Genomic DNA, 57,671 nt, shown 5'->3' with positions numbered 1-57,671 from the left:
TCGTCGATCATGATGACGGGATCGCGCACTTCCACACGCCGGAGGGCCTGAATGAGCATGCCCGGCATGGCGCCCACGTACGTGCGGCGATGGCCGCGGATCTCGGCTTCGTCGCGCACGCCGCCCACGGAGATGCGGTAGAACGCCCGGTCGATGCTCTTGGCGATGGCTTCGCCCAGCGAGGTCTTGCCGGTGCCCGGCGGTCCCACGAAACAGAGAATGGGACCCGTCGGATCACCGCCTCGCAGTTTGCGCACCGCCAGGTATTCGATGATGCGTTCCTTCGCCTCGTCGAGCCCGTAGTGCCGTTCGTCGAGCGCGTCTTCGACCTTGCTGAGCGCGATCTCCTGATCGTTGGCGCTGCGGATGTGCCAGGGCAGGGCGAGCACCCAGTCGAGATACGTGCGCAACACCTGGTACTCGCTGGAGGCCGGCGAGAGCATGCGCAGGCGTTCGGTCTCACGACGGGCTTCGGCGGCCACCTTGTCGGGCAACTGCGCGTCCTCGATGCGGCGCAGCAGATCGATGGATTCCTTTTCGTTCGGATCGGCCTCGCCAAGCTCCGACTGGATGGCCCGCAGTTGCTGCCGCAGATAGAACTCGCGCTGATGCTGCTCGATCTTGATCTCGGTCTGCTTCTTGACGTCCTCCATCACACGCGCGCGCGCGACCTCGCGTTCGAGACGCGACAGGATGAACCGGATGCGCTGGCCGATGTCGAGACGCTGCAGCACCTCCTCCTTGTCGGCGATGCGCAGGTTCATGTTGGTGGCGGCGAGATCCGCAAAACGTCCCGGGTCGGAGACGTTCATCTTGAGGATCTGCGGCACTTCGTTGGGGATGCGGTCGACCAGTTCGGCGAGGGTTTCCGCGGCGGCGACCGTCCGTGCCACGAGTTCGTCCAGCTCCGCCGCCTCGGGCGGGGTTTCCCGGGCGCCCTGCACCCTGGCCACGGCAAATGGCGTGACCTGTTCGATGGCGTCGATGGTGATGCGACGGAGCCCCTGCAGCGTGATCTGCACCGTGTCACCGGGCAGATTGATCCGCTCATGGACCCGCGCCGCCACGCCCACCCGGCCCACGAACTTCGCGGGGTCGATGGCATCGTCGCTGTCTCCCGAGGCCACCATGAGCGCCACCACCAGACCGGACTCCTCGTGGGCTCTGAGGAGCGCGAGATTCTCGGGGGCTCCCATCTGCACGGCGATCGTTCCCAGTGGATAAACGATCGTGGAGCGCAGCGCCATCAGGGGCAGCGTCGGCGGCAGCTCGGCGCGAAGGATCTCTTCCTTCCGCTGGCCGCGGGGCATCTGAATGGAGGGGAAGCGCGATGGAGTTCGGGACACGGCAAGGTGACCGGAGGTGTGACGGCACGGAGTGACAGCACGAGCCGGAACGGGCCAATCTAGGCCGGCGGTGCGGGGCGGCAACGCGTGATTCCGACGCAAGATGCCGTCCTGGCGGCCCCTTTCGTCACCCCCATGGCACAGAAGGTGTGATCCCGGCGCCCTTGACTGTCTCGTGGCGGGAAGCCGGGCATGGCGCCGGAGCTGCCGGACCCGTGGTACAGCCTGCCGCATGGCCCGGAGTACAAGCGGGCCCGCTGGCATGGTAGTTTGCAGGGATGTTCGACGAGCTCACAGACAAACTCGGTAACGTTTTCGCGAAGCTGCGTGGTCGCGGCGTCCTGACCGAGTCCGATATCAAGGACGGGATGCGCGAGGTCCGCCGCGTCCTGCTCGAAGCCGATGTCAATTTTTCGCTGACCCGCGAATTCCTGGAACGGGTCGAGAAGAAGGCCGTGGGGGTGCTGCAGCTCAAGCAGGTGCAGCCGGCGCAGCAACTCGTCAAGATCGTGCACGACGAGCTCACCACCATGCTCGGCGAGCGGCGTGAAGGGCTCAAGATGAGTTCCGTGCCGCCCACCGTCGTCATGATGGTGGGGTTGCAGGGGTCGGGTAAGACCACCACCGCCGGCAAGCTCGCCCGCAGGCTCAAGCTCGAAAACAGGAGCACGCGACTCGTGGCGGCCGACGTGTACCGTCCCGCGGCCATCGATCAGCTCGAGACGCTCGGCAAGTCGCTCGATGTGCCCGTCTACGCCGACCGCACCACGCAGGATGTGGTGAAGATCGCGAAGGCCGGCATCGATCAGGGTGTGCGCAATCGCGACCGCGTGGTCATCGTCGACACGGCCGGTCGCCTGCAGATCGACGCCGACATGATGGACGAGCTCAAGCGGCTCAAGGCGGCCATCAAGCCCGATGAGATTCTCTTCGTGGCCGACGGCATGACCGGCCAGGAAGCCGTGAAGATCGCGCAGGGCTTCAACGAGGCGCTCGACGTCACCGGGGTGATTCTCACCAAGCTCGATGGTGACGCCCGCGGTGGTGCGGCGCTTTCCATCTACGGTGTGCTCAAGAAGCCGATCAAGTACATCGGCGTGGGTGAAAAGAGCGACGCGCTGGAGGAGTTCCATCCGGAACGCATGGCGGGACGCATCCTGCAGATGGGTGACGTCGTCTCGCTCGTGGAGAAGGCGCAGGAAGCGTTCGACGCCACCGAAGCGAAGAAGCTCGAGAAGAAGGTCCGCAAGGAAGGCATGGATCTCGAGGACTTCCTGTCGGCCATGCGGCAGATGCAGAAACTCGGTCCCTTCGAGAATCTCCTCAAGCTGCTGCCGGGTGTGAACCCGAAGATGCTGAAGGACGTGAAGATGGACCCCAAGCGCATGAAGCACATCGAAGCCATCGTGCTCTCCATGACGCCGCAGGAGCGCAAGAAGCCGGAACTCATCAACGGCTCACGGCGGGCGCGCATTGCCAAGGGCAGTGGCCGCACCGTGACCGAGGTGAACCGGCTGCTCGAGCAGTTCCGCGAAATGCAGAAGATGATGAAGAAGATGAGTGGTGGTGCGGGCGGAAAGGGTGGAATGCCGCGCATGCCGTTCGGCGGGGGAGGGATGTTCGGGCTCCGCTGATCCGGAGCCCGTCGTCATCTTCCGCCACGTGCCCGCTCACCGGCGGGCACGCGTGTTTTCAGCCGGCTGTCATTCAGGCTTCCGGCAGGCTTCCGTCATTCAGCCTTCGGCCGACACCACGGAGTCGAGTCCGGGCCAGGCCGGCAGATTGTACACGACCAGGGTGCGCAGGTAGTGCCGCCCCTCGTCGCCATGGGCCGCCAGTACCGCTTCGGCGCCCCGCACCACGGCGTCCCGTTCACCGTACGGCGGTTCGAGCTCGTCGGGAATGACCCCGTTCTCGTGTGTCACGCCGATGGTGTCGAGAAAGGTGATCTGATACTGCGGCTCGAGGTCCACATACAGCAGCTGCAGCAGCTCGAGTTCGTCCTGCGCCGTGAGTGCGCCCAGGCGCAGGGCTTCCTTGCCGATGCGATCGGCCGGCCAGGACAGCAGGGTGGCGACACGAAAGCCGCCGCCCTTGGCCGCAATGCGTTGCGCATAGAGCGCCTTGGCGCCCTTGTGTCTGACGAGCGCCTGCTGCACGAGCCACGACCGGCGATCGGCTGACAGCGATTTGAATGGAGAGGGGATCTTGGCCATGGCACAAAACTAACGGCCGGCTCCCCGGGGAGGGGAACCGGCCGTCGTGTGGTGCAGGGACGCCATCGGGAGCGACGCCCAGGACATGGTCAAGAAGATCGCCGATCGGCGATCAGCGCTTGCCTGTCCCGCTCACGCCGTTCGCGGCCAGACGCTCCGCGACGCGCTGCGCGATGGAATCGGCGAGTTCGTCGCCGGCGAGTATGGGCGAAGGACCACGGCCCGCCAGCGGCGGCGGACCGGCCGGTACCCCCGAGAGACGGCGGGCGGCCAGTTGATCGGCCCCTTCCTGCGAGTCGATGCCGGTGGCGATCTCCTTGAGAATGCCGGTATGGAGATCGTACACCAGACCGTGCAGCAGCGGACGACGTCCCTTGGCCCAGGCGTTCTGTATCACCGGAGTCTCGGAGAGGTGGTACAACTGTTCGAGCACGTTGAGCTCGACGACACGATCGAAGCGGGCCTTGTCGTCGATGATGGACTCGAGCTCCGGCTTGTTCCACCGCACCACGTTGCGGATGGGCTGCAGCCAGTGATCCACCAGGCCGTGCTGGTCGGTGGTCATCGCGGCTTTCACACCGCCGCAGCCATAGTGGCCCGTGACCACGACGTGTTTGACGTCGAGCACATCGACGGCGTACTGCAGCACGCTCATGGCGTTCAGGTCGCTGGGCACGACGAGGTTCGCGATGTTGCGATGCACGAACAGTTCGCCGGGTTCCGTGCCCGTGACGACGTTGGCGGGCACACGACTGTCGGCGCAGCCGATGTACAGGAACAGCGGCTCCTGCCGCTGCGCCCGTCGATTGAAATATTCGGGGTCGGCCGCCACCATGGCGGCGGCCCACTCGCGGTTGTGCTGGATGATCTTGCGGAAACTTTCCATGGGGCGGGAGTCGTGGAAGGTCAGTGAGCGGGTGTCAGACCGACTTCGGGAACGCCCACGAGCCGGTAGTCGATGTTGCGCGAACGCGCGGTTTCACGGAACTCCAGCAGCGCTTCGAGTGCGTCGTAGTCGTAGCGGGCCGTCTTGCGTCCGTCGATTTCCACGCGGCAACCATCGGGCAGGGATTCGAGTTCACGCGCGATGCTGGCCTTGCTGAGGAACGTCACCTGATCGGGGAGCACGTACCGCGTGAGAATCGCGTCCGGCGGACTCACCTTCGTGAGACCGGGACGACGCATGTGTTCCGCGATGATGAAGGCGATGCCCACCACCAGTCCCACCCCGATGCCCCGGAGCAGATCGGTGAAGAGAATGGCCACGATGGTGATGGCGAACGGAATGAAGTGCGACCAGCCCAGACGCCAGGCCGACTTCCACAACGCCGGCGTGGTGAGCTTGAAGCCCGTCACCAGCAGCACGGCCGCCAGGGCGGCCAGCGGAATGCGATTGAGGAGACTCGCCAGCAGCAGCACCGCGATGATCAGCAGAATGCCGTGCAGAATGGCCGAGAGCCGCGAACGCGCGCCGGCATCCACGTTGGCCGAAGAACGCACGATCACGCCGGTGACGGGCAGACCGCCCAGCAGACCGGAGAGCATGTTGCCCAGTCCCTGCGCGAAGAGCTCCTTGTTCGCGGGGGCATCCCGCTTTTCGGGATCGAGCTTGTTGGTGGCTTCGAGACTGAGCAGCGACTCGAGACTGGCCACGATACCGATCGTGAGGGCGAGCATCCACACCTGCTGATTGGCGAGCGCCGACCAGTCGGGGCGGGTCAACTGCCCCCACACCGCACTCGCGCCATCGGTGGGCAGGGTGACGAGATGCGTGTCGCGGATGGCGAACGCCGGCGCCATGACGAGCAGCAGCTCGTTGAGGCCGACACTCAGCACGACGGCGGCGAGCGGCGCCGGAAACAGCTTCACCTTGGCCAGCGGCGTGCGCGGCCAGATGACCATGAGCAACACGCCCAGCAGCGCCGCGGTGATCGCACCGGGCTGCACATGCTGCAGGGCGCTGCCGATGGCGCCGAAGGTGTTTTCCCCGCTCGATCCCACGAACGAAAAATCCCCCTCGGCGTCGGCGTCGTACCCGACTGCGTGGGGGATCTGTTTGAGGATGAGTGTGAGACCGATCGCCGCCAGCATCCCTTTGATGACTGACGACGGGAAGTAGTAGCCGATGACGCCGGCCCTCGCGGCACCGAGTCCGATCTGGAGGGCGCCCCCCAGAACGACCGCCGGGAGGAAGGCGGCAAACCCTCCCACCTGTGCGATACCGGTGATGACGATGGCGGTGAGGCCCGCGGCGGGGCCGCTGACCATGAGCTGCGAGCCGGAGACCGCTCCGACGACGATGCCGCCGACGACGCCGGCAACGACACCCGAGAGCAGGGGCGCACCCGACGCGAGAGCCACGCCGAGGCAGAGGGGAAGCGCAACGAGGAAGACCACGACCGAGGCGGGCACGTCATCACGCCACGTCGCAAACAGCCCGCCGGGAGCGGGGCCGTTGATCGACGCGTGCGAGGACGTCCCCAACGCTCTGATCGGACCTGTAGACGGTGCACCGAGAGGTGCAGGGGCGGGAGCCGTCATGCGGTGTCCTGACAGAAGTGGCGAACGACCATCCGGGGCGGGCTCAAATCCACCCCGGAGGTGAAAAACGAGAACCACGGGAGCCTAACGCTACGCCGCAGTGTGTGCCAAGTTCCCAATCCAAAGGACCTTTTTCCCTACCGATATCCCGCGATATCCATGGCATCCGCGGCCCGACGCATTTCCCCCTGGCTGGCCCTTCTGGCCACCCTTGCCTGTTCCGGTGAACCCGCCTATGACGTGGTCATCCGCGGCGGCACAGTCTACGATGGATCGGGAGGTCCCCCCGTCGTGGCCGATGTGGCCGTGTTGGGTGATTCCATCGTCCTCGTTGGAGACGTTCCGGAAAAGGGGCGAACGGAGGTGGACGCCACGGGAATGGCGGTGTCCCCCGGATTCATCAACATGCTGAGCTGGGCCACCGAGTCGCTCATCCAGGACGGCCGGAGCCAGAGCGACATCCGGCAGGGCGTGACACTGGAGGTGATGGGGGAAGGCGATTCGATGGGGCCATTGTCGGACACACTCCGCGCCTCGATGCTGGCCGAACAGGGGGACATCAAATATCCCATCACCTGGCGCACGCTGCGTGGTTATCAGGACTCGCTCGTGAAGAAGGGGATCAGCACCAACATCGCTTCGTTCATCGGGGCGACGACGGTGCGGATCAATCATGTCGGATGGGCCGACCGGGCACCCACGGCCACCGAACTCGGGATGATGCAGCAGGAGGTGCGCAAGGCGATGGAAGAGGGCGCCCTGGGGGTGGGGTCGTCTCTCATCTACGCCCCGGCGTTTTACGCGCGCACACCCGAACTCATCGCGCTGATGAAAGCCGCGGCCCCGTATGGCGGGATGTACATCTCGCACATGCGCAGCGAAGGCGTGAAGCTCGAGGAGGCCGTGAGTGAGCTGATCACGATCGCGAAGGAATCGGGCGCGCGTGCGGAGATCTATCATCTGAAGGCGGCGGGCGAGAGCAACTGGCCCAAGATGGATCGTGTGCTGGCGCGCATCGATTCGGCGCGTGCGGCGGGCCTCGAAATCACCGCCGATATCTATCCCTACACCGCCGGCGCAACGGGACTCGACGCGGCCATGCCGCCCTGGGTGCAGGAAGGCGGATATCCCGAATGGGCGCGTCGGTTGCAGGACCCGGCCATTCGCCGGAAGGTGGCCGAGGAAATGCGCACGCCCACCGACAAGTGGGAAAGCCTGCTGCTGGCCGCGGGCACACCCGATCACGTGTTGTTCTCCGGGTTCAAGGCCGACTCGCTCAAGCAGTACACGGGCAAGACGCTCGCCGAAGTGGCGAAGCTGCGGGGGACGGGCATCGAAGAGACGGCCATGGACCTGGTGGTGAAGGACGGATCGCGCGTGGGCACGATCTACTTCATCATCAACGAGGACAACATCGCGAAGCAGCTGCGGAAGCCGTGGGTGAGTGTGGGCTCCGACGCCGGATCGCTGGCCGCCGAGGGGGTGTTTCTCAAGAGCAATCCGCATCCGCGCGCCTACGGTTCGTTCGCCCGCATCCTGGGCAAGTACGTGCGCGAGGACTCCGTGCTCACACTCCAGGAGGCGGTACGCCGCATGACGTCGTTGCCGGCCACCAATCTGCGCATCAGGCGGCGAGGGGCACTCAAACCCGGATACTTCGCGGATATCGTGGTGTTCGATCCGAAGACCATTCGCGACAACGCCACCTTCGAACAACCGCATCAGTACGCCACCGGTGTGCGCGATGTGTTCGTGAATGGCACCGCGGTGTTGGCCAGGGGCGAGCACACCGGAGCCAAACCGGGACGCGTGGTGCTGGGCCCGGGCGCCCGGCAGTGAGGCAATGGTCATGAGCACACGACGGACGTTTCTGGCGCAGGGGGCGATGCTCGCCGCCGCGCCCGTGTTGGGAGGCGCTGCGCCGAAGGACGCACGACGGGAGGCAACACCCCGACGAGTGGCCGTCGATCTGATCATTCGCGGCGGCACCGTCTATGACGGCACAGGCAGCGAAGGACGGGTGGCCGATGTGGCCGTTCACGACGGGCGCGTGACGGAGATTGCCGCGCGCATCGCCGAACGGGGAACCGAGGAGATCGACGCCCACGGTCTGGCGGTGGCACCTGGCTTCATCGACATCCATTCGCATGGTGACAGTTCACTGCGTGAGGACCCGCGCGCCGAATCGGTGATCCGTCAGGGCGTGACGACCATCGTGGCGGGTGCCGACGGCAGCTCGCGGTTCAGCGGGGACGCGGGCGATTCGTTCGCCGAATGGGCGGCGCGCACGGCGGCGCTGAAACCGTCGGTCAACGTGGCGTCGATGATCGGCTTGGGCAGTGTGCGCGGCAAGGTGATCGGCGAGATCGATCGTCCGGCGACGGCCGCGGAACTCACGCGCATGGCCGCGATGGTGGCCCGTGCAGTGGGCGAAGGTGCGTGCGGGGCTTCCACCGGTCTCGAATACACCCCCGGCGCTTTTGCCTCACGCGAGGAACTGATCGCGCTGTGCCGGCCGCTCGCCGCGCTCCGGCTGCCCTATGCCACGCATATGCGCAACGAAGACGATCGGTTGCTGGAAGCCATCGACGAATCCATCGCCGTGGCCCGCGGGGCGGGATGTCCGCTGCAGATCTCCCATCTCAAGATGCAGGGCACGCGCAACTGGCCGAAAATCGATGCGTCGCTGGCGCGTCTCGAGGCGGCGCGTGCGGCCGGTGTGGATGCGTGGTTCGATGTGTATCCCTACGTGGCGTACGCCACGGGACTCACCAACCTTTTTCCCGTGTGGTCGCGTGATGGAGGCACCGCGGCCTTTCTCGCGCGTCTCGACGATGCTTCCGTGGCACCGCGCATCCGCACGGAGGCGCTGGCCAAGGTGGAACTCATCGGCGGCTGGGACAACGTGCAGATCTCCCGTGTGAGTGCCGCCGGTGATCGGGATGCGGAAGGCAAGCGTCTCGGGGCGTGGGCGAAGGCGCGTGGTGTGGATCCGTACGAGGGGGCCGTTGGGCTGCTCAAGCGCAACCGTGCCGACGTGGGAATGCTGGGGTTCGCGATGAGCGAGGACAATCTCGATCGGTTGCTGGCTCACGAGTACAGCATGGTGTGCTCCGACGGCAGTGCATTCGCCATCGACGGACCCACGCGCCGGGGCAGTCCGCATCCCCGGGGAGCCGGCACCTTTCCCCGGGTACTCGGCCGCTATGTCCGCGAGCGCAAGGCACTGAGTCTGACCGCCGCCATCAATCGCATGACCGCCAGGCCGGCGGCGCGTGTGCATCTGCGCGATCGTGGCGTGCTGGCGCCGCGCATGGCGGGTGATGTGGTGGTCTTCGATCCGGCCACTGTGGCCGACACGGCGACTTTCGCGAATCCCTTTCAGTATCCCGTGGGCATCCGCACGGTGATCGTGAATGGCCGGGTGACCATACGGGACGGTCAGCACCTCCCGGCCGCGGGGCAGGTGATACGCGCGAGCTGAGGGCGGGGACGCGGTCGTCTCCCGGCTTCCAATTGGCGGAACTCCCCTGGCGATGTATGGTACACACCGGGCGACGGCCAGAGGTCGTCGCCCGTATCCTTTCCCTCATTCGAGTCCCGCCATGAACGTTTCCCGTCTGCTGACGCGCGGTGCCAGTGTGCTGGCCGCGGCGTCGTTGTTCTCGGTTCCCGCAGCCGCCCAGAGTGGCATGAACCACGCGCCGCCGGCCGGTGCCGCGCAGGCCCCCGCATCGCCGCGTGATTCGCTCGCGGTGAACATCGGTGGCGCCGATATCAAGGTGAATTATGGCCGCCCGTCCAAGCGCGGCCGTGCGATCTTCAACGGTCTGCAGGACATGAAGTGGGGCATGGTGTGGCGCACGGGCGCGAACGAAGCGACGCACTTCACCACCAGCAAGACGCTGTCGTTCGGTGGCAAGGACGTGCCGGCCGGCACCTACACGCTGTTCACCCAGTTGCAGGAAAACCTCAAGTGGGAGCTCATCGTCAACAAGCAGACGAAGCAATGGGGCACGGACTACAACAAGGCACAGGATCTCGTCCGCATTCCCATGACGGTGACCAGCAACAATCCCGTCGTGGAGAAGATGGAGATTCAGGTGAAGCCCGCCGGCAAGGGTGGAGAGATCATCGTGCAGTGGGACACCTACAAGGCCGTGGCGCCGTTCACGGTGAAGTAAACATCCCGACGGCGCGAAGTATCCGTGACAAATGAAGGGGACGGGACCATGTGGTCCCGTCCCCTCGATCGTTCATGGGGGATCGCCCTGCGGCAATGCCCGGTGGTTCAGCGATCCGTGCCCGATGCGCCCGCGTCCCGGTCACGGGGATCGGGTGCGCCGAGTCGCTTGCCGGTCCTGGGATCGATGGCAATGGAGTGCGCCGTCCCCTGCTGTCCGCCGACACGCACCACATGGCCCTTGGCGCGGAGGGCGTCGAGTGTGGATTCGGGGAAGCCGACCCGCTCCACCGTCACGGTGTTCGGGAGCCACTGATGATGCAGGCGCGGCGCATTCACCGCGTCCTGCACGGGCATGTCGAAGGCGGTGAGATTGAGCACCACTTCGAGCACCGTGTTGATGATGGTGCGTCCACCCGGACTGCCCACCACGGCCACGAGTTTGCCATCGCGTGCGATGATGGTGGGTGTCATGCTCGAGAGCATGCGCTTGCCGGGCTGCGCGATGTTGGGCGCCGTGCCGATGAGTCCCGTCGAATCGGTGAGACCGGGCTTGCCGTTGAAATCGCCCATCTCGTTGTTGAGCAGGAACCCCGCGCCATCCACCACGGCGCCCAGGCCATAACCGGCTTCCAGCGTGTACGTCACCGAGACCGCCATGCCGTCCTTGTCGACCACGGAGTAGTGCGTGGTCTCGTCGCTCTCATACCCCTGCGCGACATCGGCCGGCGACGACGGTGACGCCTTGTTCGGGTCGATGGTGCGACGCAGCTCCTCGGCGTACGCCTTGCTCGTGAGCTTGTCGATGGGCGGCTTGGTGAAATCGGGATCGCCGAGGTACAGCGCGCGATCACGGAAGGCACGCCGCATGCTCTCCACCAATGAATGCACGTACTGCGGCGAGTTGTGTCCCATGGCCCGGAGGTCCATGCCTTCGAGAATGTTGAGCATCTCGATCATGGCCACGCCGCCCGAGCTGGGCGGCGGCATGGAGATCACCTCGTAGCCCTTGAAGCTGCCGCGCACCGGCGCCCGTTCGGCCGCCTGATAGGCCGCAAGGTCGGCTTCGGTGATGAGTCCACCGCCGCGTTTCATTTCGGCGGCAATGAGCTGCGCCGTGGTGCCCTTGTAGAAGCCATCGCGCCCCTGATCGCGGATGCGACCGAGGGTCTTGCCCAGATCACCCAGCGTGAGCCGCTCACCGGCGGCGTAGGGCTGGCCGGCCTTGTAGTAGGCGGCCAGCGATCCCGAATCGGTGGACAGCTTGTTGCGCGCGCCGGTGAGCGACGCGGCGAGTCCGGTGGGCACGAGGAAACCGGTGTCGGCGAGCTGCGCGGCGGGGCCGACGATCGTGTTCCAGCGGGCCTTGCCGTACTTCTGATGCGCCAGCGCAAAACCGGCCACGGTGCCCGGCACGCCCACGCTGCGATGCGAGTTGTGGTGAATGCGCGAGGAATAGGCGCCCGTGGAGTCGGTGAACATCGTGGGCGTGGCGGCCGCCGGTGCCTTCTCGCGGAAGTCGATGGTGGTGGCGCGTCCATCGGGGAAGCGGATCACCATGAAGCCACCGCCGCCGATGTTGCCGGCGGTGGGGTAGGTCACTGCGAGCGCGAAGCCGGTGGCGATGGCGGCGTCCACGGCGTTGCCGCCGGCCGCCAGCACATTGCGTCCCACCTCGCTGGCAATGGCGCTGGCCGAGACGACCATGCCGCCCGAGGACTCGACGGCGGGGCGTGGCGGAGTGGTTTGGGCGAATGGGACGGCCGGCACGGAGAGCACGGCCGCCATGGCGATCCCGGAGAGGGAATGCAGGCGCATGGGACGGAGGACGACGGAAGGGGCGAGGGGCTTACGGAAGGACTTACGGAGGGACGGCGGCGGGCAGAAAGCCGGGGCAGAACGCAGGGGAGCCTGCAGGCTCTGCAGGCAAAACGAGGGGAAACTGACGGGAAATTGACCGGAAATTGAAGACCGGACCGGTGGTTTGCCCCCCGTTGTTTCCCGGCTGCGGCTCACATAGCTTTCAAGGCTCCCCGATATCGGATCCGATACCGGGGGCCGGGTGCGGTCCGGAGATGCCGGTACCGCGATGAGCCCGGGTGTGGGCCGCGCGCCCACGCTGCAGTCCGCAGTATACCACCACCAGTCCCGAGACTCAGATGGCCGTCAAGATCCGTCTCCGCCGCGAAGGCCGGAAGAAGACCCCGATGTACCGTATCGTCGTTGCCGATTCGAAGAGCCCGCGTGATGGCCGCTTCATCGAGATTCTCGGGCAGTACCAGCCGCGTGGCGGCGAGAACGCGATCGCGCTCAAGGCCGACCGCGTGAATCACTGGCTGAACGTGGGCGCGCTGCCCACCGATACGGTCCGTTCGCTGCTCCGCCGCGCCGGCATCCTCAAGGCCCGTCACGAAGCCCGTCTCGCCGCGAAGCTGCAGGCCGCGGCGGTCGTGCTGCCCTCGTCCGAGGCCTGAGCTGGCCGAGTTCATCGTCGCCGGTCGGGTGCGCCGCGCACATGGCGTGCGTGGCGCCTGGGCCGTCGAATCGCTGACCGATGCGCCGGACGCACTCTTTGCGTCCGGCGCAGTGCTTTATGCCGGTGACCGGGAGGGCAATCTGCTGCCCGACCAGGCCGGTGTACCCATGGCCCTGCACGTGGAAGACGGCCGTCCCATGAACCGCGAATGGCTCGTACGGGTGCATGAAGTGGCCGACCGCGATCTCGCCGATACCTGGCGCGGACGATACCTCCTGGCCGATGCCGCCGGTCTTCCGGAAGCGGACGACGACGAGATCTACGTGGCCGATCTGATCGGCATGCGTGTGGAAGTGGACGGACGGGGACTCGTGGGGCATGTTCGCGATGTGTACGACGCGCCGCAGGGGTTCATCCTCGAAGTGGAGACCACGTCCGGACGTCCGCTCGTTCCGTGGCACGACGATCTCGTGCGCTCGGTCGACGAAGCCTCGCGCACGATCGTGCTGGCCCCGCTCGACGGTCTGCTCGACTGAACGATCCGTCCGCGGCCATGTTGCCCGGGTTGCCCATGCTGCGCATCAACATCGTCACCATCTTTCCCGGTTTCTTCACGGGACCGCTGTCGCTGAGCATTCCGGCCAAGGCCGCGATGGCCGGCAGTGTGCAGTATTCACTCGTCGATCTGCGCGACTTCACGCACGACCGGCATCGCACCGTGGACGACTATCCGTTCGGCGGTGGCCCCGGCATGGTGATGAAGCCCGGTCCGTTCTTCGAAGCGGTGGCCTCGGTCGGGGCCACGGCGCCCATCGTGCTGCTCTCCCCCCGTGGCCGGCGTTTCACGCACGCCGACGCCGTGCGATTCGCCGCGGGCAGTGAACTGACGCTGCTCTGCGGCCACTACAAGGACGTGGACGAGCGGGTGGCGCAGCATCTTGCCACCGAGGAGCTCTCACTTGGCGATTTCGTGCTGAGTGGCGGCGAACCTGCCGCGCTGGCCATCGTGGACGCCACGGTGCGTCTGTTGCCCGGCGCGATGAGCGATCTGGACAGCGCGCGCACCGATTCGTTCTTCGATCGGGGCATCAGCGCGCCGAGCTACACCCGGCCCGCCGAATACGAAGGGTTTGGTGTGCCCGAGGTGCTGGTGGGTGGCGACCATGCCCGGGTGGCGGCCTGGCGCGACGCGGAAAGTCTGCGGCGCACGCGCGAAGCCGAAGCCCGCGATCGTGAGGAGTGGGCGCGGCGCGAAGTGGAGATCGCCGCACGCGAATCGGTCATCGCCGAACAGGAACGCCGCGCGGCGGAGAAGGCGGCCAAGCGTGCCAGAGCAAAAGCCGCGAAAGCGCGGAAACACCGGGAGGAATCGCCGTGAGCATCCGCATCATCGTCACCGGTGGCACGTTCGACAAGGAATACGACGAACTCACCGGCTCACTGCGGTTTCGTGAGACACACCTGCCGGAAATGCTGCGTCGCGGGCGCAGCATGCTCGAGGTGCAGGTGGATGTGCTGATGATGATCGATTCCCTCGAGATGCTGCATCATCATCGGCAGCAGATCGTCGAGGCCTGTGTGCGGGTGCCGGAATCGCGCATCGTGATCACGCATGGCACCGATACGATGGCGGAAACCGCGCAGGTGCTTGCCGCGACGGTGCCGGGAAAGACCATCGTGCTCACCGGGGCGATGGTACCGTATGCGTTCGGCAGCTCCGATGGTCTGTTCAATCTCGGCAGCGCGCTCAGTTTCGCGCAGATATTGCCGGCCGGGGTGTACCTCGCGATGAACGGGCGGTATTTCGCCGCCGGTCATGTCATGAAGAATCGCGAGGTCGGCGTCTTCGAGGAGGCGACGCAGGGGGAGTAAAGGGTATTGGGGAGCCGGGTTTGGGGGTGAACTGCCGGGTCATGGGTAGAGTGTCCCGTGACGCGGGACCCGTCGCCCACCACCCGGTTGTTCACCCCCAAACCCGGCTCCTCACAACCCATTACTTCTTCGTTGTCCGCACGATCGGCAGCGTCACACTCGAAGGCGTCTTGCCGCCGTGGAAGACGATGTTGTGCGCCGTCACGCCGGTGGTTTCGCTGTAGTTGTCACCGCCGGTGTTGAGATTGCGATCGAAGCGCGGGAAGTTGGAGCTCGACACTTCGATGCGCACCCGATGCCCGGCCTTGAAGTAGTTGCTCGTGTTGAGCGGACCGAGCGTGGCCTTGTACACCTTGCCGGGCTCCATGCGTGTCTCGGGTTTGTCGTAGCCCGTGTGGTAACGCATGCGCTGGATGGTCTCGTCAAGATTCCAGGCGCGACCTTCGGTGTCCACGTCGATGAGCTTCACCGTGAAATCGGTGTCCTTCGCGTCACTGCCCACATAGAGCGTGACCGAAATGGGGCCGCTCACTTCGATGCCTTCCTTGAGCGGCTCCGACGTGTACACGAGAATGTCGGAACGCGTTTCGCGCACGCGCTGATCGAATGAACCGGCCTGAATGGCCGTGCCGGTGCAGCAGACGTTGCCGCCATAACTCGTCACCGGTTTCATGGGGTCGTAGCTGAACGTGTCGCGCTGTGCCCTGGCCGGAAGTTTTGGCACGAGTGCCCCGGTGCCGTTCATGGTGTTGGCCGAGCCGCTGCTGGTGAGATACCAGGTGGTGGGTGTGGTGCCCCGGGGCGGCCACACATCGCTCGACTTCCACTCGTTCGAGCCCATCGTGTAGTAGCGGATGCGTGGCAGCGTATCCAGCAGGCCGGTCTTCTCGCCCTTGAGGAAGGTGTCGAACCAGCCGTAGGTGAGCGCGTCGTAATCGAGACGCGCGTCGCCCACACTGCGATCGCCCACCACGGTGTTCTCGGTGGCGCGTGTGTACGAGCAGTGCGCCACGGGCGCGATCACGGCGTACTGCTGCTTCGCCACCTCCGGTGATGCGACCTTCATGGCGTGCTGCCACATCGCGATGTTGGGGCCGACCGAGACGTCGTACCACGACATGAACCACAGCGCCGGCGTGTCGAAGGGCATGCTGTCGTTGTAGAGACCGCCCTTGTACCACCGCGGATCGTTGGGCGTGCGCCGGATCATCTCACCGCCGGTGGCCACGGGCATCTTGTCGGCGTAGACGCCGCGTGGACCGTCCACGGCCTTCATGATGTCCTGCATGGGCAGATGCCACAGCGCTTCGGCCCAATCCACGCGGGGCGCGCCCCAGGCCAGATCGAACGCCTTGCGCAGGCGTGTGAGATCTTCCTGGCTGGTGGAGGCCGGGAACTGCGGACGTTGCGTGTTCTGCTCGCCATACAGCCAGGTGATGAAGAGCATCTGTACCGCGCCACCGCGATACCAGTTGCCCTGCTCGTACCAGCCTCCCACACGGCCCACGCCGGCGCCGAAACCCTGCGGGATCATGGCGGCAAGCCCCTTCGGTCTGGTGCCAGCCACGGCCATCTGGTATTCGGCCGTGCTGGAACAACCGATCAGGCCGACACGACCGTTGCTCCAGGCCTGTTTCGCGAACCACTCGATGGCATCCTGTCCATCGGTGACCGGCGGACCGAGGATGTCGTATTCGCCTTCGCTGAAGAAGTGGCCACGTTCGTTCTGCAACGCGTAGGCGTAGCCGCGTTTGATCGCGGTGAGCACGGCCGATACATCGCGTGGGGCACCGGTGCGCACGTCCCACCAGTTCATGTTGTACGGCGTCTTGCTCAGGATGAGCGGTACACCACCGGTGCGTCCCTTCGGGACATAGATGTCCGTCATCAGGCGTGTGCCATCGCGCATGGGCATCATCACCGAGCGGTGCACGTCGGCGATCTTCTGCAGCTCGGCTTCCTGCGCGTTGCGGGCCGTGATGAGTTCGGCGTTGGGAGCGGCGCCGGGTTGCGCGTGGAGTGCCGGGGAGCCCGCGGCAAGCGCCAGAATGCTTGCCAGGGCGATCGAAGCCACCGGGAGTCCGGACCGGCAGCTCCGGGGGCGACTGGGGAAGGAAGACATATCGCGTGCGGCGAGAGGAAACTGGGGCGGAGATGCGCGCACGGAGCACGCGCATCCTGCATGTCTGGTGCAACGCGCCACCCCACGCAATGGTCGAATCCCTGACAACAGGGCCAGCCGTACCGTGCCCGGGATCGACCGTGACACGGGGCGACTGCTGGACGGCTACTGGACCGCTACTGGATCATGGGCGCTTCCGGCCACATTTTGCGAAGCTGTGGCGCTGCCGCGGAGATTTCCCGGAGATCTCCGGAACGACACGTCGCAGCCGCCACCTCTTCTTCGTGACCGCCGATCGGGCGGTACACGGTCCCTCTTCAGCCCCACCCGGCATTCTGCGTATGGCGAAGATCAAGGTCGTGAATCCTGTCGTCGAGATGGACGGCGACGAGATGACCCGCATCATCTGGCAGTTCATCAAGGACAAGCTCATCCTGCCGTATCTCGACGTCGAGCTCGATTATTACGATCTCGGCATCGAACACCGGGATGCGACGGGCGATCAGGTCACGATCGATTCCGCCGAAGCCACGAAGAAGTACGGCGTGGCGGTGAAGTGTGCCACCATCACGCCCGACGAGGCGCGTGTGAAGGAGTTCGGACTCAAGAAGATGTGGAAGAGTCCCAACGGCACCATCCGCAACATCCTCGGCGGGGTGATCTTCCGCGAGCCGATCATCATCTCGAACATTCCGCGTCTCGTGCCGCACTGGACCAAGCCCATCGTGGTGGGTCGTCATGCGCACGGCGATCAATACAAGGCGACGGATTTCAAGGTGCCGGGCCCGGGCACGGTGACGATCACCTACACGCCGGCCGACGGCAGCGCGCCGATGCAGTTCGACGTGGCGAAGTTCGGCCAGGATGGTGGTGTCGCGATGGGCATGTACAACTTCAACGACTCCATCCGCGATTTTGCACGCGCCAGCTTCAGGTACGGCCTGCAGCGCAACTACCCGGTGTACCTCTCCACGAAGAACACCATCCTCAAGGCGTACGACGGGCAGTTCAAGGATCTCTTCGAGGAGGTGTTCAACGCCGAGTTCAAGGCGGACTTCGAGAAGGCCGGCATCACCTACGAGCATCGCCTCATCGACGACATGGTCGCCTCGGCGCTCAAGTGGGAAGGCGGCTACGTGTGGGCGTGCAAGAACTACGACGGCGACGTGCAGTCGGACATCGTGGCCCAGGGCTTCGGCTCACTCGGCCTCATGACGTCGGTGCTGCTCACACCCGATGGCAAGACCATGGAAGCGGAAGCGGCGCATGGCACGGTCACGCGTCACTACCGCGAACATCAGAAGGGCAACAAGACGTCCACCAATCCAATCGCGAGCATCTTCGCGTGGACGCGTGGTCTGATGCATCGTGGCAAACTCGATGGCACGCCCGAGGTGGTGCGCTTCGCCGAGACGCTGGAACAGGTGTGCATCGACGCGGTGGAAGCCGGTGAGATGACGAAGGACCTCGCGGTTCTGATCTCGAAGAACACGCCATTCCTGTACACCGAGGACTTCCTCGACGCGATCGATCGGCGGCTGCAGGCGAAGATGGCCTGAACGGCGGTTGCGGGTGGTGGGTTTCGGGTTTGGGGGTGAGCAGCCTGGTTTCTGGTAACGAGTCGCGCGTCGCGAGACCCGTCACCCACCACCCGGCAGTTCACCCCCAAACTCATTCCCCACAACTCACGACGCTTACCGCCACCGTGCGAACACCGTCCAGATGAGGATCAATCCACACTGCGGCGGTGGTCCGGACCAGTATTCCATGGGCACGGTGGCCGGACCAGCATGGAATTCGATGGCGATGACATCGTTGACCGCGAGCTGGTCGATGCGCGAAGTGTTCGAGGGCGGCGCCATGGTGATTTGCGGACCGTTCGATCCTCCGCCTTTCCCATCGCCTTGCGGTGGGGTAACGCTCTGGGTGGACGAGAACAGGGAGGCGTTTCCGTGGCTCGATATGGGCACACCGTCGATGATGATCGGAACTTCACCAGCACAGAATGGGCGGGTGCTGGTCACCTGGGTGGTGCCCATCTGCTGCGTCACCCGCAGTCCGGAAACGCGTTTCAGTGCCGACCCCACATCGAATCGTTTCAGGATTTCCTCACGTTCGACGACCTTGATGAAGCCCTGATTCTTGCGCCGCAGGAAGCCCGCCTGATCTGCACCCACGCTGGCTTCCCTCCGCACATTCATGGTGGCGAGCACGGTCGTCGTGGGCAGCACGAAGTCATGCGCTCCTTCTTCGCGGGCCGTGACATCGATGATGCGATACAGCGCTCCGCGTCCGAGTTGCCGGACGCTGAGCTCCTGGGTGCCCAAGGGGACATTCGCGAAATGGTATCGGCCGGCCGAGTCGGTATTGGTCGTGCGATCGATCGTGGTGAGCACGACGAGCGCGCCCACCAGTGCATTCCCCCGTTCATCGCGCACGGTGCCCCGGATTCGGCCCGTGCCCTGCACCGATGCGGCATTGCCTGAGGACACCGCAATATTGCCCAGTTCGCGGCTGAGATAAAAATCACGCCGCAATATCCGGCCAGGTCCCACGACCGTGCTGAATACGCCACTGGCAGCCGAGTCGTGAGAGGCGGATGTGCTCAGGGCGAGATCGGCGGGTACGCCGCAGATGCCATACACCCCGTCCGCACCGGTGCTCGCGGTGCGCTGTGGAGTTCTGAGCTGCAGTCCCCTGGTCTTTGCGTCCGTCTCGAACCAGCGCAACACGACCTGTGCTCCGTTGATCGGGGAACGGTCCGCGGCGTCGTAGACGGTGCCGAACACGATGGCACTGTCGGTGGGCGGACTGTCAGTGGCCGGGCAGAGGCGCGCATACACCGTGCGGAACGACGGCGTGGCCAGCACCACGCCCCGGGTATCGGTGCGGACCTCGATCGTGCGGGCAAATCCGTACAGCCCCAGCGAGTCGAGCGTTGTCGACGAGAACGTCAGCTGCTGGGCACCGACGGGCACGGAGTCCAGGGTGAAACGGCCCTGCGTATCGGTGTAGGTGAGGCGGGCGGTTTCCTGTACTTCGACGACAGCGTTCGCGAGCGGCCGGCGGGTGAGGCTGTCATAGACCGTGCCGCGCACCGTTCCCAATGCCTGCATGGGCTGAGCCGAGGCGAGCGCCGGCCAGAGGACCGCGGATCCGAGGAGAGTCCGCGTGAAAAGTGTCAGGGTTTTGCGCATAGATGTTTCCACGCCACGTCCGCCAATGAACCTTTGATGGCCGGTCCGAAGCCCGGCACTTTCACCGTGCGATGCATACCTTCCTTGCGACCGGCGTCGTCGGTGAAATACCAGCTCTCCCTGGTGGCGACGGTCTGTTTGACGCAGTCGTACATTCCGATGGTGCGTGAACTGCGGAGTTCCTGTGCGCCGTTCTTGATGGGCGGCACGAGCTTGACCCGTACGGTGGCCGTCACGATGTCGCCCGCTTTCGTGACCGACCGGGTTTCGAGGAACACCGGGGTCCCCACGGAGGTCTTGCCGATCTCCTGGAGTGCACCACCAGAGGGCTGCGCCTCCACCGACGTTGCCAGAAGCTGACCGGCCAGCACGAGGATCGTGCTGGCCGTCGAACGCATCACCTTCGCCACTCAGCGCCTCCGTCGGGCCGTGGAATCGGGAACGAAATGGAAAGGCAGCTGCATCACCTGCTGCACGATCTTCCCACCGCGAACGGCGGGAACGAATTCCTGCTGCTGGACGGCGCGGCGCACCGGTTCCACGAGCTGTCGATGGGATGTGGTCATGGCACTGAACGTCTCCATCACCGCACGTCCCTTGGTGTTCACCACGAACTCGGCCAGCACCGATCCCGCGGTCTGCGCTTCGAACAGCGAGTCGGGATAGATGGGTTTGATGAGCATGGACGAATCGGGATAGGCCGCCACGTCCACGTCGCTCACCACGAACGCCTCCCCTTTCTCGATGAGCTGCATGATCAGCGCCACGGGCGTCGGGTCGTCTTTCTTGCGTTTCTTGGGCCGCATCTCGCCGCGCTTGGACCACAAGACGATCGTGCCGCACGCGCTGCTCATGCGCTGGTTGCCCTGGAATTCGACCGGCACGCTGGCCGGACCACTGTAGACCTCGATGCCTTCGAACGTGTGCGGATCGAAGCTGTCGAGATCCACCTCTCCCGCGAACAGTGGTTGTCCATCCAGCCAGACCAGCGGCGCACAGCGGCTGTTGCGTATCCGCACGTGGTTCATGGGGCCGTTCGATTCGATGCGGATGCCCGGCACGGCACGAAACACATCGGTCATGTTCGACGGGTTTCGACGTTCGAGATCCTGCGCCGTGAAGAACCGGCCGCCTCCGTTGGCCTGCTGACGCCGGAAGAAGCCCCCCATGGGACCACCGATGTCGCGGCGTCCCAGCACACGGACCGCACTCAACTCCACGGCCACACGCGTGAGGCTCAGCGTGGCGAGCGGTGGTTCGTTGTTTGAGACCGTGACCGGAATGGAATCGGGACGGAAGCCGATGCGCCGGGCGTGCAGCCATCCCTTCCCAAGGGGGACCTTGGTGAAGACGACGTTGCCGTTGTCGTCCGATTCCGAGATGAAGTGATTGGCTGCCCGGTCGATCGCCAGGCGAACGGAGGCACCGCCGAGGGGAATCCCGTCGGCCGTGGTGATGGCTCCCCGGAAGGCTCCCGTACTGTCGGCGCCGATGGCCGCAGTGACCGTCGCACCCGTCTGCGCCAAAAGAGACCCGGGCGGGAACAGCAGGGCACCGCAGAACAACGCGGTGGGGAACGTCAGGGGCGGGCGGGAGTGGGCGCGCATTGGCGACGCGGGCTTGTGTGGTCGCTGCGACATACTACGATGTTTGAATCATGCCGGTGATTCCTGATTGGGGCAAGCTCATCGTCCGTATGTCGCTGGCGGGATCGGTATTGGCGGCGTCCGCCTGTATACAATCCCGTCCACCCACGGTGGTGCCGGAACCCGACGAACTGCCACGACGTGTGGTGCTGGCGCTCGATGGACTCGACTATCGGGACGTGCAGGCCGCCCGTACACTGGGACAGTTTGCTGCGTTTCGTCCCCCGGGACGTCTGATCTCCACCTTTCCGTCGATCAGCGACATCGCCTGGCACGCCATCTTCGGTGTACAGCCGCCCGCGGGATATCAACGCGTCTTCTACAGTACGCGTCACAATGCGGTCCTCGGGGATGCGTTCGACGCCATTCGTCCCATCGAGTACGAAGAGCGCATGGATCTCGCCTTCGACGCCAAGTTCCACCACCTCGGGGCGTATCTCATGTCGTGGTCGACGGCGCGGCGGGAGATCGATACCGACGTGGAGGCCGTGCTGCACACGCGCGGGCGCCCGACGGTGTACATCTACAACGTGGGCCCCGATGCCCTGCAGCATACGCGCGGTGACGTGGCGCAGTACCTGACCTATCTCGACCGGGCACTCGTCAGCTTGCAGGAGCGGTATCGGGAGCGCACGGGCCGCGCGCTGGAGATCGTGATGCTCTCCGATCACGGACACAACCGGGCTTCGCAGGCGTCCTTCCTGCCGGTGGCCGAATCCCTGCGGGACCATGGATTCCGCATCGCGCGCACGCTGGCCTCGCCCGCGGACGTGGCGTTCAGTGTGGATGGCGTGACCACGGGGTTCGGGGTGTTCTGTCATCCCGACGCCGAAGAGCGGGTGATGGCGGCGCTCGTCGCCACGACGGGCGTGGATATCGTCACACGACGTCTGCCGGAGAATCGATTCCTCGTGCAGTCGGGAGACGCGATCGCGGAGATCGAGTGGCGGGTGGAAGCGGGGCGGAATCTCTATCGATACGTGCCGCGCACCGGCGATCCGCTGCAACTCGATACCGTGATGCAACGCATGCACGATACCGGCATGATGCGGGCCGATCGATTTGCCGACGCCGCCGCATGGGTGCGAGCCACCGCCAGCACTGCCTATCCGGCCGCGGTCGTCCGCATCGTGCATGGACATCGGGAGGCCACGAAGAATCCCGCGCCCATCCTCGTATCACTGCGCGACGACTATCGTGTGGGGCTCGGCATGGTGTCGGTGGCCAATCGCATGCGGCCCCTCGGTGGTACGCATGGAGCGCTCAGTGCCAGCAACGCCGTGGGTGTGGTGATGTCCACGTTTCAGGAAACGCCCGACGATCTGGCGATGACCGTGCGCGCGCAATTCGGTGGCTTCGACGATCTGCGCGAGCCGGTCTTCCGCAAACCGGGTCTTTTCATCGGCACCTCCGCGGCGCTCCGGGCCGATCGTTTTGCACGATCCCGGTGGGATACCCGGGTGCTGACCATGGCCGACACGCTGCCCCTGGCGCTGCTCACCCTCACCGATCGTGAACGGCAGTGGGGCGACGATTCGACACATACGCGTGTGGCGATGCGGATGCAGGTGTGGCGGCGGCTGGGGGCAGGCCGGCGCGATCTGCTCGTGACGGAACAGAGTGTGCCGCTGGGGACGTGGTCCCGCTCGACGGATGGTCGCACCTACGCACTGCCGGCCGATTCACTGCGTCTCACGGGTCTCGAACCGGGGGCGCCGTACGTGTTCCGTCTGTGGATGGATCGATTCCGCGAACATCAGGGACAGTGGGAACTCGACGGCACGCGGGATCTGTTGTCTCTTTCTCTCCGGGCGGCGCGTGATGGCGTGCCGTGGCGGTACTGAGCGGCATCCGCTTCGGACTCGCTTCGGACTCGCTTCGCACCTGGTTCGCACCTGGTTCGTATGCATCGGTTGTCATCGTCTTCATCCGTGTGCCCCACGCTCTCCGCTTCCTTCAACTGACCGAGTCCCATGGCCCGACCTCCTTTCTCCGCTACCGGACGCTCCATGAGGGTATTGACCACATCATCGATTCCGCGGGCCGCAGCGACCATGTTGCTGGCCGTCCTGTCGGTGTCGCCATCGGCGATGCAGGCGCAATCGGGCACCCGCATGCTGCGCTCCCCCAGCGTGAGTGCACAGTCGATTGTGTTCGCATACGCCAACAACATCTGGGTGGTGGAGCGAACCGGTGGAGCAGCGCGTCGGCTCACCTCGTTCCAGGGCATCACACAGAATCCCAAGCTCTCTCCCGATGGGAAGCTGGTGGCCTTCAGTGCCGAGTACGCCGGCAACACCGATGTGTACGTGGTGCCGGTGGAAGGGGGACAGCCGAAACGTCTGACATGGCATCCGTCGGCGGACGTGGTGCAGGGGTGGACTCCCGACGGCAAGTCGGTGGTGTTCGCATCACCACGCGCCACCTGGGCTCCGAGCGGTGCGCCGCGATTCTGGAGTGTGCCGGTGGAGGGCGGCGTGGAAACCGCGATGCCGATGCCGCGCGCCTATCAGGGCAAGATCTCTTCCGATGCCAAGCGGGTGGCCTATCGCATGCCCTCCTCGTGGGACGAGGAACGCCGCAATTACCGCGGCGGTCAGAACAAGCCCATCTGGATTCTCGATCTGAACACCTTCGCTCTGGACACCACGCCCTTCACCGGCAGCAAGGAGATGGATCCGGTGTGGGTGGGGGATGCGGTGTATTTCCTCTCCGACCGTGACGGCGTGTCGAACGTCTGGGCATACGATACGAAGTCGCGTGCGCTCAAGCAGGTGACGACGTTCAGGGACTTCGACGTCAAGACGCTCGATGCCGCCGGCAATACCGTGGTGTTCGAGCAGGCGGGTTATGTGCACGAGCTCGACGCGAGGACGGGCGCGCATCACATCGTGAACATCACGGCCGCCGGTGACTTCCCGTGGATGATGCCGCAGTGGAAGGACGTGACGGCGCGTGCCACGGGGCTGGCGTTGTCGGCCACCGGCAAACGCGCCGCGGTCGAAGCCCGTGGGGAGATCTTCACGATCCCCGCCGAGAAGGGCGACGTGCGCAATCTGACCAACAGCAGCGCGTCGGCCGAGATCGCGCCGGTGTGGTCACCCGACGGCAAGTCGATCGCGTATTTCAGTGATCGGTCAGGCGAGTATCAGTTGGTGATCGCGCCGCAGGAGGGAGTGGGTGCGGTGCGGGAGATCGCCTTGCCCGAACCGAGCCGTCCGTATTCGCCGGCCTGGTCGCCTGATGGCAAGACCATCGCCTTCCAGGACACGCACTTCCGCATCTGGCTGGTGGACGTGGCGAGTGGCAAGGCGAAGGTGGCGGACACCGATCCGTACTTCATGATGGATCGCTCCATCGTGCCGGTGTGGAGCCCCGACTCGCGGTATGTGGCGTATCCCAAGCGTCTCAAGTCGCTGCTGCGGGCGATCTTCGTGTACGACGTGGAGAGTGGGACCGCGAAGCAACTCACCGACGGCATGGCCGATGCCACCAATCCGGTGTGGGATGCGAGCGGCAAGTATCTCTGGTTCCTGGCATCGACGAATTTTGCGCTCAACTCGTCGCTGCTCGACATGTCCAAGTACGATCGGCCGGAGACACGGGCCCTCTATCTGGCCGTGTTGAGCAAGACCGAACCCTCGCCGCTGCTTCCCGAGAGCGATGACGAAGCGGGTCGCGATGGTGGGCGCGACAGCGGGCGCGACAGCACGCGGGCTCCGGCGCGCACGGATTCCACGCGTGCTCCCGCCGCGCCGGTGCGTGCGGTACGCATCGACTACGACGGCATCGCGCAGCGGATTCTCGCGGTGCAGGGCATCACGGAGCGTGACTACGACGTGTTGCGGGCCGGACCAGCGGGCACCGTGTTCTTCCTCGAGCCCATGCCGACCACGGGCACGTCGGGTGATGGACAGGGCGCGGCCAACACGCTGCACCGCTACCAGCTGAACACGCGGCGTGCGGTTCCGTTCGCGCAGGGTGTGGCGCAGTACACCGTCAGCGGCGACGGTCGCAAGCTGCTTTATCGCACCGCGGGTGCCAATGGGGCGCTGTATCTCGTGGATGCCGATCGCGCCGTGCCGCAGGCCGGCACGGGCCGCGTGAATGTCACGTTGCGCGCGTACATCGATCCGCGCGCCGAGTTCCGGCAGATCTTCAACGAGGGATGGCGCAACCAGCGCAACAATCTCTACGTGAAGAACATGCAGGGCAGCGACTGGCCGGCCATGAAGAAGATGTACGAGCCGCTGCTGGCGCATGTGAATCATCGCGCCGATCTCAACTACCTGCTCGACAACATGGGCGCCGAGATCGCGATCGGGCATTCGTACGTGCGTGGCGGCGACATGCCCGAGGTGCCCAATGCCAACGGTGGCCTGCTCGGCGCCGACTTCACCATCGAGAACGGACGCTATCGACTGGCGCGCATCTACGATGCGGAGAGCTGGAATCCGGAGCTGCGTGCGCCGCTCGTGATGCCGGGTGTGGCCGTGGGCCGTGGCGACTACATCCTGGCCATCAACGGTCAGGAATTGCGGGCTCCCGACAACATCTACCGTCTGCTCGACGGCACCGCCAATCGCCAAACGGTGCTCACGATCAACTCGCGTCCCGACATGCAGGGCGCGCGGCAGATCACCGTGGTGCCGGTGGCCAACGAGCAGGGGCTTCGCACGCGGGCGTGGGTGGAGCACAACCGTCGCCTCGTCGATTCACTGTCGGGCGGGAAACTCGCGTACGTGTATCTCCCGAACACCGGGCAGCCGGGGTACACCAGTTTCAATCGCTATTACTTCGCACAGCAGGATCGGGTGGGCGTGGTGGTCGACGAACGGTTCAATGGCGGCGGTTCCGCCGCGGACTACATCGTCGATCTGCTCGGCCGTGACTACGACGGGTATTTCAACAATCCCGTCGGTGACCGCTATCCGTATACGAGTCCCGCCAACGGCATCTGGGGACCGAAGGTCATGATCATCAACGAGATGGCCGGCTCAGGCGGCGATCTCATGCCGTTCATGTTCAAACGTCGCAAGCTCGGTCCGCTCGTAGGCACGCGCACCTGGGGCGGTCTGGTGGCCACCACCGACACGCCGCCGTTCGTGGATGGCGGGTCGATGATCGCGCCGCGTTTCGGATTCTTCTCCCGCGACGACCGGTTCGCCGTGGAGAACGAAGGTGTCGCGCCGGACATCGACGTGGAGAACTTCCCGCGTGAGGTGATCGGTGGACGCGACCCGCAACTCGAACGGGCCGTGCAGGAAGGCATGCGTCTGCTCGGCACGTACAAAGACGGCCGGGCGAAGCAGGAGCCCACGCCGCCGACGTGGGGACGGCGGGACCGCTGACACGAGGTCGCTCGACACGAGGTCGCTGAGGCGGGCTCGTTGAAACAGCCGGAAAGCAGAGAGGGCACGTTTCCGTGCCCTCTCTGTGCTTTCCGGGGTTTCTGGCCGGGCTTCCGACGCAGGCGCTCAGCTCGGCGCGTATTCCTGCGTGGGCAGTTTGAACGCCTTCACGAGTTCCGGATCGCCGGCGATGCCGAGTACCCGCTGTGAGACATAGTCGCCGACCACGGGGCCGAACTTGAAACCCTCGGCCTGTCCGACACCGGCGATCCAGGCATTGCCGGCGCCGGGCACGTTGTCGATGATGAAGTTCTGATTGATGCTCGATTCGTAGTGGCAGGCCCGCGTCTCGAGCAGCGGCGCGTTGGCCAGGATGGGGAAACGTGCCGCGAGGAAACGCCGGGCACCGTCCACCCGTTCCTGATTGGTCCAGCGTGAACTCAGATCGGGGTCCTGCTGCGCGGGATCGGCCGGAGTGGCTGGCGCGGTGGCGGCCGGAGAATTGGCCGGCGCCGCCGCATTGGCGCCCGCGGTGGCGGTGGCGGTGGCGGTGGCCGCCGGCGCAGGAGCGGCGATGGCACCACGCACACGGAAGCCCCGGCTGTCCACCGGCAGCATCGGCCAACCGGTCACGCCGGGGAAGTTGTAGCTGGGGAGATTGGGAAACGTGAAGCGGGAGTCGCCCACGGGCACGCCAAAATAGAGGGCGTGCCCGATGGGGACGCGCATGCGGTTGTCGAGATAGGGGAAGAGCTTCCGCAGCCATGGGCCGCAGGCGAAGACGTAGGCGTCGCCATGAATGACCGTGCCGTCTTCGAGCACCACGCCGTCCATGACGCCATTGCGGATCTCGCCGGGCCGCACGCGACCCAGCACGAACTCGACACCCATTTTCCGGCCGATGGCCGCCACCGCCTGGGTGGCGGCGCGGCAGCGGACCACGCCGGCATCGGGTTCGGTGATGGCCACGGTGATGTCATCGGCCTTGATGACCGGCCAGCGTTTCCGGGCTTCGTCACCCGAAAGCACTTCGTGCGGGACCTTGTTGGCCTGCCACAGCTCGATCGTGCGGGTGATGAAAGGCTCCCGCGTGGGACGCATGATGACGTCGCCGGTCTGGTGGAAGAACTTCGTCCGGAAGACGGGACCCCATTCCTCCTCGAAGAGACGCCAACGGGCGATGGCGGTGCGGGCCCAGGGTGTCCAGAGTTCACCGACCGCCCGGTCGCCATACGACGAGCGGATGCCGCGCGTCTCGTCGCCGCTGGTGGATCGCGAGTTGCCCGCGCCGTAGGCGTCGATGAGGGTGACTTTGACCCCGCGCTCGCGGAGATGGTAAGCGGTCCAGCCACCCCAGGCTCCGGCGCCGATCACCACGACATGGCTACTCGATCCCGCGGAGCCCCGTCCTCGCTCGACCCCCCGGGCCGGCGCGGAAGCGAACGCCATGGGATTGGTGCAGCCCCCGGCGAGCAGCAGGCCGGCACTGCCCGCAACGCGGAGGAAGTCGCGCCGCGCCAATGCGGCGTCGATCAGATCGGACGTGGAATCGGGGTCGGTGGAGGAGTCGGTCACGTTCCAGATAGTGGCGGGGGGCGGGGAGGCGCTGGATGACACCCGCGGGCATTCCTGCGGGAGGAAACCAGGACAGACAACGAAGGGCCAACTACAGGCCCGTCAAGATGTTCCGGGCTGCCGGCCTCCGCAATCATTGCGCCGGCGCTCCGCAATCTTCCGGTGGACTTCGGGGTACTGGGGCGTCAGCTTCCGCGGCGCATGCGGACGGAGTTCCGACGAAGCTCGGACGGAATCCGCCGTATCACCTCCTGCATAGCGCCTCTCCACCAGCGAAATCGCCCCTCAGCACGTTGAAACGCCATGCACAAGCACCCTCATATCCCGAGTGTTTTCCTCCTGGCCGTGGTCGCGGCGAGCGTCGCCGCGGGCAGTCAGATGACGGCCCAGCAGCCCGGACCGCGACTGGCCGCCCTGAATCATCGAGTCGTGGTGCAGGACAGCGGCGTGTATTCCGATGCACAGGCGGAGGAAGGGACGGCGGTCTACAAGAAGACGTGCGCCGAGTGCCATGAGCTCGAGGAATTCACGAACGGCGACTTCAAGGGGAAGTGGGGTGGGCGTCCGTTGTTCGATCTGTTCGAGCAGATCCGCACCACGATGCCCGACGGCGATCCGGGCACATTGCCGCGTGAGGAATACGGGGCCGTGGTGTCCTACATCCTCAAGTTGAACGGCTTGCCCTCCGGTCCAGCACGTCTCAGCACCGATTCGGCGGCTCTGGCGGCAATCACGCTGAAGCTCCCGGCGGCCGCGCCCTGACATTCCGGGTGAGACGAAGTTGCGTAACTCGCCTATTCGGATGGCGATACGCTATTGACAGTTGTGCCCGTTTCTCATACCCTCTGCCGCGGCCTGATTTTGTCAGCAGTGAGGTTCCTGGATGCGCGGCACCCTGTACGCGCGAAGGGTCGACCTGCGTGACGCGGATCGGCCCTTCGTTGTTCCACACTGCGTTGTCCTAGTTCCACCCTCCTGTCGTCCCCTCCCGCTTCACTGCTGTCCCCTCCACCAACCGGCGCTTTCCCCGGCGCCTTCCCACCCACAGGCGTGCGCGCCCTTCGCGCCCCTGTTCTCCACTGAGCTGACCGGAGACACCCGTCTCCTGCTGGCAATGACATCACCACCGCCCCGCGCACAACCGCTGCGGGACCTGTGGTCATGTCATCGACCGACCACATCTGGGTGGTCGGCGTGTGATCCTGATCTGGGGAGTCACGAGATGCGATTGTTCGTACCCGCTGCGTTCACCCGTGGGGAGAGAGGCTGCTCTCCACCGGTCGCCACACGTCCGCAGGTCCTGCGGCGTCGGTTGACCACATCACTGCTCGCCCTGGCGGCGAGCTTCGGGTTGCTCGCGCCGCCGATGGCGGTGGCGCAGCAGGGTGCGGGAGGGACCGTGACTGGTACGGTCACGGATGCCGGCACCGGTCAGCCCATCTCGCAGGCTCGAGTCCTTGTCGCCGGCACGCAGGTGGGCACGCTAACGGCGGAAAACGGACGCTATACCCTTCGCGTGCCCAATACGGGTGCGGTCACGCTCGACGTGAACCGCATCGGGTATGAAGCGGCGAAGGTGCAGGTGAACGTCACGGATGGCGCGCCGGTCGTGGCCGATGTGAAGCTCACGCAGGCGGCGTTCTCGCTGGCCGCCGTGGTCACCACGGTGACCGGTCAGCAGCGCAAGGTGGAACTGGCCAACGCCACCACGCAGGTGAACGTGGCCGAGAAGATCGCGGAACTGCCCGTGAGCAACATGGGCGCCCTGCTGTCCGGCCGTTCGTCGGGTGTGCAGGTGGTGCAGACGGGTGCCACGGGCTCCGGTTCGCGCGTGCGTATCCGCGGCCAGAACTCGTTCACGCTCACCAACGACCCGATCATCGTGATCGACGGTGTGCGCGCCTCGGGCGCGACGGGTGATGGTCTTGGCGTGGGCGGCTCGGGCCCTTCGCGTCTCGACGACATCAATCCGAACGAGATCGAGACACTCGAAATCATCAAGGGCCCCTCGGCCGCCACGCTGTACGGCACCGAGGCCGCCAACGGCGTGATCGTGATCACGACCAAGCGTGGCAAGGCGGGTCGGACGGCCTGGAATCTGTCGGCCGAGCAGGGCAAGATCGACAACGTGGCCACCTATCCGGACCTGTGGTCGCTGTGGGGCCGCCGGACGACTGCCCCGAACGTCTCGGCCATCTGCACACTGCAGGAACTCGTCGGTGGCCAGTGCGTGGCCGGTGTGGTCGATTCACTCTCGCACGGCAACGTGCTGAACCGGGCGGATCAGACGCCTATCGGCACCGGCGATCGGCACCAGTACAACCTCCAGACATCGGGCGGCAACGACAAGGTGCAGTTCTTCGTGTCGGGTCAGACCGAAGCGGAAACGGGCATCTACAAGATGCCGGATTCGGAAGTGACGCGCCTGAAGGAGCAGCGCGGCGTGAGTGCGTTGCCGGGCGACATCATGCGCCCCAACGCGCTGCAGCGCAACACCTTCCGGGCCAACATCAACGCGGAGCTGCGTCCCAATCTGTTCCTGCAGGTGTCGTCGGGTTTCATCAACTCCGACATGCGCCTGCCGCAGAACGAAGACAACTCCACCGGCCTCATGGTGGACGCGATGGGTGGCCCCTGGCGCGGCGATCTGAAGGATTCGCAGGGCAACGCGCTGCGGAATTATCGGTCCTTCATGATGGGCGACGTGCTGGCGCAAACGACGAAGCAGAACATCAACCGATTCATCAACAGCGCCACCTCGCAGTGGAACCCCACGTCCTGGCTGTCGGCCCGTGCGGCGCTGGGGTCGGACATCACCTTCCGCAATGACCTGTACATCGCGAAGGTGGGTGAAGGACCGAACGAAGGCACGATCCGGTCCGGACAGATCACCGCCAACCGTGTGGAGACCAACCAGCAGACGGCCGACTATGGCGCGACCGGTACGTTCCAGTTGGCGGACTGGCTCAATTCCAAGACGTCGGTGGGCATGCAGTACGTGCGCAACTTCCGCACGCAGCAGCAGAGCACCGGCATCGGTCTGCCGCCGGGTGGTGTGACGGTCACGGCGGCCGCAACGCGCAGCAGCACGCAGAACATCACCGATCGTCGCACGCTGGGCTACTACGTCGAGCAGCAGTTCGCCCTTCGTGACAAGCTGTTCCTCACGGGCGGCCTGCGTCGCGATGCGGCCAGCGCGTTCGGCGCCAACACCCGCGCGGTGTACTATCCCAAATTCGGTGCGTCGTGGGTGATTTCCGATGAAGCGTTCTTCCCGGACGTGGACTTCATCAACAGCCTGCGTCTGCGCGGTACGTACGGTGCCTCCGGCCAGATTCCGGCCGACACGGCGTCCATCAGGGCGTTCAGCCCGGGGGCCCTGACGCTGGCCAGCGGCGAAACGCCGGGAGCCTCGATCAGCTCGCTGGGCAACGTCAATCTCAAGCCCGAATACTCGGCCGAGACCGAGTTCGGCTTCGACCTCCAGATGTTCTCGGGCCGTACCAACATCGAACTGACGTCGTACAACAAGTCCACGACCGACGCGCTCATCCAGCGTGAGATCGCACCGTCGCTCTCAGGGCTTACGGCGCAGCTCGTCAACATCGGCAACATCAAGAACTCCGGTGTCGAGCTCACGTGGAACCAGCGTCTGTTCGATCGTGAGGCGGCCGCGTTGTCATTCGCCCTCACGGGATCGACGCTGAAGAACACCATGACCAGGCTGGCTGAAGGTGTGGCGGCCATCCCCTCCGGCAACCGGAACACGCAGCAGAACCGTCCGGGCTATCCGATCTACGGCCTGTGGTCGCGCACGGTCAAGCCGAATGACATCAACGGCGACGGCATCATCGGGCGTGGTGAGATCATCTACAGCGACACTGCCATTTTTCAGGGGTCGTCCTTCCCCAAGAAGGAAATGGCGTTCACGCCCACGCTCGAACTGCTCAACAAGAAGCTTCGCATCACCACGCAGGTGGACGGCAAGTGGGGCATGACCAAGTTCAACAACACCCTGCGTCACCAGTGCCAGAACGGTGTGACCTGCCGTGGCCGCTACGACAAGTCGCTGTCGTTGCAGGAACAGGCCAACGCGTACGCGGTGGTCGACGCCGTCTACACGGGACAGTTCGAGAAGGGTGATTTCGTGCGCTGGCGCGAACTGTCGGTGGCCTATGAGATGCCGACGACCTGGGCGAACAAGCTCCGCGCCACCCGCTGGAATATCGTGGCCACGGGCCGCAACCTGGGCGTGAAGACCGACTACCGGGGTGTGGATCCGGAAGCGTCCGCAGCCAACAGCGATACACGCGGTGGTGAGGAGTACTTCGCCACACCACCGCTCCGTATCATGATGCTCCGTATGAACTTCTCCTTCTGAGACCAGACCCCATGCGATTTGCTTTCAACACACGACGCGTGGTTCGTCCGGTGAGTGCGTTCGCGGCGGCCGTTGCCGTGAGCGGCTGTACGACGGACATCCTCAACGTCGCGACCCCCAACGTCATCGCCGAGTCGGCGCTCGGAGGCTCCGCCGGGGCCACGACCCTGCGCAACGGCGCCGTCATGGACTTCATCGTGGCCTACTCGGGCACGCAGGATGGATACGTGGTGTCCAGCGGCAACCTCGGCGACGAGATCCAGACCACGGATACCTTCGCCGACCGCTATGCCACCGACCAGCGTGCCGCCACCGATCTTCTGGGCGGCGCGACCAATACCGCCTATGAGAACCTGCAGAAGGCCCGTGCCGGCCTGGCGAGTTCCATCGTCAAGTGGAAGGCCGTCAAGACGGCGTCGGCGGCGGTGAACGATTCACTCGCCGAGATGTATGCCGTGCGCGCCTTCAGCGAGACGGCGTTCGGTGAGGGCTTCTGCTCCGGCGTGCCCTTCAGCCGCGTGCTGGAGAGCGGTGATTTCGAATACGGTCAACCGCTCACCAACGCGCAGATGTTCAGCACGGCGCTGGCCACGGCCGACTCGGCACTCGCCAGCGCCACCGGCACGAACGTGCGCAGCCTCGCCTCTCTCGCGAAAGGGCGCATTCTGCTGAATCAGGGGCAGTATGCGCAGGCGGCGGCGGCGGTGGCGGGGGTGGCCACGTCGTACAAGTACGTGCTGAGTCATTCCATCGCCACGACGCGCCAGAACAACGGCATCTGGCAGGCGACGTTCGTGTCGGGTTCGCGCTACAACGTGGGCACGGCTGAGGGCACCAACGGCATCGACTACCTCGTCACGCCGGCCGACCCGCGTGTGCCCTGGGTTCCGTCGTCCCGCATCGGGTTCGACGGCACCAGCTTGAACCTCCCGCACCAGCAGAAGTACACGTCGCAGGCGGCACCCTTCACGCTGGCTGATGGCATCGAAGCGCGTCTCATCGAGGCCGAGGCCAAACTGGGCAGCGCGACGGCCAGCACCCAGGCGGAACGGGATGCCATGGTGGCCGCGCTGAACACGCTGCGTGCCACCGGGCTCGCCACGGCCATTGCGCCGCTCACGTCGCCCACGACGCATGCGGCTGCGGTGGACATGGTGTTCAAGGAGCGCGCCTTCTGGCTGTGGCTCACCGGCCATCGGCTTGGCGACATGCGTCGACTCGTGAACCAGTACGGTCGTGCGGCCAACACCGTGTTCCCGGTGGGCACCATGCGGTACCGCAACGCCCAGTATGGCACGCGCACCAGCCTGATCGTGCCGGTGCGTGAGAAGAACAACCCCAACTTCAACGGATGCGCTGACTGAGGCATCGCTGAAAAGCCAGGGTAGGAAAAACCAGGGCCGCCGGACATTCGTCCGGCGGCCCTGTTCGTTTGTAGCTCCCCGGAGGGCAATCACACGGGCGAGGTTTCCCTGCCCGAAGCGCCGAGCGCCACACCGCCGCCAACGAAAAAGGCCGGCCCGTCAACCCGACGGACCGGCTTCGCTCTTTCCGCAACTGCGATCACGCCAGCGCGAGCCTGTTACCGCCCGCCCGCCGCGCGTCCGAGATCCACCGCCTTGAAGCCCTGCTCACCCCAGCCGATCACGAACACGCTGAAACCCTGCTTCATGCGCATTTCGATGTCGGCCGCACCGGCGGGATAGCCGCAGGCCACTTTGAACTCCTTGCACGCCGCCAGGACCTTCTGGATGGCCGCTTCCCAGGCCACCTCGTCGAACTTGCGCTGCCCGTTCGCATCGGTGGTGGTGAACACGCCACGCAGCGTGCCCGCGCCCGGGAACAGCACACCGATGCCCGGCACGGCCGCGATCTCACGCACCTTGGCCAGGCCTTCGTGGCTCTCGACGATCGTGAAGTTCACGATCTCACCCTTCGGATTGAGCGGCCACAGATCGGCGCGCTCCTTGTACTCCTTCTCGCTCATGCCCCAGCGCGCGGGTGCACTGCCCACGTCATCGGAGCGGGTGCCGCCCTTGCTCTTGAAACGCAGCGCCGCCAGCCCCTTCTTGAGTTCCTCGGCGCTCTGCACGTCGACGAACACCACACCCGTCACGCCTTCGTTCAACTGCTTGCCGATGCGCGCGGTGGCCACGGCCGGATCGGGCGCGATCTCGGGCGTCTTCACGAACAGGCCGTGCGTGAAGCGCGGCGACTTGCCCTTCTGCAGCGCCCCACCGGCGTCCATCGCCTTGGCGAACTCGGTGAACGGCGGATACGACTGGTCGAAGTTGTACTCCATCGTCCCTTCGAAGATGTAGTCCAGCTTCTTGTACGCGAGCGCTTCCTGCGCCAGTTCGGTCATGCTCTTGACCGGCCCGGTGGGAGCCGGCTGCCCCGGGCGGGCCCGCGGGTTCGAGGGGGCGTACAGCCCGAACACCGGCTTGTGGGCCGCCAGCAGGTCGATGACCGCGTTGAGGCGGGTCTGCGCCTGCGTGGTGGCCGGCACAGTGCTCAGGGTCGCGACGGCCGCAGCCGTCAGCATCCAGCAGGATCGCACAAGGTCCTCCGAGGTGGGGAAGGCGTATCCGGCGGGACCAGAGGATCGCACCGGTACACGGAAAGATGGGACGGACCGTGAGGGGGCCGGGAGCCACCGCGCTGACCGCGCCGTGGGCCCAATCTTCCCGGTTTGTCCATTATGCACCCAACGCCTGAGGGCGTCAGAGCGCTGGGATTTGCTGTTTCCGAAGTCGAACGAAATTGTTGCATGCCACGTAGATTGTGGTCAGCATTGAAGTTGGAGTTCCTGCCGAGTGGCGACGCGATCCCTTCCTGCGTCGCCCTGCCAACCCGCCTGAGCCTGGAGGTTCGGGGATGAAGTCGTTGGTTGTCGCTGGTTCTGGTTGTCTGGCGTTGCTCGCCGTCGCGTCGCTCGATCGCTCAGCCGATCAGCGCGAGCGGCCGGTCGCGCCGGAAGCCGTGGCCGCGCCCGCCGCAGCCGGCACCGCCCGTGTCGTGCCCGCTGCCTATGATCGTTTTGTCGACGCCGTCACGGCGCCCGCGGCTTCGGCGACGCCGCGTCGCACCGGACATCCTGTGCTGCGCCCCGGCGCGACGGTGATGACCAGTGCCGCGCTCGATGCCGTGGTGAAGAAGAGCTGCGCCGGCTGTCACAGTGAGACCCGCAAGCAGGGCAACCTGTCGTTGGCCAACTTCGACCTCGCCACCATCGGGCAGACCGCGCCCGATGTGGCGGAGAAGATGATCAACAAACTCCGCACCGGCATGATGCCGCCGCCGGGACGCGCCAAGCCGGCCGGCGACACGCTGCAGGTGTTGATGGAGACGCTCGAGCGCAACATGGATGCGCGGTACGCGGCGAACCCGAACCCGGGCTCGCGCGCGTTTCAGCGTTTGAACCGCGCCGAGTACGAACGGGCCGTCCGCGATGTGCTCGGCCTCGAGATCAAGGCCAGCTCCTGGCTGCCGCTCGACACCAAGAGCGCGAACTTCGACAACATCGCGGACGTGCAGATGCCGTCGGCGACGTTGCTCGATTCGTACCTCGACGCCGCCAGCGAGATCAGCCGCCTGGCCGTGGGTGACCCGAAGGCGGCGGTTTCCACCAGCACCTACAAGATCGCGCGTCTCGCGTCACAGCTCGACGAGGTGGACGGCGCGCCGGCCGGTACACGTGGCGGCACGGCGGTGACGCACAACTTCCCGGCCGATGGCGAGTACATCTTCACCGTCACGCTGCATGCGATCCCCACGGGTCAGCTCTTCGCATCCACCGCGCCGTTCGACGAGAAGATCGAGATCGCGGTGAACGGCGAGCGGGTCGCGTTGCTCGACATCGACCGTGGCATGTCGCAGGCCGATCCGCAGGGCATGGACATCCGCACGAAGCCCATCCCCGTGCGTGCCGGCCCGCAGCGCATCTCGGCCACCTTCCTGCGCACCTTCGAAGGCCCCGTCAACGACAACATCACGCCGCTGGGCCACAGCATCGCCGACACGCAGATCGGTGCGCAGTCAGGCATCACGGTGCAGGCCCACGTGCAGAACTTCGCCGTGACCGGCCCGTACAATCCGACCGGTGTGTCGGACACGCCGAGCCGCCGTCGCATCTTCAGCTGCCGTCCCCTGTCGGCGGCCGAAGCGCGTCCCTGCGCCGAGAAGATCCTTTCGCGCCTCGGCGCGCAGGCCTATCGCCGGCCCATGGGGGCCAACGATGTGAAGGGGCTGATGGCCTTCTATGATGAAGGGGCCAAGGAAGGCGGCTTCGAAATCGGTGTGCGTCAGGCCCTCGAAGCGATGCTGTCCAGCCCGCACTTCATCTTCCGCATCGAAGAAGTGCCTGCCGCGGCCAAGGGGCAGGTGGCCGTTGCCGGACTCGATCTCGCATCGCGCCTGTCGTTCTTCATCTGGGGCGCACCGCCCGATTCGCAGCTCGTCGCGCTCGGCCGCAGTGGCCGTCTGCAGGACACGACGGTGCTGATCGCGCAGACCCGGCGTCTGCTCAAGGATCCGCGCTCGAAGGCACTGTCCACGCGCTTCGCGGCGCAGTGGCTGCGCCTGCAGGACGTGGACCTCGTGCACCCCGACGCCAACCAGTATCCGGATTTCCGCGAGCAGCTGGCCGGCGAGATGGTCGAAGAGACGGAACAGTTCTTCAACTACATCGTGCGCGAGAACCGCAGCGTGCTCGACATCTTCACCGCCGACTACACGTTCCTGAACGAGTCGCTGGCGAAGCACTACGAGATTCCCGGCGTGGTGGGTACGGAGTTCCGCAAGGTGAGCTACCCGAAGGACTCGCACCGCTCGGGCATCCTGGGGCATGGCAGCGTGCTCACGCTGACGTCGGTGGCCAACCGCACGTCGCCCGTGCTGCGCGGCAAGTGGGTCATGGAAGTGCTCATGGGTTCGCCGCCGCCGCCGCCGCCGCCCAACGTGCCCGACCTCGAGAAGACCGGCGCGGCGAAGGAAGGACGTCTGCTCACCACGCGGGAACGCATGGAGATGCACCGTGAGAACGCGTCCTGCAATTCGTGCCACCAGTTCATCGATCCCATCGGGCTCGCGCTGGACAACTTCGACGTGATGGGCCGCTGGCGCATCCGTGAGAACGGGACGCCGCTCGATACACGTGGTGACTTCTACGATGGCACCAAGGTGTCGAGCCCGGCGGAGCTGCAGGCCGCGCTGCTCAAGCGTCCGGTGCCGCTCATGCGCTCGTTCACGCAGAACCTGATGGCGTACGCGCTCGGCCGTCGTGTCGAGTACGCGGATGCGCCCGCGGTTCGTAAGATCGAGTCCTCGGCCCGCGCATCGAACTACAAGATCAACGACTTCATTCTCGGAGTGGTGAAGAGCGACGCGTTCCGCAAGCGGAGCCTGCTCGCCGACGCCACGCCCGCCACGCACGAAACCATCCCTGCGCCGGCTGCCAGCCGGACTCGCTGATTCGCCCGACCTTCAACTGACAACGGAGATACACCCGCATGTACTTCTTGAGCGGAAAGGCGATGCCCCGCCGCCAGTTCCTGCAGGGGATGAGTGCCACGATCGCGCTGCCCTACCTCGATGCCATGATCCCGTCGGGTCGTCGCCTGTTCGATGCCAAGGAGGCTCCGCGCCTCGTGGCCATCGAGATGGTGCACGGCGCCGCCGGCTGCAACGAGTGGGGCGCGAAGATGAACATGTGGTCGCCGGCCGCCGCCGGTCGCCAGTACGATCTCTCGCCGACGGCCCTGACGTCGCTCGACAGCTATCGCGACTATCTCACCATCGTCAGCAACACGGACGTACGTGAAGCCGAGCCGACGTCGCCGAACGAGATCGGCGGCGACCACTTCCGGTCCAGCGCCGTGTACCTCACGCACATGCATCCGAAGCAGACGGAAGGCTCGGATGTGAAGGTGGGGACGTCGCTCGATCAGTTGTATGCGCAGCGGTACGGTCAGAACACGCCGATCCCGTCGATGCAGCTCTGCATCGAGAACGTGGACCAGGCGGGTGGTTGCGCCTACGGCTACGCCTGCGTGTACACCGACTCCATCTCCTGGTCGTCGCCCTCGGAGCCGCTGCCGGTCATCCGCGATCCGCGCGTGGCGTTCGAGAAACTCTTCGGCGTCGGCGGCACCTCGGCCGAGCGGTCGGAACGTCGTCGCACGCGTCGCAGCATCCTCGACTTCATCTCGGGCGAGATGTCGTCGCTCAAGGCGACGCTGGGACCGGAAGACAAGCACCGTCTCGACAAGTACCTCACGGACATCCGTGAAGTGGAGCGCCGAATCCAGCGGGTGGAAGCGCGCAACACCAGCGGAGAAGTACGTGAGCTGCCCGAAGCGCCGGCCGGTGTGCCCGATTCGTTCTCCGATCACGTGAAGCTGATGTTCGATATCCAGGCGCTGGCGTTCGCGGCGGATATCACGCGCGTGTTCTCGTTCAAGATGGGCCGCGACGGCTCGAGCCGGACGTATCCGGAGAGCGGCACGGACAAGCCGTTCCACCCGGCGTCGCACCATGGTGGCACGGAACGTGGCGTGCGCGACTTCAACACGATCAACAAGTACCACGTGTCGATGCTGCCGTACTTCCTCGACAAGCTGAAGAGCATCCAGGAAGGCGACGCCAACATGCTCGACAAGACGATGATCATCTACGGTTCGCCGATGGGTGACTCGAACCTGCACAACCACCGCCGCTGCCCGCTCATCGTGCTCGGCAAGGCGGAGAACCGTCTCACCGGCAACCTGCACATCAAGGCGCCGGACGGCACGCCGATGGCGAACGCCATGCTCAGCATGATGCACACCCTCGGCATGGAGGACATGACGTCCTTCGGTGACAGCAACGGCGTCCTCAACCTCAACAGCGCCAATGCCTGATATTCGCCAGCACACCCAGCGCGCGCCCCTGTGGCGCGCGTCGCGGGTTGCGGTCGGCGCGGCAGCCTGCATCGCTACGCTGACGCTCGGCGCAGCTCGCGAGAATCCCGCGGAAGCCCCGGTGGCCGACGCCGTCATGCGCGGCGACAGCGCCCGCGTGCGGACGCTGATCAAGCAGGGGATGGATGTGAACGAAGCGCAGCCCGACGGCATGTCGGCGCTGCACTGGGCCGCCCAGCGCGGCGATCTGGGCTCGGCGCAGATGCTGGTATATGCCGGCGCCCGTGTCGATGCCCTCACGCGCAACGGCAACTACACGCCGCTGCATCTTGCGGCGCGTGAAGGTCGCGGCAGCGTGGTGAAGCTGCTGCTGGAACACGGGGCGAGCCCCACCGCCGTCACGAGCTCGGGCGCGGCCACGCCGCTGCATTTTGCGGCCGGACGTGGCGATTCGACCAGTGTGGCGGCCCTGCTCGACAAGGGCACGCCGGTGGACATCCGCGAGAACGCGTGGGGGCAGACGCCGCTCATGTGGGCTGCGGCATACAATCGCGTGACGGCGCTCGATCTGCTGATCAAGCGTGGCGCCGGTCTCGAAGCGGCGTCGAAGATCGAGGACATTCCGAAGCAGGAACGTGACCTCCGCGCCGAGATGGCCATCCGCACGCGTCGCGTCGCAGCGCTCAAGGCCGCGGAATCGCCGATGGCGCCCACCACGGTGACCCCGAACATCACGCCGGCGGCTCCGGGTGCTCCGGCGGCGGCGGCGCCCTCAGGCGCACCGGCGGCCAACGCACCAGCCGCTGCCCGTGGTAACGCGGGCAATGGTGCCGGCAACGCAGCTGGCAACGCGGCAGGCAACGCGGCAGGCAACGCAGCACCCGCCCGTGGCAATGCCGGCGGGAATGCCGCGCAGCAGGCCAACGCCGGCACGGCGCCGGTGGGTCGGGGCGGCGCACCCCGTGCGGCCGGAGATTCGGCGGGCACACGGGCGGCCACCGGATTCCAGCAGCGTGGTCCGTCGTACGGCGATCTGATCGGCAACAAGGGTGGTCTCACCCCGCTGCTGTTCGCCGTACGCGAAGGCAACGAAGAAGCCGTGCAGCATCTGCTGACGGCCGGCGCGAACATCAACCACGTGAGCGAGGGCGATCACACCAGCCCGCTGCTCATGGCCGTTATCAACGGCCGCTTCGACATGGCGTCCATGCTCATGGCGAAGGGCGCCAACGTAAAGCTGCAGAGCGATGCCGGCGCGGCCCCGCTCTATGCCGTGATCAACACGCAGTGGGCACCGAAGTCGCTCTATCCGCAGCCCACCGCGCAGATGCAGCAGAAGACCACGCACCTCGAGCTCATGGAAGCCATGCTCAAGGCCGGCGCGGATCCGAACGTGCGTCTCAAGAAGCACCTGTGGTTCATGTCGTACAATTTCGATCTGCTCGGCGTGAACACGGTGGGAGCCACGGCCTTCTGGCGGGCCGCGTACGGGCTCGATGTGCCGGCGATGAAGCTGCTGCTCAAGTACGGCGCCGATCCGAACATCCCGACCATCAAGCCCACCGGCCGTCTGCCGGGCGACGATTCGGGTGAAGAAGGCGGCGACGGGACCGATCCGTCGGGACTGCCGCCGGTGCCGGATGGCGGCCCGGGCGTGTACCCGATTCACGCGGCTGCAGGCGTGGGCTACGGCGAAGGGTATGCGGCCAATGCGCATCGCCATGCACCGGACGCGTGGTTGCCGTCGATCAAGTTCCTGGTCGAAGAGCTCAAGATGGATCCGAACCAGCGTGACTTCAACGGATACAACACGTTGCATCATGCGGCCGCACGTGGCGACAACGAGCTCATCGAATACCTCGTGTCGAAGGGTGCCGACGTCCACGCGCTCAGCCGCCGTGGTCAGACCACGGCCGACATGGCGAACGGTCCGGTGCAGCGCATTCCCCCCTTCCTCGAGACGGTCGACCTGCTCGTCAAGCTCGGCTCGAAGAACAGCAACAAGTGCAAGTCCTGCTGATCACGGACTGATCACCGCAGGACCGTGAACGGCGAAGCCCGGTGCCATTGGCACCGGGCTTCGTGTTTGGAGGACTTTGGAGGACATTGGAGGCTGCCGGACGACAGCGGATCGCGGGTCAGTCGTCGTGACTCAATTCGTACTGACGCTGCGCGTGCATGCGCTCCTGGCCCTGCGATGCATCCCGACGTTTTGCGGCGGCGAGCGCACGATCGTGCGTGCCCGACGTCTTGATTGCCGGCAGGGAGAGCAACTTTTCGACCTTCGTGGCGCCACAGGCCGGACACGCCGGCAATACGTCACCACGCACCAGCGCATCGAACGTGTGCGCACAGGAGGTGCAGACGAAGTCGAACATCGGCATATTGATCGTCTCCCGTTGAAGAACCTGATTCCCGCCCCACCCGATATCGGAGGAACGTGATGCTCACTACACGACCGTCCACTCTCGCCCTGTTGTCCATCACGGCATCGCTGGGACTCGCCTCGGCGCTCTCCGCGCAGGCCAGCCCCGAGCGTCAGGTGGTGGTCGGAGAGGGGCAGCGTGTCAGTGCTACGCTCTCCCCCGGTATCCGCGTTGGCAACATGCTGTTCGCGTCGGGACAGCTCGGCACCTCCCCGAATGATACCACGATCGCCGGTCAGACGACGCGGGCGCTGGAGAACTCGGAAAAGGTGTTCAAGGCGGCGGGCTCGACGCTGGCCAACGCGGTCAAGTGCACGGTGTTCCTGACGGACGTGAAGGATTTCCAGGGGATGAACCAGGCATACACGAAGTTCTTCCCGAGCAATCCGCCCGCGCGCTCGACGGTGGTGGTGGCGGCCCTGGTGGTGCCCAACGCCAAGGTCGAGATCGAGTGCCAGGGCTTCATTCCGTAATGAACGGCGGGGCGGCGCCTGTGGCGCCGCCCCGCTTTTGTTTCAGGAGGGGGCAGGGGGAGCTGGTCAGGGGGGAGTTCGATAGGAACTGCTCCTAACGACGGGCTGGGGTTTCGGGCCAGACGGGGCCCTGGCTGCCGCGCTTCACGGGAGCGATGCCTTTGTAGCGGAATTTCTGGAGACGTTTGCCTTCGTATGTCTCCGTGGTGTAGATGTTGCCCTTCGAATCCGTGGCAATGCTGTGAACGGCGAAGAACTGGCCGGGCTGACGGCCACCGTCGCCGAACCAGGTGAGAATCTCCAGCGACTGCCGGTCCATCACGTACACGCGCTCGTTCTTGCCGTCGGCCAGATACAGATACTTCTGCGCCGCGTCACGTGAAAACGCGATGTCCCACACCGACCCGTCACCGCGCGTGGCGGGGGCGACGCGCACTTCCTTCACGAAGCTGCCGTCCTTGCGGAACACCTGAATGCGGTCGTTGGGTCGGTCACAGACATACACGAGGCCATCGGTGGTGGGCTCGGCGCAGTGCACCGGATTCCGGAACTGCTGAATGAGGGGCGCTTCCGGATCGTAGGGCGGCAGGCGGGCGTCGTCAGGCTTGTTGCCGTAAGCGCCCCAGTAGCGCTTGAGTTTTCCTGTGCCCATGTCGAGCACGGCCACGCGCTTGTTGCCATAGCCGTCGGCCACGAACGCCTCGCCTGCGCGGACATCGAACGAGATCTTGGCGACGCGTCCGAAATGGGTGCTGTCGTTGCTGTTGGCCGCCTGTTTCGGGGTGCCGATCTGCTGCAGGAACTTGCCGTCGCGCGTGAACTTGAGGATGTGCGAATCGTTCGCACCGTTGCCGCCGATCCAGACGTTGTCCTTGTCGTCGAGCGTGATGCCGTGATTGGACGACGGCCATTCGTACCCCTCACCCGGTCCTCCCCAGGCGCGCACGAAGTTGCCGTTGGGATCGAACTCCACGATGGGCGGTGCGGCGGAGCAGCACTCGTCGACAGCGCCTTTGGCCGTGGACTCGGTGCGCTGGTTGAGCGTGGAGTCGCCGCGATGGATGATGAAGACATGATCGCGACTGTCGACCCCCACGCCGATGACCGAGCCGAGCAGCCAGTGATTTGGCAGCGGACGCGGCCAGAGGGGATCGACCTCGAAGCGGGGAGCCTGGACCGTCTGCCGATCGTCGGCCTGCAGGGTGGCATGCAGCCCACCGAGAACCGCGAGGGTGGCGAGCAGCGCCGTCCAGCGCGCTGAGAGGCGGACCTTCCGCATCGGGTACTCCATGAAAGGGACGCCCCGTGGGCAATTGCGGGGCGGAGCGGTATGTTCTTGCGGCGCAGAGGCCGCGCGGCGGGATCGCGCGTGGTGTTTCCGATGCTTCGCGAAAACACGCTGGAGCGCCTCCCTAAGTAACCCGCCCGTTCCCACCTGTCCAGAGACGTGCCGTCGCGCGTACCGTTCCCCGTCCGATTCCTCGCCGCGTTGTTCGTCGGGTGCCTCGTGAGCATGCTCACGGCATCGATGGCGAACGCCCATGAAGTCCCCCGGCACGTCGCCGTCCGCGCCTATGTGGCATCGCTCCCCGATCGGGTGCGGCTGCTCGTGCGCATTCCCATGGACGCCGTCCGGGATGTGGAGTTCCCGCTGCTCGCAGCCCGGGCTCGTCCCGATGGACCACGCCCGGGCGTGATCGATGGCGCGGTGAACGGTTCCGTGAACGGTTCTGTGAACGGTTCCGTCGATGTCGCGCGCCTGACCCCGTTCCTGCATGATGCGGCCAGGCTGTGGGTGGCCGACGGGGTGTTGTTGCGCGATGGACCCGATGCGCTGCCGTCGCCCGATGTCATCGCGGTGCGCGCCGCCCTGCCGGCCGATCGGGCGTTCGACACGTACACCTCGGCGTTGCACGCGGTACAGCACGTGCCGCTGGCCGACTCGGTGCGGATTCCGCCGCTGCAACTCGCACTCGAAGTGTTGCTCGAAGTGCCCGTCACGCGACCGGTCACCGATCTGATCATCGAACCGCGCTGGGCGCATCTCGGCGTGCAGACCACCACCGTGATGCGGCTCGAGCTTCCGGATGGTGGCGAACGTTTCTTCACATGGGACGGCGATCCCGGTGCCGTGCGCCTCGATCCCTCCTGGGCGCACGCCGCGGCGCGGTTCGTGGGGCAGGGCGCGCTGCACATGTTCGGCGGGCTCGATCATGTGCTGTTCGTGTTGTGTCTCGTGCTGCCGTTCCGCCGCATCCGGCCGCTCATCGGCATCGTCACCGCGTTCACCATCGCCCATTCCATCACGCTGGCCACGGCTGCACTGGGTTATGCGCCCGACGTACAATGGTTCTCGCCGCTGGTGGAGGTGATCATCGCCGCCTCGATCGTGCTGCTGGCGCTGGAGAACATCGTGGGGGCGAAGCTCGAACGGCGCTGGATGATGGCCTTCGTGTTCGGGCTCGTGCACGGTTTCGGATTCTCGTCCGTCCTGCAGGAGGAATTGCAGTTTGCCGGCGGCCATCTGCTCACCGCGCTGGCGGCCTTCAACGTGGGTGTGGAACTCGCACAGGTGACGGTGCTGCTGGTCGCCGTGCCCGTGCTGAACTGGGTGTTCGCGAAGTGGATCCCTGAACGCACCGGCGTGATCGTCGCGTCCGCGCTGATCGCGCACGAGGCCTGGCACTGGATGCGGGATCGCAGTGATGCCTTGCGGGGCACATTCGCCTGGCCGGCGTTCGACATCGATTTCTGGCTGATGGCCATTCGGGTGGCGATGGTCCTGCTGGTGTTGCTGGGCGTGATGTGGGCGATTTCCGGTGTGATGACACGCCTGCAGCAGCCGCGCGCACGGGCACGCATGCAAACGCTCGTGTTGCTCCTGCTGGCGGGCGCCCTGTGGACATCGGCGCCCACCACGGTGGATGCGCAATCGGTGACACGCACCACCATGGCCGGCGTCTACACCGCGGATCAGGCCAACAAGGGCAAGGAAGTTTTCGCGAGTTCGTGTCTCGGATGTCACACCACGGCCTCGCACATGGGAACGGCATTCGAGATCAAGTGGTTCGGCCGCCCGCTCTTCGATCTGTACGATTACCTGAGTCAGCTCATGCCGAAGACCGCACCGGGCAGCCTCACCGAAGACGAGTACGTGTGGGTGACGGCGTACATTCTGCGCCTCAATCGCATGCCGGCCGGCAAGACGGAATTGTCGGCCGAACCATCGTGGCTCAAGTCGGTGCGCGTGGATTCGGTGAAGACACCGGTCGCGCGTGATGCCGGGAGTGGTGGCCGGAACGGTGATGGATCGGGTGGCGGGACTGGCGGTGGAATTGGTGGTGGGATTGGTGGTGGCACATCAACACGGAACGCAACAGGAGGTGAGCGATGACCCGACGGGGTGCAACAAAGCTCGTGGCGCTGGCGGTGGTGGCGACAGCCGTGGGAGGCGCGCTGCTGGTGCGGGCCGGTACGTCCACCGCACAGCCGGGCAAGGTGCTGGCGCGTGGCAACGCGTACGGCGAATGGCGGCACTGGGGCGCCGATCAGTGGAGTACACGCTACTCGCCGCTCGATCTGATCAACGCGTCCAACTTCGACTCGCTCGAAGTGGCCTGGGAGTGGAAGGCCGGTGCGTTCGGCAAGGACGAGTACTATCGCACCACGCCGCTCTATGCGAACGGTCGTCTGTTCACCGTGGCCAGCACCCGGCGCGTGGCCATGGCGCTCGATCCGTCCACCGGCGAAACGTTGTGGATGTATCGCCTCGACGAGGGCATTCGCTGGCAGAAGGCGCCGCGGCAGTTTGCCGGACGTGGTCTGTCCTACTGGACCGACGGCACGAGGGAACGGTTGCTGTTGGTCACGCCGGGCTATCATCTCGTGTCGCTCGATGCAAAGACCGGTCGCCCGGATGCCACGTTCGGCAAGAGTGGCGTGGTCGATCTGATGGAGGGCCTGGGGTATCCCATGGTTCCGCTCGCCGTCGACGATTCCGGTCCGCTCATCATCTCCGATGCCGCGCCGTATCGCAAAGCGAAGCCGGGAGAGACATGGGATCCGGTGAAGAAGATCGGCGCCGACGGCACGGTGGGAATCGAGGGGCAGGTCGCCTCCAGTTCACCCGGCATGGTGGTGGGCAATGTGTTCATCGTCGGCAACTCGTCCATTCACGGCTACTATCCCATTCGCGCGACCAACCCGATCGGCACGATCCGCGCGTTCGATATTCCCACCGGCCGGTTGCTCTGGAAGTTCAATCTCGTGCCGCAGCCTGGTGAGTTCGGCGCCGAGACGTGGAAGAACGGGTCGAAGCAGGGAACGAAGGGTGTGGGCAAGGTGGATGCCTGGGCGCCGTATGCTGCCGACGAACAACTCGGCCTGGTGTACATCCCCGCCGGCATGCCGCTCATGGACGAATACGGCGGCCATCGTCCGGGTGACAATCTGTTCGGCAACAGTCTGGTGGCGCTCGATGTGAAGACGGGCAAGCGCAAGTGGCACTACCAGATGGTGCATCATGACATCTGGGACTACGACGCACCGATGGCGCCGAATCTCATGGATGTCACGGTGAACGGACGCGTGCGCAAGGTGGTGGCGCAGCCCACGAAGCAGGGGTGGTTGTATGTCTTCGACCGCGCCACGGGCGAACCGATCTGGCCGATCGACGAGAAGCCGGTGCTGCAGAGTGGCGTGCCGGGCGAGAAGTCTGCACCAACACAGCCCATTCCATCCAAACCCGCTCCGTATTCGCAGCAGGGATTGATGGCCGAGGATCTCATCGACTACACGCCGGCCATCAGGGACTCGGCGCTCGTGTTGGCGAAGCGGTGTCGTATGGGGCCGTACTACATTCCGCCCGCCGCAGGTGACGGCAAGGATTCGACGGGGTTCCGTTGTGCGTGGTATGCGCCAGGCGCGAGCGGTGGCGTGAACATCGATGGTGGCGCGACGCACGATCCGGAAACGGGTCTGCTGTACGTGGCTTCGATCACGGGACTCAGCACCACGTCGCTGCTCAACGATCCGTGTTCGGAGTTCGACTACAGCTCACCGGCGTCGAACTGTGGTCTGATCGGTGCGCTGCCGACGCCGGCGGGTTACAAGAAGCCGGAGAACGTGGGGTTTGCCGGACGTGCGTCCGGCTCGATGATCGGCGGCATCTCGATTCTGAAGCCCAAACAGTATGGCGGCATCACGGCCTACGACATGAAGACGGGCGACAAGGCGTGGTGGATGCCGAACGCGGGATACATCAAGCAGACCAGCCGTGATCCGATCTGGAGCGGGGTCACGATCCCGCAGCTTCCGGGCCGTGGACAGGCGCAGGCCATCACGACCAAGTCGTTGCTGATCTACGGCACGGGACGCAGCGGCGGTCTGCCGGGTGAACCGCCCAAGCTGTTCGCGCTGGACAAGGCGAGTGGAAAACAGGTCGGTGCGCTGGAGATTCCGGCCAAGACCACCGCGGTGCCGATGACGTTCCTGCACAAGGGCGAACAGTACATCGTCTTTGCGACGGGAGCTGAGGAGAACACGAGCCTGGTCGCTTTACGGTTGCCGAGGAAGCGGTAACGGCCAACAGCAACTGCTTTGCCGCGTAATCCGCGGCAAAGCAGTTTTCTTGTTTCGTTATTTCCTGCGCTCGTACCGCTTGAGCGCCTTCTGCCCCACTTCCGCGCCGTAGATATTGCCGGCCGCGTCCACGGCCACGCCCTCGGCGCTGCTCGTCGTGGGCGGGTTCGGCTCCGGATCGGGAATGAAGGCCGTCACCACCCCGGTCCGGGCGCTGCCGATACGGATGCCGCGCTTCCACGCCCCATGCGGCGGGTTCACCGATCCCGATTCGGAGTCGGCCACATAGATCGAATCGCGCGCATCGATCCAGATGCCACTGGGGCTGCTGAACTGATACCAGGTATCGAGCACTCTGAACTGCTCGTCGACGATCAGGATCCGGCTGTTGCCACGATCCCCGATGAACAAGCGCCCGCGCGAATCCATGGCCAGTGCATGCGGTTGATCGAGCTGTCCGTCACCTTTCCCGAACGAGCCCCAGGTCCGCTTGAGCTTGCCCTGCGCGTCGAACACCAGAATGCGCGCGTTGGAGCCCTCACGCGACGAATGTCCCTCGGCCACGTAGATGTCGCCGTTGCGCGCCGTGATGACCGTGTTGGGTTGCCAGAAGAAGGCGCTGTCCCGGCCACCGCCTGGTGCGCCGAGTGTCATGAGGAGAGTGCCGGTGGGCGAGAACTTGTAGATCTGATGCCCCTTGCCCGGAGGTGCCGGCGTCCTGCCGCCGGTGCAGGTACAATCCACCACCCAGATGTTCCCGTCCCGGTCGACATGGATACCATGGGGCGAGAGAATCATGCCGGCGCCGAACGCCGTGACGAGCGTACCACGTTCGTCGAACTTGAGTACCGACGGCAATGACGAAGCCGCGCAGGAGTTCACACCGCAGCGTTCGGCCACCCAGATACTCCGGCCGTCCTTGTCGATCGCGACCGCGCTGGTGGAGCCCCACGTTCGGCCCTCGGGCAGTTTGGCCCACCCCTCCACCGTCCGGAACGGATTGGGGCGGTCATTGACCGGCGGCATGGACGGGTCGGACTGTCCGGCCGCACGACTGGCCGGGATGGCGAGCGCAACGAATGCCGCGAGGGCGGACCCCGCAAAGATGGCGAAGCGACGCATGAACAGGTTCTGGTAGGGGCGGGCAACGGTGGGAAATGGAAAACTGGGCCGGCGATCCGGGTCCGGCAATCACCGGCAATCACCGGCGACAGGACCTGATATGGCCGCGATATTGCGCGACCGATCCCAGTACGCCAGCGTTCCCAACCATCGATTCTCCGGAAGTCTCCCGAATTTTCTTCTCGTGCGCGACCTCACTCACGGCTCCATCCCCAGACATCTGCTGCGCCTCGCCCTCCCCATGGCGGCGGGGATGATCTTCCAGACGCTGTACTTCCTGGTCGACCTGTGGTTCGTCGCCAGGCTCGGCGACGCCGCGGTGGCCGGCGTGGGAGCGGCGGGCAATGTGCAGTACATCGTCATGGCGCTCACCCAGGTGCTCGGTGTGGGGACGATGGCGTTGATCTCGCACGCCGTCGGCCGCAAGGATCGCGACGACGCCAATCTGATCTTCAATCAGAGCGTGGTGTGGGCCGGTGTGTGCGCACTCATCACACTGGTGGGCGGATACGCGCTGTGCGAACGGTACATGAACACCGTGGGCGCCGATGCGGCCACCCATGCCGCGGGCGTCACCTATCTGCGCTGGTTCATCCCCGGTCTGGCCCTGCAGTTCGCCCTGGTGTCGATGGGCTCGGCGTTGCGCGGCACCGGCATCGTCAAGCCGATGATGGTGGTGCAGATGCTCACCGTCATTCTCAACATCGTGTTGGCGCCCGTGCTCATCGCGGGGTGGGGCACCGGTCGTGCTCTCGGTGTGGCCGGTGCGGGATTGTCCAGCACGATCGCCATCGCGGCCGGTGTGATGCTGCTGCTCGGCTACTTCTTCCGACTCGAGCACTACGTGTACTTCCAGCGGGCATTGCTCGGCGTGCGCTGGGATGTCGTACGACGCATGCTGAAGATCGGCGTGCCGCCCGGTGGTGAATTCGCCCTGATGTTCGTGTTCACGGCGGTGAACTACTATGTCATTCGCGACTTCGGTGCGGCGGCGCAGGCCGGTTACGGCATCGGTTCACGGGTGATGCAGTCGATCTTCCTGCCGGCCATGGCCATCGCCTTCTCGGCGGCGCCGCTGGCCGGACAGAACATGGGCGCCGGACATCTCGATCGGGTGCGCGAAACGTTCCGGTCGGCCGTGATCATGGGTGGAGGACTCATGACGGTGCTGGCGTTGCTCTGTCAGTGGCGCCCCGACCTGCTGGTGAAGGGATTCACACCGGAAGCGGAAGTCATCGCCGTGGCCGCGGAGTTTCTGCGCATCATCTCGTGGAACTTCGTGGCAACGGGGCTGATCTTCACCTGCAGCGGCATGTTCCAGGCGCTGGGCAACACGATGCCCTCGCTGTTCAGCAGTGCGTCGCGTCTGGTGACCTTTGCGCTGCCGGCGCTGTGGCTCGCGCGTCAGTCGTCATTCCGACTCGCGCATCTGTGGTGGCTGTCGGTGGGCACGATGGTGCTGCAGGCCGCATTCGTGTTCTGGTTGCTGCACCGGGAGCTCGACAAGCGGGCCGCCGTGCGATCCGAACCGGCGGTCGCGTGATGATGCCTGGCCATCGTGGAGCGCGCATGATTCAGCGGTGTCTGGCGACCGTCGCATTGATCGCCGGCGCGGGTGGTGCCGTCTCGTGCGCACCATCCGAAGCGAAGACGCCAGCGCACGCCGCCGTGCAACTCTATGCCATGCTCGATGCGCTGGGTGTGCAGACGGTGCCCGATTCGTTGTCCCTCACGGCACTGCGGCCCTTTCTCAGTGACTCCCTGGCCGATGCCCTCGCGCACGCGGATCAGGCGCGACGGACGGCGGCGCGTGAGCGGCCCGATCAAAAGCCGGTCTTCGCCGATGGGGATCCCTTCAGCAGTCTGTTCGAAGGACGCACCAGCGCCAGACCCGACACCACCATCACGCAGGGTGACACGGCGTTGGTGGTGATGGCCTTCACCAACACCACACAGCGTCCCGCGGTGAACTGGCGTGACACCGTGGTCGTCACGCGTGAACGGGGACGCTATGTGGTGGCGGACATTCGTTACGGAACCACCTGGGAATTCGGATTCACCGGACGCTTGCTGGCGATCCTCAGGGCGCCCGTCTGAGGCGCACCGATCCCGAACCACTTTCCACACGCAGGCGACCGCGCCCATCACCGATCGTGCCGTGTATTTCGCGACGCGCGAAACGGCTGGTCCTGATCTCGAAATCGGAGCTGATCCCACCGCTGCCGGTTTCGATGTCCACCGTCGCACTGAAGTCGGCCGGCAGATTCAGAGTGACACCACCGGATCCCGATTCGATCGCGGCCGAACGTGGTGAACGACGCAAGCCCAGAGAGACACTGCCACTGCCGGCGTCGACGGTGATGGTTTCCGCGGTGGCGTCCTCGAGACGCACGCCGCCCGATCCCACGTCGATGTCGAGACGCTGACAGTTGGCGGCGCTGCCGCTCACCCCACCCGATCCCGTCTCGATGGAGCAATCCTCGGCCGTGACGCCATCGAGGGTGACCCCACCGGAACCGGTATCGAGACGCAGCGTCGATACCCGGGCGTCGCGCACGACGATACCGCCGGATCCCGTATCGATATCCAGATTGCCGCGCACCTGTTCGGCGGTGATGCGCGCCGAGGCCGCATCGAGCGAGAGGGTGGCGTCGACGTCGATCGCCTTGAGTTCACCCACCAGCAGATGGGCGTTGAACTTCTGCCCATCCGGCACGAGCACGCGGATGTCGGCCCATGCTTCCATGCCATCACCACGCGAACGGATGCGCACGCGTCGTCCGCCGCGCCAGCCGTTGTCGCCACCCCAGGTACCATCGTCGTTGATGCGGCTGTCGGTGGCGCCCCGGTTGCGCTCCGACGCGGGGCTGTAGACGATGTCGTCGTCGGGATAGATGACGCGCAGCGTGGGGATGCCACGCACCGTACCGGTTTCGATGCGCAGCCGGCGTGCATCGGCGCCGCGGCGGGTGATCTCGAATTCCACGGTGCGTCCACGTCCACGTCCACGTTCGATGCGCACTTCGCCCGCCAGATTGTACAGGGCCACGCGCTCGCCGCTGAGCGTCTGGCGTTCGGTCTGTGCCTGGAGGGGACTGGTGAACGTCAGGAAGACCGCACTCACGGCCCCGGTCATGAGGCCGGTGTTCGGCCACGACGTCGGACGAAGACCACGCGGACGCTGCGGGTTGTTTCGCAGGGAAGGACTCATGAGACCCGATGTTGATGTGATTGACCCGGACCCCTGACACCACGTGGTCAGCGGTGCGAGGTTTCACGTGTCTCTGCGGAGCGATTGCAGAAACGGCAGGCGTCGGGCGACGAGGCCCGATCCATTCCTGCCACCGTTTGGACAGAGTGTTCCCACCGCAGGGTTTGAACGGATCATCCCCATGTCTTCCCACCTGCCCATGCTTTCCCGTTCCCGCGTGGCCCGCATCACCCCATTGATGGCGGCCTGCCTGCTTTCCATTCCGGTGTGCGCCACCGGCGCGCAGTCGGGGGCGTCGACCGCCGCGGTTCCGGCGGTACTGCCCACCGCGTCCATCGTGATCGACTCCGCCGACCCGGTGGCGGTGATGGTCTCCCAACTCGATCTCGCGAAATACAAGGCCACCATCAAAGGCCTCGCGCAGTTCGGTGACCGCCGCCAGGGCACCAAGCGCAATCGTGATGCGGTGGACTGGATCGAAGCCCAGCTCAGGAGCTACGGCTGTACGAACACGGAGCGTATCACGTACGAATACAATCCGCCGGCGCCGCAGCCGCGTCCTGCGAATACCGGCGGTGCCGGCAACGCGGCGAATCGTCCGCCTGCCGCTCTCACGGCCGTTGGTGGTGGCCGGCCGCGTGGCATCCGGACACGTACGGGCGTGAACAACGATTCATTGCGGCAGCCCGATGCCCGTCTTCGCGCGCTGAATGCGGAGCCCAGCACGCCGGGCAGGCGCCAGGAGGTGTACTGCACGAAAGTCGGCACGACACGTCCCGACGAGATGTACATCGTCGGTGGGCACATGGACGGCATCGGATGGGGAGAAGCCGTCAATGACGATGCATCGGGCACGGCCATCGTCATGGAGCTGGCGCGCATCTTCAGTGATCCGCGTGTGCAGACCGAACGATCGGTGCGCTTCATCCTCTGGAACAACGAGGAGACGGGCCTCAACGGTGCGCATGCCTACGTCGATCAGCGCGCACGTCTGCAGGGCATCGAAGAACCGAAGGGTTCAGGGAAGTATCCCGAGCCCCGCTGGCTCGGCATGATCCAGCACGACATGATGATGTTCGATCATGGCATGCCGAAGGCCGATGGCACCATCCCGAAGGATCAGCGTCCCGAAGCCGACGTGAACATCGAGTTCCAGGCCAACTCGAAGATGGCGAAGCAATCGGCCGAGCTGGCGTGGGCGCTGCATGGAGCGAATACGAAATACGCGACCGACTATCCCGCGCAGGTGGGGCCGCACATGACCAACACCGACTCGGGTCCATTTCAGGATCTCGTGGCGTCGGTGAGCATGCGGGAGAACGAACGCGGCACGCAGATCGGCAGCGGATGGGATCCCCACTGGCATCAGCCCACCGATCTGTTCATCACCTTCAGTGACGCCGATTTCCGGCTGGGACTGAATGCCGCGCAGACCACGCTGGGCGCGGTGGCGAAGTTGGTGGGGGCGATGGTGCGGAAGTGAAGCCGGGTGGAGGGTGACGGTGAGCTGATACAGTCAGAACGGAACGCGCGCGGCCCACGGTCTCGCGCGTTCCAACTGACCGGCCACCTGAAACAGGGTGGCTTCATCGCCGAACCGCGCAACCATCTGCGTGCCGATGGGCAGCCCCGTCGCATTCCAGTACAGCGGCACCGACATCGCCGGCTGACCCGTGACATTGAACAGCGCCGTGTAGGGCATGAATGCGTAGACCTTGTCGACGATGTCGTCCAGCATGCCGGCGGCACGCAATGCATTGCCCAGTCCGAAACGACCGATCACACTCAACGCGGCCCGTTCCAGCGCCGTGGGTTGCAGCGCGCCGATGGTGAAGGGCGGTGCGGCCAGTGTGGGCGTGAGCAGCAGATCGTACCGTTCGTGAAAACGACCGACGACGCGACCGGCCATCTGCAGTTCACGCGCGGCGCTCGCATAGTCGCCCGCGCTGAGGGAGCGGCCCACGAGGCCGAGTGCCCAGGTGGAGACCTCCACGTCATCCATGCGCGGACGGCGGCCGAGTTGCTGGCCAAGCCATGCGATATCGGCGCGGCATTCACCGGCCACGATGGTGAGGAACGCACGCGCCAGCGCCGCGCCGTTCACCACGGGCTCCGCGCGCTCGACATGATGCCCCAGCGACGACAGCAGCGTCGCGGCATCGTCGAGCGCCGCGATGCAATCGGGATGCACATCCTTGCCGAAGAATGGCGTGGTGGTCACCGCGATACGCAGGGGCTCCGGGTCACGTTGCACTTCGTCGAGATAGGGGCGCTCCTGCCGCGGACAGGCCACCGGTGTGCCGATGTCCTCACCGGCAGTGGCGTCGAGCATCGCCGCCGAATCGCGCACGCTGATGGTGAGCACATGCTCCTGCACGAACCCCCGCCACGAATCGCCGAACACCGGGCCGGTGGGCATGCGACCACGACTCGGTTTGAGACCGAAGACGCCGTTGCATGATGCCGGGATGCGGATGGAGCCGCCGCCATCACCACCATGACCGATCGGGACGATGCGCGCGGCGACAGCCGCCCCCGAACCCCCGCTCGATCCGCCCGTGGTCTTGCCGGTGTCCCAGGGATTGTGCGCCGGCCCCAACGCTTCGCTCTCCGTGAATGGCGTGAGTCCGAACTCCGGTGTGTTGGACTTGCCGATGAACACCGCGCCGGCCCGTCGGTACCGCGCGACGAGTTCGCTGTCATCCGGCGCCACGATCTGCTGCAGGCGATGGTTGCCGAAGCTGGTGGGCACGTTCGCGATGTTGGCGAGCATGTCTTTGATGACCATCGGCACACCGACGAACGGCGCGTGATGATCGGGTGATGCTTTCAGCGCGGCCTCCAGTGCCTGCGCCATCTCACGGGCCATCGCCTCGAGCGGACGCACGATGGCATTGAGCGCCGGATTGCGGGCGGCCATGCGGGCGAGCGCCGCCTCGGCCAGCTCCGTGGGCGTGATCTCCCTCCGGTGCACGAGGTCCGCCATGGCGAGACCATCGAGCTGGTCGTATTCGGGCAATGGAAGCGTCATGCAGAATCCTGCCCGTTCAATCCAGAAAGCGCGAGGGGCCGATCGCCGACGGCAGCAGACACCTGCGCGGGGCCAGCCGGTAACGCCGGCGGGCGATCATCCCGTAGAGGGTATCGCGAAACCCGCGGGGGACGATACGCCCTGCCGCCGCGAGCCAGCGCCAGGGGCCACCCAGATAACGCAGCACCGCGAGCACCGCATCACTCCGGACGAGGATCGCGGGAGAGTGGCCCAAAATACCGGTCACCCAGATGACGGAATCGACACCGGCCAGCGTCGGGTGCTCCTTCCGGAGCCTGCTCGCGACCTCTCCCCGCAACGGGGCGAAATACAGACGGTGCGCCGCGGATGCCAAAGCCCGTTCGTGCCGCAACACGAACTGTACACTCGCGGCGCAGACTCCACATTCACCGTCATAGAGCAGGATCGGGGCCTGCCGCGGCAGTGAAGCCCCGAGGGGTCGCGGCTCGGCGACGGACATCCCGAAATATACCAAATACCATCACGGACAGGCGTTGCATTGCGTCCCCGGTCGGGCGAGCTTGCGCCCATGGGACGGAGAAACCGCAGGGCAGGGCATGGTCCGCATTCGCAGCGCGCATCCTGGTGCAGTCCATGGCGCTGATCTCGCTGCAGGGCGCCACGATCGCGTTTGGCGGACCGCCGGTGCTCGATGGCGCGAACTTCGCCATCGAACGCGGGGAGCGGGTGTGTCTGCTGGGACGCAACGGCGCCGGCAAGAGCACGTTCATGCAGGTGCTCGACGGCACGCTCGCTCCCGACGATGGCCTCGTGGTCCGGCAGGGCGGGGTCACCGTGGCCCGTCTCGAACAGGATGTGCCACGTACGCTCTCCGGCTCGATTTTCGATGTGGTGGCATCGGGGCTCGGAGAGCGCGGACGTTTGCTCACGGCGTTTCACGCGGCCTCGGTGCGGGTGAGCACCGATCACTCCGACGCCGCGCTGGCGGAACTCGATCGCCGTCACCGGCAGATCGATGCCGCCGATGGTTGGCAACTGCATCGACGGGTGGAGACCGTGTTGCAGCATCTGCAGCTCGATGCCGACGCGCTCATCGAGCACGCATCCGGTGGACGCACCCGGCAGACGCTGCTGGCCCGTGCCCTCGTCAGTGCGCCCGATGTGCTGCTGCTGGACGAACCCACCAACCATCTCGATATCGATGCCATCGAGTGGATGGAGACGTATCTCATCGCGCAGGGCATCACGCTGGTGTTCGTCACGCACGATCGCGCCTTCCTGCGTCGTGTGGCCACGCGCGTGGTGGAACTCGATCGCGGCCAGCTCGCGGATTTTGGCACGAGCTACGAGACCTATCTCGAGCGCAAGGACGCGATGCTCCACGCCGAATCGAAAGCGTGGGAGGACTTCGATCGTCGCCTGGCGCAGGAAGAGGTGTGGATCCGAACGGGTATCCAGGCACGTCGTACGCGCAATGAAGGCCGCGTGCGCGCGCTCGAGGCGATGCGCGTGGATCGCGCGACCCGACGGGAACGCGTTGGTACTACGCGCGCGCAGGTGCAGGAAGCCGATCGCTCCGGACGTCTCGTCATCGAAACGCAGGGGCTGACTTTTTCGCATGGCGACCGTCCCATCGTGCGCGATCTCACCACCACGATCATGCGCGGCGATCGGGTGGGACTCATCGGACCCAATGGCTCGGGGAAGACCACGCTCATCCGGTTGCTGCTCGGCGAACTCGCTCCGGATGCCGGCGTGGTGCGGCACGGCACCAATCTCGAGATCGCGTACTTCGATCAGTTGCGTGAACAGCTCGATCCCGAGCAGACGGTCTTCGAAAGCATCGGCGAAGGCAGTGAATGGGTGCAGATCGGCAACGAGCGCCGGCATGTGCACGGCTATCTGCAGGATTTCCTGTTCTCACCGGATCGTGCGCGCACGCCCATTCGCGCCCTGAGTGGCGGTGAACGCAATCGGTTGCTGCTGGCGCGGCTGTTCACGAAACGGTTCAACGTGCTCGTGCTCGACGAACCCACCAACG

Annotated in this window: 40 protein-coding genes and 1 pseudogene (2 of these 41 cut by a window edge); 24 read left to right on the top strand and 17 right to left on the bottom strand. The window is 65.4% G+C overall.

Translation table 11 applies throughout. The features are described from left to right. On the bottom strand, positions 1-1,310 hold the 5' portion of the coding sequence (gene lon, locus WG208_RS16320; RefSeq protein ID WP_337172441.1) for an endopeptidase La. Its footprint begins 1,219 nt before the window's first position; 1,310 of the gene's 2,529 nt are visible here — the first part of the coding sequence; it begins with the start codon at positions 1,308-1,310; the stop codon falls past the left edge of the window. Between the two features lie 314 nt (positions 1,311-1,624). On the opposite strand from lon, the gene ffh reads away from it, so the two are divergent. Then, entirely contained in the window at positions 1,625-2,980 is a 1,356-nt protein-coding gene (ffh, locus tag WG208_RS16315) for a signal recognition particle protein (protein ID WP_337172440.1), read from the top strand. A 99-nt stretch (positions 2,981-3,079) separates the two neighbouring features. Here ffh and WG208_RS16310 read toward each other — a convergent pair whose 3' ends face one another. The 3 genes and pseudogenes from WG208_RS16310 to WG208_RS16300 all read right to left on the bottom strand — a co-directional run bounded on the left by WG208_RS16310 (position 3,080) and on the right by WG208_RS16300 (position 6,046). Continuing rightward, positions 3,080-3,562, bottom strand: a complete 483-nt coding sequence (locus WG208_RS16310) for a hypothetical protein (RefSeq protein ID WP_337172439.1) — start codon at positions 3,560-3,562, stop codon at positions 3,080-3,082. Between the two features lie 310 nt (positions 3,563-3,872). Further along, positions 3,873-4,448 (bottom strand): annotated as a pseudogene (locus tag WG208_RS16305) (carbonic anhydrase); the annotation flags it as partial. Between the two features lie 20 nt (positions 4,449-4,468). Next, the gene (locus tag WG208_RS16300) at positions 4,469-6,046 is read right to left on the bottom strand and encodes a SulP family inorganic anion transporter (protein ID WP_337172437.1); all 1,578 of its coding nucleotides are present in this window, start codon (positions 6,044-6,046) and stop codon (positions 4,469-4,471) included. A gap of 216 nt (positions 6,047-6,262) precedes the next feature. Between WG208_RS16300 and WG208_RS16295 the strand changes: the two genes are divergently transcribed. From WG208_RS16295 to WG208_RS16285, 3 genes are all read left to right on the top strand, one after another. Beyond that, entirely contained in the window at positions 6,263-7,942 is a 1,680-nt protein-coding gene (locus tag WG208_RS16295; RefSeq protein ID WP_337172436.1) for a D-aminoacylase, read from the top strand. A 10-nt stretch (positions 7,943-7,952) separates the two neighbouring features. After that, a complete protein-coding gene (locus tag WG208_RS16290) occupies positions 7,953-9,587 on the top strand; it encodes a D-aminoacylase (RefSeq protein ID WP_337172435.1) in 1,635 nt (544 codons plus the stop codon). Positions 9,588-9,708: 121 nt separating this feature from the next. After that, positions 9,709-10,287 (top strand): DUF2911 domain-containing protein, encoded by a 579-nt coding sequence (locus WG208_RS16285; protein WP_337172434.1) that lies wholly within the window; start codon positions 9,709-9,711, stop codon positions 10,285-10,287. A 107-nt stretch (positions 10,288-10,394) separates the two neighbouring features. Here WG208_RS16285 and ggt read toward each other — a convergent pair whose 3' ends face one another. After that, the gene (gene ggt, locus WG208_RS16280; RefSeq protein ID WP_337172433.1) at positions 10,395-12,104 is read right to left on the bottom strand and encodes a gamma-glutamyltransferase; all 1,710 of its coding nucleotides are present in this window, start codon (positions 12,102-12,104) and stop codon (positions 10,395-10,397) included. 341 nt (positions 12,105-12,445) lie between these two features. Between ggt and rpsP the strand changes: the two genes are divergently transcribed. Genes rpsP through WG208_RS16260 form a run of 4 tightly spaced genes read left to right on the top strand, consistent with a single transcriptional unit; the run spans position 12,446 to position 14,634 of the window. Then, on the top strand, positions 12,446-12,760 hold the full coding sequence (rpsP, locus tag WG208_RS16275; protein WP_337172432.1) for a 30S ribosomal protein S16: 315 nt from the start codon (positions 12,446-12,448) through the stop codon (positions 12,758-12,760). Further along, a complete protein-coding gene (gene rimM / locus WG208_RS16270) occupies positions 12,648-13,298 on the top strand; it encodes a ribosome maturation factor RimM (RefSeq protein ID WP_337172700.1) in 651 nt (216 codons plus the stop codon). The genes rpsP and rimM overlap by 113 nt, the downstream gene beginning before the upstream one ends. A gap of 17 nt (positions 13,299-13,315) precedes the next feature. Further along, positions 13,316-14,140: a tRNA (guanosine(37)-N1)-methyltransferase TrmD gene (trmD, locus tag WG208_RS16265; RefSeq protein WP_337172431.1), complete on the top strand. Its 825-nt coding sequence runs from the start codon at positions 13,316-13,318 to the stop codon at positions 14,138-14,140. Beyond that, entirely contained in the window at positions 14,137-14,634 is a 498-nt protein-coding gene (locus WG208_RS16260; protein WP_337172430.1) for an asparaginase domain-containing protein, read from the top strand. The genes trmD and WG208_RS16260 overlap by 4 nt, the downstream gene beginning before the upstream one ends. A gap of 121 nt (positions 14,635-14,755) precedes the next feature. Here WG208_RS16260 and WG208_RS16255 read toward each other — a convergent pair whose 3' ends face one another. Beyond that, positions 14,756-16,708 (bottom strand): CocE/NonD family hydrolase, encoded by a 1,953-nt coding sequence (locus WG208_RS16255; RefSeq protein WP_337172429.1) that lies wholly within the window; start codon positions 16,706-16,708, stop codon positions 14,756-14,758. Between the two features lie 389 nt (positions 16,709-17,097). Between WG208_RS16255 and WG208_RS16250 the strand changes: the two genes are divergently transcribed. Further along, positions 17,098-18,315, top strand: coding sequence for an NADP-dependent isocitrate dehydrogenase (locus WG208_RS16250; RefSeq protein WP_337172428.1), 1,218 nt, complete (start codon positions 17,098-17,100; stop codon positions 18,313-18,315). A 135-nt stretch (positions 18,316-18,450) separates the two neighbouring features. On the opposite strand, the gene WG208_RS16245 is transcribed toward WG208_RS16250, so the two are convergent. From WG208_RS16245 to WG208_RS16235, 3 genes are read right to left on the bottom strand one after another with little or no spacing between them, the layout of a single operon-like run. Continuing rightward, positions 18,451-19,953 (bottom strand): carboxypeptidase regulatory-like domain-containing protein, encoded by a 1,503-nt coding sequence (locus WG208_RS16245; RefSeq protein WP_337172427.1) that lies wholly within the window; start codon positions 19,951-19,953, stop codon positions 18,451-18,453. Beyond that, entirely contained in the window at positions 19,938-20,363 is a 426-nt protein-coding gene (locus WG208_RS16240) for a surface-adhesin E family protein (RefSeq protein WP_337172426.1), read from the bottom strand. The genes WG208_RS16245 and WG208_RS16240 overlap by 16 nt, the downstream gene beginning before the upstream one ends. After that, positions 20,364-21,560 carry a TonB-dependent receptor plug domain-containing protein gene (locus WG208_RS16235; protein ID WP_337172425.1) on the bottom strand — a complete coding sequence of 399 codons (1,197 nt, stop codon included), beginning with the start codon at positions 21,558-21,560 and terminating at the stop codon, positions 20,364-20,366. Between the two features lie 50 nt (positions 21,561-21,610). Here WG208_RS16235 and WG208_RS16230 point away from each other — a divergent pair, with 50 nt between their 5' ends. Both WG208_RS16230 and WG208_RS16225 read left to right on the top strand, forming a co-directional pair. After that, positions 21,611-23,443, top strand: coding sequence for a hypothetical protein (locus WG208_RS16230; RefSeq protein WP_337172424.1), 1,833 nt, complete (start codon positions 21,611-21,613; stop codon positions 23,441-23,443). Positions 23,444-23,653: 210 nt separating this feature from the next. After that, the gene (locus tag WG208_RS16225; protein ID WP_337172423.1) at positions 23,654-26,950 is read left to right on the top strand and encodes a PDZ domain-containing protein; all 3,297 of its coding nucleotides are present in this window, start codon (positions 23,654-23,656) and stop codon (positions 26,948-26,950) included. A 126-nt stretch (positions 26,951-27,076) separates the two neighbouring features. Here the strand turns inward: WG208_RS16225 and WG208_RS16220 are convergent, their stop codons facing one another. Further along, positions 27,077-28,525 (bottom strand): FAD-dependent oxidoreductase, encoded by a 1,449-nt coding sequence (locus tag WG208_RS16220; protein ID WP_337172422.1) that lies wholly within the window; start codon positions 28,523-28,525, stop codon positions 27,077-27,079. A gap of 303 nt (positions 28,526-28,828) precedes the next feature. Here WG208_RS16220 and WG208_RS16215 point away from each other — a divergent pair, with 303 nt between their 5' ends. From WG208_RS16215 to WG208_RS16205, 3 genes are all read left to right on the top strand, one after another. Then, entirely contained in the window at positions 28,829-29,287 is a 459-nt protein-coding gene (locus WG208_RS16215; protein ID WP_337172421.1) for a cytochrome c, read from the top strand. Between the two features lie 460 nt (positions 29,288-29,747). Further along, positions 29,748-32,906 carry a SusC/RagA family TonB-linked outer membrane protein gene (locus WG208_RS16210; RefSeq protein WP_337172420.1) on the top strand — a complete coding sequence of 1,053 codons (3,159 nt, stop codon included), beginning with the start codon at positions 29,748-29,750 and terminating at the stop codon, positions 32,904-32,906. Between the two features lie 11 nt (positions 32,907-32,917). Further along, positions 32,918-34,270 (top strand): hypothetical protein, encoded by a 1,353-nt coding sequence (locus tag WG208_RS16205; RefSeq protein ID WP_337172419.1) that lies wholly within the window; start codon positions 32,918-32,920, stop codon positions 34,268-34,270. Between the two features lie 218 nt (positions 34,271-34,488). Here the strand turns inward: WG208_RS16205 and WG208_RS16200 are convergent, their stop codons facing one another. Next, positions 34,489-35,451, bottom strand: coding sequence for an aldolase/citrate lyase family protein (locus WG208_RS16200; protein ID WP_337172418.1), 963 nt, complete (start codon positions 35,449-35,451; stop codon positions 34,489-34,491). Between the two features lie 332 nt (positions 35,452-35,783). Here WG208_RS16200 and WG208_RS16195 point away from each other — a divergent pair, with 332 nt between their 5' ends. The 3 genes from WG208_RS16195 (at position 35,784) to WG208_RS16185 (ending at position 41,825) form a co-directional block, all read left to right on the top strand. Further along, a complete protein-coding gene (locus WG208_RS16195) occupies positions 35,784-38,378 on the top strand; it encodes a DUF1592 domain-containing protein (protein ID WP_337172417.1) in 2,595 nt (864 codons plus the stop codon). A 62-nt stretch (positions 38,379-38,440) separates the two neighbouring features. Then, positions 38,441-39,805, top strand: a complete 1,365-nt coding sequence (locus tag WG208_RS16190; protein ID WP_337172416.1) for a DUF1552 domain-containing protein — start codon at positions 38,441-38,443, stop codon at positions 39,803-39,805. Next, positions 39,798-41,825: an ankyrin repeat domain-containing protein gene (locus WG208_RS16185; RefSeq protein ID WP_337172415.1), complete on the top strand. Its 2,028-nt coding sequence runs from the start codon at positions 39,798-39,800 to the stop codon at positions 41,823-41,825. Before WG208_RS16190 ends, WG208_RS16185 begins: the two co-directional genes overlap by 8 nt. A gap of 118 nt (positions 41,826-41,943) precedes the next feature. Here WG208_RS16185 and WG208_RS16180 read toward each other — a convergent pair whose 3' ends face one another. Next, the gene (locus WG208_RS16180; protein WP_337172414.1) at positions 41,944-42,189 is read right to left on the bottom strand and encodes a zinc ribbon domain-containing protein; all 246 of its coding nucleotides are present in this window, start codon (positions 42,187-42,189) and stop codon (positions 41,944-41,946) included. Between the two features lie 59 nt (positions 42,190-42,248). Here WG208_RS16180 and WG208_RS16175 point away from each other — a divergent pair, with 59 nt between their 5' ends. After that, positions 42,249-42,704: a RidA family protein gene (locus WG208_RS16175; RefSeq protein WP_337172413.1), complete on the top strand. Its 456-nt coding sequence runs from the start codon at positions 42,249-42,251 to the stop codon at positions 42,702-42,704. Between the two features lie 94 nt (positions 42,705-42,798). Here the strand turns inward: WG208_RS16175 and WG208_RS16170 are convergent, their stop codons facing one another. Beyond that, positions 42,799-43,983 carry a hypothetical protein gene (locus tag WG208_RS16170; RefSeq protein ID WP_337172412.1) on the bottom strand — a complete coding sequence of 395 codons (1,185 nt, stop codon included), beginning with the start codon at positions 43,981-43,983 and terminating at the stop codon, positions 42,799-42,801. Positions 43,984-44,217: 234 nt separating this feature from the next. Between WG208_RS16170 and WG208_RS16165 the strand changes: the two genes are divergently transcribed. Further along, positions 44,218-46,098: a HupE/UreJ family protein gene (locus WG208_RS16165; protein ID WP_337172699.1), complete on the top strand. Its 1,881-nt coding sequence runs from the start codon at positions 44,218-44,220 to the stop codon at positions 46,096-46,098. Next, positions 46,095-48,284 carry a PQQ-binding-like beta-propeller repeat protein gene (locus WG208_RS16160; RefSeq protein WP_337172411.1) on the top strand — a complete coding sequence of 730 codons (2,190 nt, stop codon included), beginning with the start codon at positions 46,095-46,097 and terminating at the stop codon, positions 48,282-48,284. Before WG208_RS16165 ends, WG208_RS16160 begins: the two co-directional genes overlap by 4 nt. Positions 48,285-48,341: 57 nt before the next feature. Here WG208_RS16160 and WG208_RS16155 read toward each other — a convergent pair whose 3' ends face one another. Beyond that, positions 48,342-49,406 carry a hypothetical protein gene (locus tag WG208_RS16155; RefSeq protein ID WP_337172410.1) on the bottom strand — a complete coding sequence of 355 codons (1,065 nt, stop codon included), beginning with the start codon at positions 49,404-49,406 and terminating at the stop codon, positions 48,342-48,344. 184 nt (positions 49,407-49,590) lie between these two features. Between WG208_RS16155 and WG208_RS16150 the strand changes: the two genes are divergently transcribed. Continuing rightward, positions 49,591-50,949 carry an MATE family efflux transporter gene (locus WG208_RS16150; protein WP_337172409.1) on the top strand — a complete coding sequence of 453 codons (1,359 nt, stop codon included), beginning with the start codon at positions 49,591-49,593 and terminating at the stop codon, positions 50,947-50,949. A 26-nt stretch (positions 50,950-50,975) separates the two neighbouring features. Next, a complete protein-coding gene (locus WG208_RS16145) occupies positions 50,976-51,503 on the top strand; it encodes a hypothetical protein (RefSeq protein ID WP_337172408.1) in 528 nt (175 codons plus the stop codon). Here WG208_RS16145 and WG208_RS16140 read toward each other — a convergent pair. After that, a complete protein-coding gene (locus WG208_RS16140) occupies positions 51,487-52,617 on the bottom strand; it encodes a DUF4097 family beta strand repeat-containing protein (protein ID WP_337172407.1) in 1,131 nt (376 codons plus the stop codon). The genes WG208_RS16145 and WG208_RS16140 overlap by 17 nt on opposite strands. A gap of 181 nt (positions 52,618-52,798) precedes the next feature. Between WG208_RS16140 and WG208_RS16135 the strand changes: the two genes are divergently transcribed. Beyond that, positions 52,799-54,100, top strand: a complete 1,302-nt coding sequence (locus tag WG208_RS16135; RefSeq protein ID WP_337172406.1) for a M20/M25/M40 family metallo-hydrolase — start codon at positions 52,799-52,801, stop codon at positions 54,098-54,100. 33 nt (positions 54,101-54,133) lie between these two features. On the opposite strand, the gene WG208_RS16130 is transcribed toward WG208_RS16135, so the two are convergent. Beyond that, on the bottom strand, positions 54,134-55,648 hold the full coding sequence (locus tag WG208_RS16130) for an amidase (protein WP_337172405.1): 1,515 nt from the start codon (positions 55,646-55,648) through the stop codon (positions 54,134-54,136). A 16-nt stretch (positions 55,649-55,664) separates the two neighbouring features. Then, positions 55,665-56,129 (bottom strand): DCC1-like thiol-disulfide oxidoreductase family protein, encoded by a 465-nt coding sequence (locus tag WG208_RS16125; protein WP_337172404.1) that lies wholly within the window; start codon positions 56,127-56,129, stop codon positions 55,665-55,667. A 134-nt stretch (positions 56,130-56,263) separates the two neighbouring features. Here WG208_RS16125 and WG208_RS16120 point away from each other — a divergent pair, with 134 nt between their 5' ends. After that, positions 56,264-57,671 carry the 5' portion of an ATP-binding cassette domain-containing protein gene (locus WG208_RS16120; protein WP_337172403.1) on the top strand. The gene runs 491 nt beyond the window's last position, so the window shows 1,408 of its 1,899 coding nt (coding positions 1-1,408); its start codon is at positions 56,264-56,266; the stop codon falls past the right edge of the window.

Source organism: Gemmatimonas aurantiaca (assembly GCF_037190085.1).
GTDB classification, from domain to species: Bacteria; Gemmatimonadota; Gemmatimonadetes; order Gemmatimonadales; family Gemmatimonadaceae; genus Gemmatimonas; species Gemmatimonas aurantiaca_A.
This window is presented reverse-complemented; position numbering and strand designations above follow the sequence as displayed.

Coding starts and splice junctions, on each gene's coding strand:
- ffh (WP_337172440.1), top strand. CDS start 1,625: ATGTTCGACGAGCTCACAGACAAACTCGGTAACGTTTTCGCGAAGCTG.
- WG208_RS16310 (WP_337172439.1), bottom strand. CDS start 3,562: ATGGCCAAGATCCCCTCTCCATTCAAATCGCTGTCAGCCGATCGCCGG.
- WG208_RS16295 (WP_337172436.1), top strand. CDS start 6,263: ATGGCATCCGCGGCCCGACGCATTTCCCCCTGGCTGGCCCTTCTGGCC.
- WG208_RS16290 (WP_337172435.1), top strand. CDS start 7,953: ATGAGCACACGACGGACGTTTCTGGCGCAGGGGGCGATGCTCGCCGCC.
- WG208_RS16285 (WP_337172434.1), top strand. CDS start 9,709: ATGAACGTTTCCCGTCTGCTGACGCGCGGTGCCAGTGTGCTGGCCGCG.
- ggt (WP_337172433.1), bottom strand. CDS start 12,104: ATGCGCCTGCATTCCCTCTCCGGGATCGCCATGGCGGCCGTGCTCTCC.
- rpsP (WP_337172432.1), top strand. CDS start 12,446: ATGGCCGTCAAGATCCGTCTCCGCCGCGAAGGCCGGAAGAAGACCCCG.
- trmD (WP_337172431.1), top strand. CDS start 13,316: ATGTTGCCCGGGTTGCCCATGCTGCGCATCAACATCGTCACCATCTTT.
- WG208_RS16250 (WP_337172428.1), top strand. CDS start 17,098: ATGGCGAAGATCAAGGTCGTGAATCCTGTCGTCGAGATGGACGGCGAC.
- WG208_RS16245 (WP_337172427.1), bottom strand. CDS start 19,953: ATGCGCAAAACCCTGACACTTTTCACGCGGACTCTCCTCGGATCCGCG.
- WG208_RS16235 (WP_337172425.1), bottom strand. CDS start 21,560: ATGCGCGCCCACTCCCGCCCGCCCCTGACGTTCCCCACCGCGTTGTTC.
- WG208_RS16230 (WP_337172424.1), top strand. CDS start 21,611: ATGCCGGTGATTCCTGATTGGGGCAAGCTCATCGTCCGTATGTCGCTG.
- WG208_RS16225 (WP_337172423.1), top strand. CDS start 23,654: ATGTTGCTGGCCGTCCTGTCGGTGTCGCCATCGGCGATGCAGGCGCAA.
- WG208_RS16215 (WP_337172421.1), top strand. CDS start 28,829: ATGCACAAGCACCCTCATATCCCGAGTGTTTTCCTCCTGGCCGTGGTC.
- WG208_RS16210 (WP_337172420.1), top strand. CDS start 29,748: ATGCGATTGTTCGTACCCGCTGCGTTCACCCGTGGGGAGAGAGGCTGC.
- WG208_RS16205 (WP_337172419.1), top strand. CDS start 32,918: ATGCGATTTGCTTTCAACACACGACGCGTGGTTCGTCCGGTGAGTGCG.
- WG208_RS16200 (WP_337172418.1), bottom strand. CDS start 35,451: ATGCTGACGGCTGCGGCCGTCGCGACCCTGAGCACTGTGCCGGCCACC.
- WG208_RS16195 (WP_337172417.1), top strand. CDS start 35,784: ATGAAGTCGTTGGTTGTCGCTGGTTCTGGTTGTCTGGCGTTGCTCGCC.
- WG208_RS16190 (WP_337172416.1), top strand. CDS start 38,441: ATGCCCCGCCGCCAGTTCCTGCAGGGGATGAGTGCCACGATCGCGCTG.
- WG208_RS16185 (WP_337172415.1), top strand. CDS start 39,798: ATGCCTGATATTCGCCAGCACACCCAGCGCGCGCCCCTGTGGCGCGCG.
- WG208_RS16180 (WP_337172414.1), bottom strand. CDS start 42,189: ATGCCGATGTTCGACTTCGTCTGCACCTCCTGTGCGCACACGTTCGAT.
- WG208_RS16175 (WP_337172413.1), top strand. CDS start 42,249: ATGCTCACTACACGACCGTCCACTCTCGCCCTGTTGTCCATCACGGCA.
- WG208_RS16170 (WP_337172412.1), bottom strand. CDS start 43,983: ATGCGGAAGGTCCGCCTCTCAGCGCGCTGGACGGCGCTGCTCGCCACC.
- WG208_RS16165 (WP_337172699.1), top strand. CDS start 44,218: ATGCTCACGGCATCGATGGCGAACGCCCATGAAGTCCCCCGGCACGTC.
- WG208_RS16160 (WP_337172411.1), top strand. CDS start 46,095: ATGACCCGACGGGGTGCAACAAAGCTCGTGGCGCTGGCGGTGGTGGCG.
- WG208_RS16155 (WP_337172410.1), bottom strand. CDS start 49,406: ATGCGTCGCTTCGCCATCTTTGCGGGGTCCGCCCTCGCGGCATTCGTT.
- WG208_RS16145 (WP_337172408.1), top strand. CDS start 50,976: ATGATTCAGCGGTGTCTGGCGACCGTCGCATTGATCGCCGGCGCGGGT.
- WG208_RS16140 (WP_337172407.1), bottom strand. CDS start 52,617: ATGAGTCCTTCCCTGCGAAACAACCCGCAGCGTCCGCGTGGTCTTCGT.
- WG208_RS16135 (WP_337172406.1), top strand. CDS start 52,799: ATGTCTTCCCACCTGCCCATGCTTTCCCGTTCCCGCGTGGCCCGCATC.
- WG208_RS16130 (WP_337172405.1), bottom strand. CDS start 55,648: ATGACGCTTCCATTGCCCGAATACGACCAGCTCGATGGTCTCGCCATG.
- WG208_RS16125 (WP_337172404.1), bottom strand. CDS start 56,129: ATGTCCGTCGCCGAGCCGCGACCCCTCGGGGCTTCACTGCCGCGGCAG.